The sequence below is a fragment of the Pseudomonas sp. FeS53a genome (assembly GCF_000931385.1).
GTDB lineage: Bacteria > Pseudomonadota > Gammaproteobacteria > Pseudomonadales > Pseudomonadaceae > Metapseudomonas > Metapseudomonas otitidis.
Window position 1 is genome coordinate 55823 of the sequence record NZ_JYFT01000035.1, and the last position, 56431, is coordinate 112253.

At 66.1% G+C, this 56431-nt stretch carries 49 protein-coding genes, 1 tRNA gene and 1 pseudogene; 17 read left to right on the forward strand and 34 right to left on the reverse strand.

The window, feature by feature from the left end:
• Positions 1 to 46: 46 nt before the first annotated feature.
• Positions 47 to 2572: a DEAD/DEAH box helicase gene (locus SZ55_RS09975; RefSeq protein ID WP_409563815.1), complete on the forward strand. Its 2526-nt coding sequence runs from the start codon at positions 47 to 49 to the stop codon at positions 2570 to 2572.
• Between the two features lie 29 nt (positions 2573 to 2601).
• Here SZ55_RS09975 and SZ55_RS09980 read toward each other — a convergent pair whose 3' ends face one another.
• The 4 genes from SZ55_RS09980 to SZ55_RS09995 are packed head-to-tail and all read right to left on the reverse strand — an operon-like array spanning position 2602 to position 5632.
• Positions 2602 to 3339, reverse strand: coding sequence for an S-methyl-5'-thioinosine phosphorylase (locus SZ55_RS09980; protein ID WP_044405034.1), 738 nt, complete (start codon positions 3337 to 3339; stop codon positions 2602 to 2604).
• A 10-nt stretch (positions 3340 to 3349) separates the two neighbouring features.
• Positions 3350 to 4348 (reverse strand): beta-N-acetylhexosaminidase, encoded by a 999-nt coding sequence (gene nagZ / locus SZ55_RS09985; protein WP_044405037.1) that lies wholly within the window; start codon positions 4346 to 4348, stop codon positions 3350 to 3352.
• Positions 4349 to 4359: 11 nt separating this feature from the next.
• Entirely contained in the window at positions 4360 to 4881 is a 522-nt protein-coding gene (locus tag SZ55_RS09990) for a L,D-transpeptidase (RefSeq protein ID WP_044405040.1), read from the reverse strand.
• A 43-nt stretch (positions 4882 to 4924) separates the two neighbouring features.
• Positions 4925 to 5632 (reverse strand): TetR/AcrR family transcriptional regulator, encoded by a 708-nt coding sequence (locus SZ55_RS09995; protein ID WP_044405042.1) that lies wholly within the window; start codon positions 5630 to 5632, stop codon positions 4925 to 4927.
• 236 nt (positions 5633 to 5868) lie between these two features.
• Here SZ55_RS09995 and lexA point away from each other — a divergent pair, with 236 nt between their 5' ends.
• Together lexA and sulA are read left to right on the forward strand one after the other, a co-directional pair.
• The gene (gene lexA, locus SZ55_RS10000) at positions 5869 to 6477 is read left to right on the forward strand and encodes a transcriptional repressor LexA (RefSeq protein WP_044405045.1); all 609 of its coding nucleotides are present in this window, start codon (positions 5869 to 5871) and stop codon (positions 6475 to 6477) included.
• 11 nt (positions 6478 to 6488) lie between these two features.
• The gene (gene sulA / locus SZ55_RS10005; RefSeq protein ID WP_044405049.1) at positions 6489 to 6956 is read left to right on the forward strand and encodes an SOS-induced cell division inhibitor SulA; all 468 of its coding nucleotides are present in this window, start codon (positions 6489 to 6491) and stop codon (positions 6954 to 6956) included.
• Positions 6957 to 7009: 53 nt separating this feature from the next.
• Here the strand turns inward: sulA and SZ55_RS10010 are convergent, their stop codons facing one another.
• The 6 genes from SZ55_RS10010 to fadB all read right to left on the reverse strand — a co-directional run bounded on the left by SZ55_RS10010 (position 7010) and on the right by fadB (position 14399).
• Complete coding sequence (locus SZ55_RS10010) at positions 7010 to 7243, reverse strand: hypothetical protein (protein ID WP_044405053.1); 234 nt, start codon at positions 7241 to 7243, stop codon at positions 7010 to 7012.
• A 71-nt stretch (positions 7244 to 7314) separates the two neighbouring features.
• Positions 7315 to 7833 carry a DUF6586 family protein gene (locus SZ55_RS10015; protein WP_044405056.1) on the reverse strand — a complete coding sequence of 173 codons (519 nt, stop codon included), beginning with the start codon at positions 7831 to 7833 and terminating at the stop codon, positions 7315 to 7317.
• A gap of 108 nt (positions 7834 to 7941) precedes the next feature.
• Positions 7942 to 10551 carry a type I DNA topoisomerase gene (gene topA / locus SZ55_RS10020; protein ID WP_044405059.1) on the reverse strand — a complete coding sequence of 870 codons (2610 nt, stop codon included), beginning with the start codon at positions 10549 to 10551 and terminating at the stop codon, positions 7942 to 7944.
• A 121-nt stretch (positions 10552 to 10672) separates the two neighbouring features.
• Entirely contained in the window at positions 10673 to 10909 is a 237-nt protein-coding gene (locus SZ55_RS10025) for a DUF1653 domain-containing protein (RefSeq protein WP_044405062.1), read from the reverse strand.
• Positions 10910 to 11045: 136 nt separating this feature from the next.
• Positions 11046 to 12221: an acetyl-CoA C-acyltransferase FadA gene (gene fadA / locus SZ55_RS10030; RefSeq protein WP_044405065.1), complete on the reverse strand. Its 1176-nt coding sequence runs from the start codon at positions 12219 to 12221 to the stop codon at positions 11046 to 11048.
• A gap of 30 nt (positions 12222 to 12251) precedes the next feature.
• Positions 12252 to 14399, reverse strand: coding sequence for a fatty acid oxidation complex subunit alpha FadB (gene fadB / locus SZ55_RS10035; protein WP_044405068.1), 2148 nt, complete (start codon positions 14397 to 14399; stop codon positions 12252 to 12254).
• 472 nt (positions 14400 to 14871) lie between these two features.
• Here fadB and SZ55_RS10040 point away from each other — a divergent pair, with 472 nt between their 5' ends.
• Positions 14872 to 15684 (forward strand): hypothetical protein, encoded by an 813-nt coding sequence (locus SZ55_RS10040; RefSeq protein WP_044405072.1) that lies wholly within the window; start codon positions 14872 to 14874, stop codon positions 15682 to 15684.
• 20 nt (positions 15685 to 15704) lie between these two features.
• Here SZ55_RS10040 and SZ55_RS10045 read toward each other — a convergent pair whose 3' ends face one another.
• Entirely contained in the window at positions 15705 to 16142 is a 438-nt protein-coding gene (locus tag SZ55_RS10045; RefSeq protein ID WP_044405075.1) for a hypothetical protein, read from the reverse strand.
• A gap of 89 nt (positions 16143 to 16231) precedes the next feature.
• Between SZ55_RS10045 and SZ55_RS10050 the strand changes: the two genes are divergently transcribed.
• On the forward strand, positions 16232 to 16675 hold the full coding sequence (locus SZ55_RS10050; protein WP_044405078.1) for a universal stress protein: 444 nt from the start codon (positions 16232 to 16234) through the stop codon (positions 16673 to 16675).
• A gap of 19 nt (positions 16676 to 16694) precedes the next feature.
• On the opposite strand, the gene SZ55_RS10055 is transcribed toward SZ55_RS10050, so the two are convergent.
• Together SZ55_RS10055 and SZ55_RS10060 are read right to left on the reverse strand one after the other, a co-directional pair.
• Positions 16695 to 17381, reverse strand: a complete 687-nt coding sequence (locus SZ55_RS10055) for a DUF6901 family protein (RefSeq protein ID WP_044405081.1) — start codon at positions 17379 to 17381, stop codon at positions 16695 to 16697.
• Positions 17382 to 17404: 23 nt separating this feature from the next.
• Positions 17405 to 19330, reverse strand: coding sequence for an ATP-binding cassette domain-containing protein (locus SZ55_RS10060; RefSeq protein WP_044405084.1), 1926 nt, complete (start codon positions 19328 to 19330; stop codon positions 17405 to 17407).
• A gap of 180 nt (positions 19331 to 19510) precedes the next feature.
• Between SZ55_RS10060 and SZ55_RS10065 the strand changes: the two genes are divergently transcribed.
• Positions 19511 to 21439, forward strand: coding sequence for a transglycosylase SLT domain-containing protein (locus SZ55_RS10065; protein ID WP_044405088.1), 1929 nt, complete (start codon positions 19511 to 19513; stop codon positions 21437 to 21439).
• A gap of 75 nt (positions 21440 to 21514) precedes the next feature.
• Here the strand turns inward: SZ55_RS10065 and SZ55_RS10070 are convergent, their stop codons facing one another.
• The 3 genes from SZ55_RS10070 to yegS form a co-directional block, all read right to left on the reverse strand.
• A complete protein-coding gene (locus SZ55_RS10070) occupies positions 21515 to 22318 on the reverse strand; it encodes an MOSC domain-containing protein (RefSeq protein WP_044405090.1) in 804 nt (267 codons plus the stop codon).
• A 78-nt stretch (positions 22319 to 22396) separates the two neighbouring features.
• Positions 22397 to 23323, reverse strand: coding sequence for a chemotaxis protein CheV (locus SZ55_RS10075; RefSeq protein WP_044405093.1), 927 nt, complete (start codon positions 23321 to 23323; stop codon positions 22397 to 22399).
• Between the two features lie 131 nt (positions 23324 to 23454).
• Positions 23455 to 24360, reverse strand: a complete 906-nt coding sequence (gene yegS / locus SZ55_RS10080) for a lipid kinase YegS (RefSeq protein ID WP_044405096.1) — start codon at positions 24358 to 24360, stop codon at positions 23455 to 23457.
• A 207-nt stretch (positions 24361 to 24567) separates the two neighbouring features.
• Here yegS and SZ55_RS10085 point away from each other — a divergent pair, with 207 nt between their 5' ends.
• Entirely contained in the window at positions 24568 to 25266 is a 699-nt protein-coding gene (locus tag SZ55_RS10085; RefSeq protein WP_044405100.1) for a pirin family protein, read from the forward strand.
• 103 nt (positions 25267 to 25369) lie between these two features.
• Here the strand turns inward: SZ55_RS10085 and SZ55_RS10090 are convergent, their stop codons facing one another.
• Genes SZ55_RS10090 through SZ55_RS10100 form a run of 3 tightly spaced genes read right to left on the reverse strand, consistent with a single transcriptional unit; the run spans position 25370 to position 30120 of the window.
• Positions 25370 to 26929, reverse strand: a complete 1560-nt coding sequence (locus SZ55_RS10090) for an FGGY-family carbohydrate kinase (RefSeq protein WP_044405102.1) — start codon at positions 26927 to 26929, stop codon at positions 25370 to 25372.
• A 20-nt stretch (positions 26930 to 26949) separates the two neighbouring features.
• Positions 26950 to 28521: a glycerol-3-phosphate dehydrogenase/oxidase gene (locus tag SZ55_RS10095; protein ID WP_044405105.1), complete on the reverse strand. Its 1572-nt coding sequence runs from the start codon at positions 28519 to 28521 to the stop codon at positions 26950 to 26952.
• 3 nt (positions 28522 to 28524) lie between these two features.
• Positions 28525 to 30120: an FAD-binding oxidoreductase gene (locus SZ55_RS10100; RefSeq protein ID WP_044405108.1), complete on the reverse strand. Its 1596-nt coding sequence runs from the start codon at positions 30118 to 30120 to the stop codon at positions 28525 to 28527.
• Positions 30121 to 30252: 132 nt separating this feature from the next.
• Here SZ55_RS10100 and gliR point away from each other — a divergent pair, with 132 nt between their 5' ends.
• Positions 30253 to 31275 (forward strand): AraC family transcriptional regulator GliR, encoded by a 1023-nt coding sequence (gene gliR, locus SZ55_RS10105; RefSeq protein WP_044405111.1) that lies wholly within the window; start codon positions 30253 to 30255, stop codon positions 31273 to 31275.
• A 435-nt stretch (positions 31276 to 31710) separates the two neighbouring features.
• Here gliR and SZ55_RS10110 read toward each other — a convergent pair whose 3' ends face one another.
• Both SZ55_RS10110 and moaB read right to left on the reverse strand, forming a co-directional pair.
• Entirely contained in the window at positions 31711 to 32925 is a 1215-nt protein-coding gene (locus SZ55_RS10110) for a molybdopterin molybdotransferase MoeA (RefSeq protein ID WP_044405113.1), read from the reverse strand.
• The gene (moaB, locus tag SZ55_RS10115) at positions 32922 to 33461 is read right to left on the reverse strand and encodes a molybdenum cofactor biosynthesis protein B (protein WP_044405115.1); all 540 of its coding nucleotides are present in this window, start codon (positions 33459 to 33461) and stop codon (positions 32922 to 32924) included. The genes SZ55_RS10110 and moaB overlap by 4 nt, the downstream gene beginning before the upstream one ends.
• Positions 33462 to 33531: 70 nt before the next feature.
• Between moaB and mobA the strand changes: the two genes are divergently transcribed.
• The 4 genes from mobA (at position 33532) to SZ55_RS27360 (ending at position 35975) form a co-directional block, all read left to right on the forward strand.
• Positions 33532 to 34119 (forward strand): molybdenum cofactor guanylyltransferase MobA, encoded by a 588-nt coding sequence (mobA, locus tag SZ55_RS10120; RefSeq protein WP_044405118.1) that lies wholly within the window; start codon positions 33532 to 33534, stop codon positions 34117 to 34119.
• Between the two features lie 84 nt (positions 34120 to 34203).
• On the forward strand, positions 34204 to 34425 hold the full coding sequence (locus tag SZ55_RS10125) for a YgdI/YgdR family lipoprotein (protein ID WP_044405121.1): 222 nt from the start codon (positions 34204 to 34206) through the stop codon (positions 34423 to 34425).
• Between the two features lie 163 nt (positions 34426 to 34588).
• Positions 34589 to 34665: transfer RNA gene (locus SZ55_RS10130), tRNA-Pro, on the forward strand.
• A 686-nt stretch (positions 34666 to 35351) separates the two neighbouring features.
• Complete coding sequence (locus SZ55_RS27360; RefSeq protein ID WP_201774866.1) at positions 35352 to 35975, forward strand: sce7726 family protein; 624 nt, start codon at positions 35352 to 35354, stop codon at positions 35973 to 35975.
• Here SZ55_RS27360 and SZ55_RS27365 read toward each other — a convergent pair.
• Positions 35932 to 37074 (reverse strand): beta family protein, encoded by a 1143-nt coding sequence (locus SZ55_RS27365; RefSeq protein ID WP_082078201.1) that lies wholly within the window; start codon positions 37072 to 37074, stop codon positions 35932 to 35934. The two genes, SZ55_RS27360 and SZ55_RS27365, sit on opposite strands and share 44 nt — an antisense overlap.
• 495 nt (positions 37075 to 37569) lie before the next feature.
• Here SZ55_RS27365 and SZ55_RS10135 point away from each other — a divergent pair, with 495 nt between their 5' ends.
• The gene (locus SZ55_RS10135) at positions 37570 to 38355 is read left to right on the forward strand and encodes a substrate-binding periplasmic protein (protein WP_044405124.1); all 786 of its coding nucleotides are present in this window, start codon (positions 37570 to 37572) and stop codon (positions 38353 to 38355) included.
• Positions 38356 to 38365: 10 nt separating this feature from the next.
• Here the strand turns inward: SZ55_RS10135 and SZ55_RS10140 are convergent, their stop codons facing one another.
• The 8 genes from SZ55_RS10140 to pqqA all read right to left on the reverse strand — a co-directional run bounded on the left by SZ55_RS10140 (position 38366) and on the right by pqqA (position 46425).
• Entirely contained in the window at positions 38366 to 40048 is a 1683-nt protein-coding gene (locus tag SZ55_RS10140) for a hybrid sensor histidine kinase/response regulator (protein ID WP_044405127.1), read from the reverse strand.
• Positions 40032 to 41195: an alcohol dehydrogenase-like regulatory protein ErcA gene (gene ercA / locus SZ55_RS10145; RefSeq protein WP_044405130.1), complete on the reverse strand. Its 1164-nt coding sequence runs from the start codon at positions 41193 to 41195 to the stop codon at positions 40032 to 40034. The genes SZ55_RS10140 and ercA overlap by 17 nt, the downstream gene beginning before the upstream one ends.
• Before the next feature lie 136 nt (positions 41196 to 41331).
• Positions 41332 to 43191, reverse strand: a complete 1860-nt coding sequence (locus SZ55_RS10150; protein WP_044405133.1) for a S9 family peptidase — start codon at positions 43189 to 43191, stop codon at positions 41332 to 41334.
• A gap of 30 nt (positions 43192 to 43221) precedes the next feature.
• Positions 43222 to 44385, reverse strand: a complete 1164-nt coding sequence (pqqE, locus tag SZ55_RS10155) for a pyrroloquinoline quinone biosynthesis protein PqqE (RefSeq protein WP_044405136.1) — start codon at positions 44383 to 44385, stop codon at positions 43222 to 43224.
• Positions 44357 to 44635, reverse strand: a complete 279-nt coding sequence (pqqD, locus tag SZ55_RS10160; RefSeq protein ID WP_044405139.1) for a pyrroloquinoline quinone biosynthesis peptide chaperone PqqD — start codon at positions 44633 to 44635, stop codon at positions 44357 to 44359. Before pqqD ends, pqqE begins: the two co-directional genes overlap by 29 nt.
• Entirely contained in the window at positions 44632 to 45384 is a 753-nt protein-coding gene (pqqC, locus tag SZ55_RS10165; protein WP_044405142.1) for a pyrroloquinoline-quinone synthase PqqC, read from the reverse strand. The genes pqqD and pqqC overlap by 4 nt, the downstream gene beginning before the upstream one ends.
• 11 nt (positions 45385 to 45395) lie before the next feature.
• Complete coding sequence (gene pqqB, locus SZ55_RS10170; protein WP_044405145.1) at positions 45396 to 46310, reverse strand: pyrroloquinoline quinone biosynthesis protein PqqB; 915 nt, start codon at positions 46308 to 46310, stop codon at positions 45396 to 45398.
• Between the two features lie 43 nt (positions 46311 to 46353).
• Positions 46354 to 46425 (reverse strand): pyrroloquinoline quinone precursor peptide PqqA, encoded by a 72-nt coding sequence (gene pqqA, locus SZ55_RS27370; RefSeq protein WP_072432761.1) that lies wholly within the window; start codon positions 46423 to 46425, stop codon positions 46354 to 46356.
• A gap of 429 nt (positions 46426 to 46854) precedes the next feature.
• Here pqqA and SZ55_RS10175 point away from each other — a divergent pair, with 429 nt between their 5' ends.
• From SZ55_RS10175 to tyrS, 4 genes are all read left to right on the forward strand, one after another.
• Positions 46855 to 47397 (forward strand): PQQ-dependent catabolism-associated CXXCW motif protein, encoded by a 543-nt coding sequence (locus SZ55_RS10175; RefSeq protein ID WP_044405148.1) that lies wholly within the window; start codon positions 46855 to 46857, stop codon positions 47395 to 47397.
• A gap of 41 nt (positions 47398 to 47438) precedes the next feature.
• Positions 47439 to 48101: a response regulator transcription factor gene (locus SZ55_RS10180; RefSeq protein WP_044405153.1), complete on the forward strand. Its 663-nt coding sequence runs from the start codon at positions 47439 to 47441 to the stop codon at positions 48099 to 48101.
• Positions 48102 to 48126: 25 nt separating this feature from the next.
• Positions 48127 to 48969, forward strand: a complete 843-nt coding sequence (locus SZ55_RS10185) for an EamA family transporter (RefSeq protein ID WP_044405156.1) — start codon at positions 48127 to 48129, stop codon at positions 48967 to 48969.
• A 650-nt stretch (positions 48970 to 49619) separates the two neighbouring features.
• On the forward strand, positions 49620 to 50858 hold the full coding sequence (tyrS, locus tag SZ55_RS10190; protein ID WP_044405159.1) for a tyrosine--tRNA ligase: 1239 nt from the start codon (positions 49620 to 49622) through the stop codon (positions 50856 to 50858).
• Between the two features lie 51 nt (positions 50859 to 50909).
• Here the strand turns inward: tyrS and SZ55_RS28800 are convergent.
• The 4 genes and pseudogenes from SZ55_RS28800 to SZ55_RS27980 all read right to left on the reverse strand — a co-directional run.
• A pseudogene (locus tag SZ55_RS28800) lies at positions 50910 to 51866 on the reverse strand (methyl-accepting chemotaxis protein); the annotation flags it as partial.
• 126 nt (positions 51867 to 51992) lie between these two features.
• Positions 51993 to 52925 (reverse strand): p-hydroxyphenylacetate 3-hydroxylase reductase component, encoded by a 933-nt coding sequence (locus SZ55_RS10200; RefSeq protein ID WP_044405162.1) that lies wholly within the window; start codon positions 52923 to 52925, stop codon positions 51993 to 51995.
• Positions 52926 to 52984: 59 nt separating this feature from the next.
• On the reverse strand, positions 52985 to 54154 hold the full coding sequence (locus tag SZ55_RS10205; protein ID WP_044405165.1) for a p-hydroxyphenylacetate 3-hydroxylase oxygenase component: 1170 nt from the start codon (positions 54152 to 54154) through the stop codon (positions 52985 to 52987).
• Between the two features lie 870 nt (positions 54155 to 55024).
• A complete protein-coding gene (locus SZ55_RS27980; RefSeq protein ID WP_152644465.1) occupies positions 55025 to 56149 on the reverse strand; it encodes a hypothetical protein in 1125 nt (374 codons plus the stop codon).
• Positions 56150 to 56431 lie beyond the last annotated feature (282 nt).

Genomic DNA, 56431 nt, shown 5'->3' on the forward strand with positions numbered 1-56431 from the left:
CCGCGGCGCCCGCTACGCCCAACAGCGGAAAGCGCGCCTGCGGGCCATGGACGAGACGCAGCTGCTGGCCAGCTGCGCAGGCTCCGCCGAGACGCCCTACCTGCAGACGATCCGCCTCGCGCCCCATGGGCTCGGGGTGATCGGTCGTTGCACCTGCCCGGTCGGCCTGAACTGCAAGCACTGCGTCGCCGCCATCCTCCAGCTGCTGTCCGACGGCCCGCCGGCCGCACGGCCGGAACCCGTCACCCCGGCACCGGCGCGCGCACCCCGGCTGCTGAAAGACATCCCGCCACGTCCGCACTTGGCCCTGGGCAGCCTGGCCCAGAGCCTCTATGACCTGCGCAGCGGCCGCATGGTGGGCAACCAGCAGCACCGCGCCGGGCTGGCCTTCGACTATGCAGGGGCGCTGGTCCACGGCAAGAACACCCGCGCCAACCCGGTCAGGCGTCGGCAGGATGGCGAGCTGGTGGCCATGCAGCGCAATCCCCAGGCCGAGGAAACGCTGCGCGAGCGCCTGCGGCAACTGGGCTTCAAGGAATCCCTGCGGCAGAGCCAGGCCCTGCCGGGGGATCTTCTGGAACTATTCGAGCTGCCCGACGACGAGGCCTGGCAGCGCTTCGTCCAGCTGCAGCTGCCGCAGTTGCGCGACGAAGGCTGGCTGATCGAGATCCGCCCCGGCTTCCACTTCGACCTCACCCCGGTGGATGGCTGGTATGCCGAGGTGGACGAGCAACCGGGCCAGCAGTGGTTCGACCTGGAGCTGGGCATCCTCGTGGAAGGGCAACGCATCAGCCTGCTGCCGGTGTTGCTCAAGCTGATCCGGGACAACCCCAAGCTGCTCAGCGCCAAGGTCCTGCAGCGACGCAAGGACGACGACCAGTTGCGCCTCCAGCTCGACACGCTGAGCAGCGAGACCGGGCGGCCCCTGCAGGTCGCCCTCCCCTACGGCCGCCTCAAGCCCCTGCTCGGCACGCTGGGCGAGCTGTTCCTGCGGGATCGCGGCGAGGGCCGCAGCCTGCGGCTCGGACTGCCGGACGCTGCACGGCTCGACCAACTGGAGTCCCTCGGCCTGGCCTGGCGAGGCGGCGAGCGCCTGCGCACCTTCGCCGAACGCCTGCGGGACAGCCGTCACGGCAGCCACCCCACGCCCAAGGGACTGAAGGCCGAGCTACGCGCCTACCAGCTCCAGGGCCTGGCCTGGCTGCAGACCCTGCGCGAGCTGGACGCCGGTGGCGTGCTGGGCGACGACATGGGCCTGGGCAAGACCCTGCAGACCCTGGCGCACATCCTCACCGAGAAGGAGGCCGGCCGGCTGGACCGTCCCGCCCTGGTGGTGATGCCCACCAGCCTGGTGCCGAACTGGCAGGACGAGGCCGCGCGCTTCGCCCCGGACCTGAAGGTCCTGGCGCTGCATGGCCCCAACCGGCACAAGGACTTCGAGCACCTGGCCGACCACGACCTGCTACTCACCACCTACGCCCTGCTGCCCCGCGACCTGCCGCAATGGAAGGAGCAGCCGCTGCACCTGCTGGTGCTGGACGAGGCGCAGAACATCAAGACCGCCACCAGCAAGGCCGCCCAGGCCGTGCGCCAGCTGCAGGCCCGCCAGCGCCTGTGCCTGTCGGGCACGCCGCTGGAAAACCACCTGGGCGAACTGTGGTCGCTGTTCCACTTCCTGATGCCCGGCTGGCTGGGCGATGCCAAGCAGTTCGCCCGCGACTACCGCACCCCCATCGAGAAGCACGCCGACAACGAACGCCTGGCCCACCTGAACGGCCGCATCCGCCCCTTCATGCTGCGGCGCACCAAGGAGTCGGTGGCCACCGAGCTGCCGGCCAAGACCGAGATGATCCACTGGGTGGAACTGAGCGAGGCCCAGCGCGACCTCTACGAGACCGTGCGCCTGGCGATGGACCAGAAGGTGCGTTCGGAAATCGAGCACAAGGGCATGGCCCGCAGCCAGATGGTGATCCTCGAAGCCCTGCTCAAGCTGCGCCAGACCTGCTGCGACCTGCGCCTTGTGGAACCCGAGCGTGAGGTACGCGGCAGCACCTCGGGCAAGCTGGACAGCCTGATGGAGATGCTCGAGGAGCTGTTCATGGAAGGCCGGCGAGTGCTGCTGTTCTCCCAGTTCACCAGCATGCTGGAACTGATCGAGGGCGAATTGCAGACGCGCCAGATCGACTACCTGCTGCTGACCGGCGAGACCCGCGACCGGCGCACGCCGGTGGAGCGCTTCCAGGCCGGCGAGGTGCCGCTGTTCCTCATCAGCCTCAAGGCCGGTGGCACCGGGCTGAACCTGACCCAGGCCGACACGGTGATCCACTTCGACCCCTGGTGGAATCCGGCAGCCGAACGCCAGGCCACCGACCGCGCCTACCGCATCGGCCAGGACAAGCCGGTGTTCGTCTACAAGCTGATCGCCCGGGGCACGGTGGAAGAGAAGATCCAGCAGCTGCAGCAGCGCAAGGCCGACCTGGCGCAAAGCGTGCTGAGCGCGCCGGCCGGCAGCGACTGGCACCTGCGCGAGGAAGACATCGACGCGCTGTTCGCGCCCCTCCCCCACGCCTGACCCGGGCTACCGCCCGGGCCAGGTATCGGTCACGCCTTCAGCAGGATGGACAGGGTTTCGCGCACCTTGCCGATACCCGCCGCGAGAGCGGCCTCGATCTCGGCCATGGTGATGATGTTGGTGGACTTGCCGGCTGCCGGATTGACCACCAGGGAGAGGGCGGCATAGGGCAGGTTCAGCTCGCGCGCGAGGGCGGCCTCGGGCATGCCGGTCATGCCGACGATGTCGCAGCCATCGCGCTCCATGCGGGCAATCTCGGCGACCGTCTCCAGCCGCGGGCCCTGGGTGCAACCATAGACGCCGTAATCGCTGTGGGCGTGGCCGGCGCGACGCAGGGCATCGAGCAGCTTCTGCCGCAGCGGTTCGTCGTAGGGGTGGCTGAAGTCGATGTGGGTGACGTGGTCCAGTTCGCCCTCGAAGAAGGTGCCGATGCGCCCCTGGGTGTAGTCGATCACCTGATGCGGCACCACCAGTTGCCCGGTGCCCATCCCGGCGGTGATGCCGCCAACGGCGTTGACGGCGATGACCGCCTCGGCCCCGGCGTGCTTCAGCGCCCAGAGGTTGGCGCGGTAGTTGACCTGGTGCGGCGGAATGCGGTGCGGGTGGCCGTGACGGGCGAGGAAGAGCACCTCACGACCGGCGTACTCGCCCTGCACGATCCCTGCGGACGGTGCGCCGTAGGGCGTCTCGGGGTTGAGCAGGGCCTTCATGCTGAGGCCGTCCAGTTGGGTCAGGCCGGTACCACCGATAATCGCGTAAACGGTCATGTCGCTTCCTTCAGTCGATCAGCTGGGCTTCGCGCAGGGCACCCACAGCGGCCTGCCAGCGCGGGTCTTGACGGTATTCGGTGCCCGGGAAGGCACGACGGCGCATGCGGGCCAGTTGCGGGGATGGGGTCACGCCCAGGCGTTGCAGACGCGACAGGGCCAGTTCGGCGGCAGCGCGGTCGTTGCATACCAGGCCCATGTCGCAGCCTGCGTTCAGCGCGGCCTCGATGCGCTCGGCGGCGTCACCCACCACATGGGCACCGGCCATGGAGAGGTCGTCGCTGAAAATCACTCCGGTGAACTTCAGCTCACCGCGCAGGATGTCCTGCAGCCAGCGACGCGAGAAACCGGCGGGCTGGGCATCGACCTGGGGGTAGATGACGTGGGCGGGCATCATGCCGTCCAGCTCGGACGCCAGGCGGGTGAAGGGCACGAGGTCGGCCGCACGAATCTGCTCCAGGCTGCGCTCATCCGTGGGGATGGCGACGTGGGAGTCGGCTTCCGCCCAGCCGTGACCGGGGAAGTGCTTGCCGGTGGCCGCCATGCCAGCAACTCGCAGGCCCTTGATGAAGGCACCGGCCAGGTCAGTGGCGCGCTGAGGATCGCCCTCGAAGGCACGGCTGCCCACCACGGCGCTGCGCTGGTGATCCAGGTCCAGCACCGGGGCGAAGCTGAGGTCCAGGCCGGCGGCCAGCACTTCGGTCGCCATCAGCCAACCGCATTGCTCGGCCAGGGCCTCGGCGTTGGGCGTATCGGCCAGGGCGCGCATCGCCGGCAGGCGCACGAAGCCGCGACGCAGGCGCTGCACCCGTCCGCCTTCCTGGTCGACGGCGAGGATGAGGTCGGGGCGTACGGCGCGAATCGCGGCACACAGGTCACGTACCTGGCGCGGGTCCTCGATATTGCGGGCGAACAGGATCAGGCCGGCCACTTCGGGCTGGCGCAGGATGTGGCGGTCTTCGGCAGTCAGCCAAGTGCCGCCGATGTCCAGCATCAGGGAGCCTTGCATGGGGTTCCTTGTCAGGGGTTGGGCGCCGCCCACTCGGGCTTGGGCGCTTCATCGATGCGCACCGCACAGTGGACGGATACGCGGGGAAAGAGTTCCAGCAGGTCGGCGTTGCGCATGCGCACGCAGCCGTGGGAGCGCGGGACGCCCATGGGCTCGGTATCCGGCGTGCCGTGGATATAGATGTAGCGGCGCATGCTGTCGACCTTGCCCAGGCGGTTGAAGCCGGGCTCCCGTCCACTCAGCCAGAGGATGCGAGAGAGGATCCAGTCACGCCCGGGGAACTGTTCGTGCAGCGCCTCGGACCAGACCTCGCCGGTCCAGCGACGCCCGCGCAAAACGGCATTCAACGGAAGATCGGCACCAATCCTGGCCCGCACTTCGTGGAGACCACGGGGTGTGCAGTTGGAACCACTGAGTTCACCGGGGCCATTGAGGGCGGTCGACACGGGATAACTGACCAGCAGGCGTCCAGCAGCGAAGCCGTAGAGGCGCTGATCAGCAATGGAGATATGGAGTAGATCAAGGTCGGACATGGGCGGCTAGCTTAGCTGATCCCGCCGCCCTCGCCCACCGGCGTCAGGCCTTGCCGGCTGCAGGAGCGGGCTTTGCCCTGGGCTTCAGCACGGCCTTGGACAGGGCCTCGTCGGCCAGGCCCGTTTCTGCGCGCATGCCTGCCGCGAGGAACGGGACCATCAGGCGCATGACCTGTTCGATGGAGGTATTCACACCGAAATCGGTCTCGGCCATGGCCCGCAGCGCCTTGATGCCGGACATGCTGAACGCAGCAGCCCCCAGCATGAAGTGGACACGCCAGAAGATCTCAAGAGGCGGCAACCGGGGCGCCGCCTCGTTGACCAGCAGCATGTAGCGACGGAACACCTTGCCATACACCTCTTCGAGGTACTTGCGCAGGTGACCCTGGCTCTGACTGAAGGCGAGCCCGAGCAAGCGCATGAATATGGAAAGGTCGTTGCCACTGCGAGGCTTTACCGCCAACGCCTGCTCCACGAGCATCACCAGCAGCTCCTCCAGAGAGGGCGGCGTTTCAGACTTGCCCTGGCGTTTGTCGAGCTCACGTTCCAGGCTCTGGCAGAACGGCCCGAGGAAGCGCGAGAAGACCGCCTGGATCAGGGCCTTCTTCGAACCGAAGTGGTAATTCACCGCCGCCAGGTTGACCCCGGCCTTGCTGGTGATCAGGCGCAAGGAGGTTTCGGCGAAGCCTTTCTCCGCGAACAACTGTTCCGCTGCATCGAGGATGCGTTCGACGGTTTCCGACTGAGCCATGGTTCCCCCACCTGACAAACACTTGTTTGAAACATACGTTTCAGAGCCTGCCTTTGTCAAGTCGCACTCACCACCTTCTGACGCATGGGTCACGCCGGAGGACATCTTACGCAGCCGGGGCGAAACCTCATCCGGCACACCGCCGAATGGCAGGCCGGGTCTTCAGAAAATACTTGTAGGCCCACTCGAGGCACTGTATAAAACACCAGTCACTGTATAAAAAGACAGAGCCCGACATGCTGAAACTGACGCCCCGCCAAGCCGAGATCCTCGCGTTCATCAAGCGCTGCCTGGAAGACAACGGTTATCCGCCGACCCGGGCGGAAATTGCCCAGGAGCTCGGCTTCAAGTCGCCCAACGCCGCTGAGGAACACCTCAAGGCCCTGGCACGCAAGGGCGCCATCGAGATGACTCCGGGGGCTTCCCGCGGCATTCGCATCCCCGGATTCGAGCCGGCAGCCGAGGAAGGTGGACTGCCCGTGATCGGTCGAGTCGCTGCAGGTGCACCTATCCTTGCCCAGCAGAACATCGAGGAATCCTGCCGCATCAACCCCGACTTCTTCCACCCCAAGGCCGACTATTTGCTGCGCGTGCGCGGCATGAGCATGAAGGACATCGGAATCTTCGATGGCGACCTCCTGGCCGTCCACTCCACTCGCGAAGCCCGCAACGGCCAGGTGGTGGTAGCACGACTGGGCGACGAAGTGACGGTCAAGCGCTTCAAACGCGAAGGCGACAAGGTCTGGCTGATCGCCGAAAACCCCGAATTCTCTCCGATCGAAGTCGACCTGCACGAGCAGGAACTGGTGATCGAAGGCTTGAGCGTCGGCGTCATTCGCCGCTAACAGGAGGCGTCATGCAGTTCTCGCAACCGATCGGCCGCATCCAACTGCCCCTCTTCCACGACGCCATCGTCGCAACACCCCTTCACGACCTGCTGGAGCCCGAGGCTCCCCTGGAAGCGGAAAGCGAGGCCTTCAGCGAACTCTCATTACGGGGCAGCCCACTCCATTGCCGCCACCTGCTGGCCCCGATGCTGAGGGAGCTGAGCGAAGAACAGGACGCCCGCTGGCTCACCCTCATCGGAGCACCCGCCACCCTTAATCAGGCCTGGCTGCGGGATGCGGGACTCAACCGTGAGCGCATCCTCCTGCTCGAACCCCGAGGCGGCAAGGACGCTCTGGAATTGGCATGCGAAGCCCTCCGACTGGGGCGCAGCCACACTGTCGTGAGCTGGCTTTCACTCAGCGCTCGGGACAAGGACGCCCTCATCAGGGCCGCACGGGAAGGCAATGCACAGAGCCTGAACATCCATCTCGGATAGTCAGGGCCCTGCTTAATCAAATGGCAATGATCGGCGAGGAGACTATTCGTTGATCAGTGCAAGACGCGGGGCTGGTCATCATGGTCCATCTCGCCTTCGGCGAGTCGGCCGGCCATCTGCACACCCACGTTGAGCATGGCCTTGGCCACTTCCAGGTGATGCCCCTGGAGGAATGCCTTGGCATCAGCGGAGAAGTCCAGCGTCACCAGCGCTTCCTCGTCCTCTGCACGGCGCAGAATAATGCGCCCGTCGGGCAATTCGACTATTTCCAGGAAGGACGTTGTCATCGCTTCATCTCTCCACTAAAGACCGCGCATTGTAACAGCCGCTCGGCTTGGCGCCCTACCCCTTCCGTCACTCAGCACTCCGAGAGACTTTCCCGATAACGAAGCACCAGCGCCTTCAGCTGCTGACGCCAGGACTCCAACTCCTCACGGGACAGGGGGGCTTCCTCCTCATCCAGTACAACCGCCTCGATCAAGGGAAGCGTCGGGTCCACCTTGGCCTTGGCGGGTGCCTGAGGCGGTAAGAAGAGCGCCTGATAGGCCCGCTCGAGAGAGCCCAGCCAGCTCTCGGGCTGCTGGAACAGCTCCACCAACTCGGCCAGCTCCGGGCTCGGCGAGGCAGACAGCACCTCTGAACTCAGGATTGCCGCCACATCCGGAGCCCCCGGGTTAGGCATGCGGTAGTAATGGGTGATCTCGTGGCATAGCCCCAGCAAGGCACCGTGAAGGTGGAAAAGCGCAGCCTCCCGCTCCGCCTGGACCTGGGCTTGCGCATTCATCGCACGCCCGTCTTCCGCCTTACGCCAGTTCTCAAGGCAAAGCCCGGCGAAAAAGAGTTTCTGGTTGGTGCGGGTGTAGGGCTCATGGACCATGGCACGGACTCCGGATATTCAATCGGCACAGGGCCGAAACGAAGAAGGCCGGACCTGTGGTCCGGCCTTGCCAGTATGCGCGCATGGGAGCCATGCGCGCAGCGGGACTCAACGCTTGTCTTCGACCTTCCACTTGCCGCCGTCGAAGAATGCACGCCAGCCGGTCGGCTTGCCATCCACCTCCGACTGCACGTACTGCTCCTTGGTCTTGCGGCTGAAACGGATGACAGCCGGGCGGCCATCCGGATCTTTTACCGGTGCACTGAGCAGGAAGTGATACTTGGGATCCAGCTCATCCTTGTGCGGAATCAGCTCCAGCACCAGCGGCGCACGGGTCTCGCGATTCTTCGGGAACTGGCTGGCAGCCAGGAAGAGACCCGAGGCACCATCACGCAGCACATAGGTGTCGTCCACCTTCTCGCACTTGAGCTCCGGCATCTTGATCGGGTCGATCTTCGGCGGCGCGGCCTCGCCGTTCTTGAGCAGCTTGCGGGTGTTCTTGCAGCTGGAATTGGTACACCCGAAGAACTTGCCGAAACGGCCGGTCTTCAGCTGCATCTCGCTGCCGCACTTGTCGCACTCAAGGCTCGGGCCTTCGTAGCCCTTGATGCGGTACTGGCCCTGCTCGATCTCGTAGCCCGCACAATCCGGGTTGTTACCGCAGATGTGCAGCTTGCGGCTTTCGTCCAGCAAGTAGGCATCCATCGCCGTGGAGCAGATCGGGCAGCGGTGCTTGCCACGCAGCACACGGGATTCGGACTCACCCTCGTCATCCGCGGCGATCTCGTCGCCCGGCACGAGATTGATGGTGGCCTTGCAGCGCTCCTTCGGCGGCAGCGCATAGCCCGAGCATCCCAGGAAGACGCCCGTGGAGGCCGTACGGATCATCATCGGGCGGCCGCACTCACGGCACTGAATGTCGGTCAGAGTCGGCTGGTTGGCACGCATGCCACTGTCGCTGCCTTCGGCCAGCTCCAGCTTCTTGCGGAAATCACCGTAGAACTCGTCCAGCAGGTTCTTCCAGTCGCGCTCGCCCTGGGCGACGTCGTCCAGGTTCTCTTCCATACCGGCGGTGAAGCCGTAGTCCATCAGGTTGGCGAAGCTTTCGTTGAGGCGCTCGGTGACGATGTCGCCCATTTTCTCGGAGTAGAAGCGACGGTTATGCACCGTCACGTAGCCACGCTCCTGGATGGTGGAGATGATCGCCGCGTAGGTGGACGGACGGCCAATGCCACGCTTTTCCAGCTCTTTGACCAGGCTGGCCTCGGAGAAGCGTGCCGGCGGCTTGGTGAAGTGCTGGCTGGGGTCGAGCTTGATCAGCTTGAGTGCCTCGCCTTCCTTCATGTCGGGCAGTACGTCGTCCTCGCCCGGCTTGCTCTGCTGCGGCAGCACACGGGTATAGCCGTCGAACTTGAGGATGCGGCCCTTGGCACGCAGCTCGAAGTTGCCCGCTGCCACGCTGACGCTGGTGGACAGGTACTCGGCGGGCGGCATCTGGCAGGCCACGAACTGGCGCCAGATCAGGTCGTACAGGCGCTCGGCATCCCGCTCCATGCCGGACAGCTGGGTCGGCTTGAGGTTGACGTCGGACGGGCGGATGGCTTCGTGCGCCTCCTGGGCGCCTTCCTTGCTCGAATAGAAGTTCGGCTTGGCCGGCAGGTACTTTTCACCGAACTCGCCCTCGATGAAGCCACGCACCATGGTGATGGCGTCGGCAGAGAGGTTGGTCGAGTCGGTACGCATGTAGGTGATGTAGCCCGCCTCGTAGAGACGCTGAGCCATCATCATGGTCTTCTTCACCCCGAAGCCCAGGCGGTTGCTCGCGGCCTGCTGCAGGGTGGAGGTGATGAACGGCGCGGAGGGACGGCTGGAAGTGGGCTTGTCCTCGCGCTTCTGCACGCTGTAGCTGGAGGCCTTGAGCTTCTCCAGCGCGGCCATGGCCTGAGCTTCGTTCAGCGGCTTGAAGGCCGCGCCGTTCTCCTTGGCCACCTCGAAGCGCACATTGGCGCCCTTGGCGGTGCCCAGGTCGGCATGGACCTCCCAGTATTCCTCGGGGACGAAGGCGCGGATCTCGCGCTCGCGCTCCACCACCAGCTTCACGGCCACCGACTGCACGCGACCGGCGGACAGGCCACGGGCGATCTTCTGCCACAGCAGCGGCGAGACCATGTAGCCCACCACGCGGTCGAGGAAGCGACGCGCCTGCTGGGCGTTGACGCGGTTGATGTCCAGCTCGCCGGGCTGGGAGAAGGCCTCCTGGATGGCCTTCTTGGTGATCTCGTTGAACACCACGCGCTTGTAGCGGCTGTCGTCACCACCGATGGATTCCCGCAGGTGCCAGGCAATGGCTTCCCCTTCGCGGTCCAAGTCGGTTGCGAGGTAGATGGTGTCGGCATCCTTGGCCAGGCGGCGCAGTTCGTCGATCACCTTTTCCTTGCCGGGCAGGATCTCGTACTTGGCCTTCCAGCCGTGCTCGGGGTCAACCCCCATGCGCGCGAAAAGCTGGCGCTTGGCTTTCTCCTTCGGCGAGAGGGCCGGCGCTTCGGCTGCTGCAGCCTTGCCGCGCTTGACCGGCTCCTTGGTGGCACTTGCCGAACCGCTGGTGGGCAGGTCACGGATGTGGCCGATGCTCGACTTCACCACGTACTGGTTGCCCAGGTACTTGTTGATGGTCTTGGCCTTGGCCGGGGATTCCACGATGACCAGCGATTTGCCCATGGATCGGAAAGTTCCTGAATTCGAGAGATAGATAAACAAAGGCGGGAGCCGCCCCAGGCGGCACCGCTATATATAGTGGCGAAGGAGACAAGGTCAAGTTCGCCGGGGCCGGCGAGTCGACTCAGCGGCGTGGATAGGGATCCGACTCGGCAGTCACGAGGGAGAAGCGCGCGATCTGTTCGCCTTCCACCGTCACCGTGCCGGTGAACATCTCCAGCGGACGCACCCAGAGCCCATGTTCGCCGTAGAGCGCCTGGTATACCACCAGCTCCTCTTCGCTCTCCGAGTGCCGAGCGGTTCCGATCACGCGGTACTGCTGCCCCTTGTAGTGGCGATAGAGTCCCGGTTGTACGCTCATGTTCCCCTCAGTGCTCGGTCGACGGCTTGCCAAGGTGCGCATGGTGCCCACTCCGACGGGATATGGCCAGCCTTGGTGAGAAATTGGCGGAAACGAAAACCGGGGCACGAGGCCCCGGTCTTGTCCAGCTTCAGGCTCAGACGCGCTCGAAGATGGTGGTGATGCCCTGGCCGAGGCCCACGCACATGGTGGCCACGCCCAGCTTGCCGTCGTTCTGCTTCATCACGTTCAGCAGGGTGCCGGAGATACGCGCACCGGAGCAGCCGAACGGGTGACCCAGGGCGATGGCACCGCCGTGCAGGTTGACCTTCTCTTCCATCTTGTCGAGCACTTTCAGGTCCTTCAGCACGGGCAGGGCCTGGGCAGCGAAGGCTTCGTTGAGCTCGATGAAGTCGATGTCAGCCATGGTCAGGCCGGCACGCTTGAGCGCTTTCTGGGTGGACGGCACCGGGCCGTAGCCCATGATCGCCGGGTCGACGCCCGCGACCGCCATGGCACGAACCACGGCCATGGGCTCGATGCCCAGGTCCTTGGCGCGCTGGGCGCTCATCACGATCATGCAGGACGCACCGTCGGTGATCTGCGACGACGTACCGGCAGTCACGGTACCGCCCTTCGGGTTGAACGCCGGCTTCAGGGACGCCAGGCCTTCGAGGGTGGTTTCCGGACGGATGGTTTCGTCGAAGTCGAACACCTTCAGGAAGCCATTCTCGTCATAGCCTTCCATCGGGATGATCTCGTCCTTGAACTTGCCTTCCACAGTGGCCTTGTGGGCCAGCTGGTGGGAGCGCACGCCGAACTGGTCCTGGGCCTCGCGGGTGATGCCGTGCATCTTGCCCAGCATCTCGGCGGTCAGGCCCATCATCCCGGACGCCTTGGCAGCGTACAGGGACAGGTGCGGGTTCGGGTCGACGCCGTGCATCATGCCGACGTGGCCCATGTGCTCCACGCCGCCGATGACGAACACATCGCCGTTGCCGGTCTGGATGGCCTGTACGGCGGTGTGCAGGGCGCTCATGGAGGAACCGCACAGGCGGCTGACGGTCTGGCCAGCGCTGGTGTGGGGGATCTGGGTCATCAGCGACGCCATGCGCGCAATGTTCCAGCCCTGCTCCAGGGTCTGGTTCACGCAGCCCCAGATCACGTCTTCCACTTCAGCCGGGTCAACCTTGGGGTTGCGCTCCAGCAGCTTGCTGATCAGGTGGGCCGACATGGTCTCGGCACGGGTGTTGCGGTGCATGCCACCCTTGGAACGACCCATCGGGGTGCGGCCGAAGTCGACAATGACCGCGTCTCTCGGATTCAGGCTCATATTTCTTCTCTCGCTCTGTTCGCTGCGCGATTAACCGAAAAACTTCTGGCCCTTGGCGGCCATCTCACGAAGCTTGGCGGTCGGGTGGTACAGGGCGCCCAGGTCGGCATACTTGTCGGCCAGGGCGACGAACTCGGCTACACCGATGGAATCGATGTAACGCAGCGCACCACCACGGAAGGGGGGGAAGCCGATGCCGTAGATCAGGCCCATGTCGGCCTCGGCTGCGGTTTCGACGATGCCGTCTTCCAGGCAGCGAACGGTTTCCAGGCACAGCGGGATCATCATGAAGTTGATGATGTCCTCATCGGTCAGCTCGCGCTGTTCCTTGATGATCGGCTTGAGGATCTCGTAGGCCTCGGGGTCCTGGACCTTCTTCGGCTTGCCGCGCTTGTCCATTTCGTAGGCGTAGAAGCCCTTGCCGTTCTTCTGGCCCAAGCGGTTGGCTTCGTACATCACGTCGACGGCGGTCTTGCCCTCGACCGCCATGCGGTCCGGGAAGCCTTCTGCCATCACGTCACGGCCGTGGTGGCCGGTGTCGATGCCGACCACGTCGGACAGGTAGGCCGGGCCCATGGGCCAGCCGAACTTCTCCATGATCTTGTCGATACGGACGAAGTCCACGCCGAACTCCAGCAGCTTGGCGAAGCCACCGAAGTACGGGAACAGCACGCGGTTCACCAGGAAGCCGGGGCAGTCATTCACCACGATGGGGTTCTTGCCCATCTTCTTGGCGTAGGCAACGGTGGTGGCCACGGCCACTTCGCTGGACTTCTCGCCACGGATGACCTCGACCAGCGGCATCATGTGCACCGGGTTGAAGAAGTGCATGCCGACGAAGTTCTCGGGGCGCTTCAGGGCCTGGGCCAGGTAGCTGATGGAGATGGTGGAGGTGTTGGACGCGATGATCGCGTTGTCCTTCACATGGCCTTCCACCTCGGCCAGCACGGCGTGCTTGACCTTCGGGTTCTCGACCACGGCCTCGACCACGATGTCGACATGGGCGAAGTCACCGTAGGACATGGTCGGACGGATGGCGTTCAGCGCCTCGGCCATCTTGGCCGGGGTCATGCGGCCTTTCTCGACGCGCTTGCCGAGCAGCTTGGACGCCTCGTTCAGGCCCATCTGGATACCCTCTTCGCGGATATCCTTCATCAGGATCGGAGTGCCCTTGGAAGCGGACTGGTAGGCGATACCGCCACCCATGATGCCGGCGCCGAGTACGGCGGCCAGCTTCACGTCCTGGGCGATCTCGTCGTGCTTCTTGGCCTTCTTCTTCAGTTCCTGGTCGTTCAGGAACAGACCGATGAGGCTCTCGGCAACCGAGGTCTTGGCCAGCTTGACGAAGCCGGCGGCCTCGACTTCCAGCGCCTTGTCACGGCCGAAGTTGGCGGCTTTCTGGATGGTCTTGATCGCTTCGACCGGCGCCGGGTAGTTCGGGCCGGCCTGGCCAGCCACGAAACCTTTGGCGGTCTCGAAGGCCATCATCTGCTCGATGGCGTTCAGCTTGATCTTTTCCAGCTTGGGCTGGCGCTTGGCCTTGTAGTCCAGCTCGCCGGCGATGGCGCGCTTGACCAGGTCCAGGGCGCCTTCCTTCAGCTTGGCCGGAGCGACCACGGCGTCGACAGCACCCACTTTCAGGGCGTCGGCGGCCTTGTTCTCCTTGCCGGAGGCGATCCACTCGATGGCGTTGTCCACACCGATCAGGCGCGGCAGGCGCACGGTGCCGCCGAAGCCCGGGTAGATGCCCAGCTTGACTTCAGGCAGGCCGATCTTGGCGGTTTCGCTCATCACGCGGTAGTCGGCGGAGAGGCACATCTCCAGGCCGCCGCCCAGGGCGATGCCGTTGATGGCGACGACGGTGGGTACGGCCAGGTCTTCGAAATCGCTGAAGATCTTGTTGGCTTCGAGGTTGCCGGCCACCAGTTCTTCGTCGGGCAGCTTGAAGTTGTCGACGAACTCGGTGATGTCAGCGCCGACGATGAACACGTCCTTGCCGCTGGTGACGATGACGCCCTTGACCGAAGCGTCTGCCTTGATGGCGTCGACGGCCTGGCGCAGTTCGTTCAGGGTAAGACGGTTGAACTTGTTGACGGACTCACCCTTGAGATCGAACTGCAGTTCGACGATGCCGCCCTCAAGAGCCTTAACCGTGATGGCTTTACCTTCGTAAATCATCAACTGATCTCCACGGTATGGAAGCTGAACAGTACACATCGGAGCCAACCGGCGAACCGGCCCTGGGCTGGGCCCTGGGTCAAGTCCGATTCGGTCCGGCACACCCACCGACGCGATATCGGGTCGTGGTCATTGGAGCGCGCCCACCAGGCAAACGCTCAATTCATACGCCCGTTTGATTTGGGTGCGCACACATTCACGGAAAAGTCCTCCGTTGTCAATTGCGCTTCGTGACCGCCCAGCCACGCCAAAACCGCTCTGTAACCGGCGCTTCAAGCGATGCGGCAGGCTGCCGAAACCACTATGCACGGAGCTTATGTCATTGCATCAGAAAGTCGATGGAAGGCCACTCCGGCAGCTGCCGGAGCACGCTAGCCAAAGGCCAGCCATGAAGAGTAGAGTCCCGTGGCACGGCCGGGACAGGCCGAATAAAAACAACAAACACGCCCCCAGGGGCACACGGAGTAGCACCATGACGAGCCGCACGCTTGCCGTACTGCTAGGCACCCTCCTCTCCCTCTTCTGCCTGGTTTCCCCGAGCCAGGCGGCCGACCCCGGTACCACACTCCTCAAGCTTCACCAGATGCGCCTGGCCGCCCTGAAAAGCCTGGGCGACTTCTACATGTACAACGGCATGGAAGGCGACCAGCGCTACGCCCGGATGATCGACGAGTCCGTGCAGGAAGCCGATGCGCGCATGAAGGAACTCAAGGACATCCAGGGCGACGCCTCGAAGGCCCTGCACACCCAGCTGCAACAGCAGTGGAAGGACTATTCCAGTGAACTCGGCGGCCTGGTCACCGCCCTGCGCACCAAGGGCTTCACCGACCTGCAGCCCGTCGCCGACATGACGGCGCGCAACCAGAAGCTGATTGCACTGGCCGGCGAGCTCTATGACCGCATCCAGCAGGAGAGCAACTTCGTCGTTCCTCCGCTCACCCAGCAAAGCCGCCAGCAGAGCCTGCTGATGCAGACCATCGCCGTCGACTACGCCTCGCGCAGTGCGTCCGTAGGGGCTTCATTCTTCGGCGGTGGGGAGGGCAAGGCCATCGACGAACTGGCCAAGGACTTCGCCGGCCAGCTCACCGCGCTGGCACAGCAACCCAGGAACACCCCGCAGATCAGCCAGGCGCTGACCAGCATCGGCACCAAGTGGCGCTACATCGAGCGCTCGCTGCAGAACTACAACGAGAACAGCGTGCCGTTCCTCATCAACAAGTACTCGGACAGCATCATCGAAGGCCTCGAAGGCGTGTCCGCCCAGTACGCCACGGCCCAGCTCTGAGCCGCCCTGCTCGCTGCGCGTCAGTCGATGGCGCGCAGCACCTCGGCGATGCGCTGGAGGTCCTCCGCCGTACCCCGCTCACCCCAATACAGCGCCACCATCTGCGGCGTGGTCTCGATCTTGTAGACATCGGCAGGCAACCCCGCGAAACACCCGAGCAATACAGGGTCTTCCAACGGCTCGCGCCACTGGTTGACCCACTGCCCGGGTGCCACCTGCCAATAGGTCCATGCCCCCTCGGCCCCACGGCGGCGGGCACGGTGGAACTGCGCACAGGAAGGCGGCGGCTCGACCGGCAGCCAGTGCGGCCATTCCTGCCGCGCCAACTGCATCGCCAGCCCCATGCGCCGGGCCTGCATGCGCAGGTCCATGCGCCCGCGCTGCCCCTTGGAAGGCAACAGCCAGACCAGCGGACTGAGCACAGCGAGCAGGAGAAACACCACCAACCACAGCGTCATAACTGCATTCCCATGATGAAAATCATGCCGGCACGCTCCCATGGCGGCCATACTTCATGCCAGGTGCAACCTTAAGGAGGAGTCACCCCATGCCCTACCAGCACATCCTGGTCGCCATCGACCTCACCGACGAATGCCACCCCGTCGTGCGCCGCGCACAGGCCCTGGCTCAAGCCTCCCAGGCCCGGCTGTCCCTGGTGCACATCGTCGAGCCCATGGCCATGGCCTTCGGCGGCGATGTCCCCATGGACCTCTCCATGCTGCAGCAGCAGCAGTTCGAACAGGCCCGCGAGCGCCTCGACGGCTTCGCCGGCCTCTACCCCGAGATCAGCGCCGAGCAACGTCACCTGACCTACGGCCAGCCCCGCCAGGAGATCCACCGGCTGGCAGAAGAACAGGGCTGCGACCTGATCGTGGTCGGCAGCCATGGCCGCCACGGCCTGGCCCTGCTGCTGGGCTCCACCGCCAACGACGTCCTCCACGGCGCGCCTTGCGACGTGCTCGCGGTGCGTCTCAACAAATCAGAGAAATAACGCGGCTGCCGACGAAGGCCTACATGAAGCCTTCGTCGGCACTCATCACCAGGGGACGGATCTTCTGCAGCTGCGTTTCCAGCGAGTAGGTCATGCTGGACGCCATGGAGAAAAAGGTCAGGAAGGCCTTGAGGTTCGAATCCCCTTCGCACACGTCATGGATGCGCTGCCAGAACGCCTGGTTCACCAGCTGCAATTGCTGGAACAGCCTCACCAGCCCCTTCAGCTCCCAATCGGCATGTCGCCCCTCACGCATGTTGAAGTACTGCCGCGCCAGGTAGAGCGACACCGCCCTCAGGATGAACTCCTGGTTACTGGCGAACGGCAGGTGCTGCTGGGCCATCGGCTTGAGACGCCCCAGGACCGGGCAGGCACTGGAGGCCATGATCACCCCCAGCAGCGCCCGCAAGCCCTCTTCCAGGCCGACGTGCTTGGTGTACTCGCGCTCCGGCGTGCGCACCATGAACACCGCCTTCTTGAAGGCCGGCAGGCCGTGGAAGTCCTCGATCACCCGGTGCAGGTCGACGGCTGCCGGGCAATGGCTGAAGCGATCACGTGAGAGCGGGCAATTGCTGCACTGGTTGAAATCCAGGCGCGTCCACTTCGGCGCCGTCGCCGCGCGCTCCTGGTCATATTCCCGGTCCAGCTCGATGCGATAGCTGAACTCGTGTTCATCGTCCAGCGTGATGCGGTACTCGACAGCCATGGGCTCTCCGACTCAAACAGACATCAATCTTCCAGTTCGGCCCAGCGCTCCAGCAGGCGGTCCAGTTCCTGCTGCTGCTGCTCGAAACGCTCCAGTACCGCGCGGGTCTGCTCTGCGGGGCGCTGGTAGAACGCCGGGTCGGAAATCTCCTGCTGGACGGCCTCCATCTCGGCCTCCAGGGCCTCGATCTGCCCGGGAAGGGCTTCGAGCTCACGCTGCAATTTGTAGCTGAGTTTCTTCTTCGGCGCCTCGCCGGCCGGCTTCTCGGCCGCCTGCGCAGGTGCCTCGGCGACGGCCGGCGATTCGGCACGGGGCTCGGCCTTGGCACTGCGCCCCTCGCCCACGCCCAGCAGGCGTGGCGAACCACCCTGGCGCAGCCAGTCCTGGTAGCCACCGACGTACTCGCGCACCCGGCCTTCACCCTCGAACACCAGGGTGCTGGTCACCACGTTGTCGAGGAAGGCCCGGTCGTGGCTGACCATCAGCACGGTGCCCGGGAACTCCAGCAGCACCTCTTCCAGCAGCTCCAGGGTTTCCACGTCGAGGTCGTTGGTCGGTTCGTCCAGCACCAGCAGGTTGGCCGGCTTGCTGAACAGCTTGGCCAGCAACAGGCGCGCACGCTCGCCGCCGGACAGTGCCTTGACCGGCGTACGCGCGCGCTGCGGGCTGAAGAGGAAATCGCCGAGGTAGCTGAGGACATGACGGTTCTGTCCGCCCACGGTAATGAACTCGCGCCCTTCGGCGAGGTTGTCGATCACCGTTTTCTCCGGCTCCAGCGCATGGCGCAACTGGTCGAAGTAGGCCACCTCCAGCTTGGTACCGACCTCGATGCTGCCCTGGGTCGGCTGCAGGTCACCCAGCAGCAGCTTGAGCAGCGTGGTCTTGCCGGTGCCGTTGGCGCCCAGCAGGCCGATACGGTCGCCACGCTGCAGCACCATGGAGAAGTCGCGGATCAGCAGCTCACCGCCCGGGTGGGCGAAAACCACGTTCTCCACCACGATCACCTGCTTGCCGGATTTGTCCGCCGTCTCCAGCTGGAAGGTCGCGCGCCCCTGCCGCTCACGGCGTTCGGCACGCTCCATGCGCATCGCCTTGAGCGCACGCACACGGCCCTCGTTACGGGTCCGCCGGGCCTTGATGCCCTGGCGGATCCACACCTCTTCCTGGGCCAGGCGCTTGTCGAACAGCGCGTTGGCGGTCTCTTCCGCCGCCAGCTGCTGCTCCTTGTGCACCAGGAAGCTGGCGTAGTCGCCGTTCCAGTCGATCAGGTTGCCGCGGTCCAGTTCGAGGATGCGGGTCGCCAGGTTCTGCAGGAAGGAACGGTCGTGGGTGATGAACAGCACCGCGCCACCGAAGCCCGACAGGGCCTCTTCCAGCCAGGCGATGGCACCGATGTCCAGGTGGTTGGTGGGCTCGTCCAGCAGCAGCAGGTCCGGTTCGGAAACCAGCGCCTGGGCCAGCAGCACGCGGCGGCGCCAGCCACCGGAGAGCTCCGCCAGGGTCTTGTCCGCCGGCAGCTGCAGGCGGCTCAGGGTGCTGTCCACCAGTTGCTGCAGGCGCCAGCCGTCCTTCGCCTCCAGCTCCTGCTGGACATGGGTCAGGCGCTCAAGGTCGTGCTCGTCGCGGATGTTCTGGCTCAGGTGGTGGTACTGGGCCAGCAACTCGCCAACGCCAGCCAGGCCCTCGGCCACCACGTCGAACACCGTGCGCTCGTCGGCACGGGGCAGCTCCTGGGGCAATTCGCCGATCTTCAGCGCCGGAGCCCGCCAGATCTCGCCGTCGTCCGCGTGCTGCTCGCCCTTCACCAGGCGCAGCATGCTGGACTTGCCGGTGCCGTTGCGGCCGATCACGCAGACCCGCTCGCCCCGGGCGATCTGCCACGACACCTTGTCCAGCAACGGCATGGCGCCATAGGCAAGGGAAACATCGCTGAACTTGAGCAGGGTCATGGGGGCCTCCGAAAGATGGGCGCGCATTCTACCCCGATTGGTCATCGCCACGGCCGCCATTTTTTCATCATGTTTCCCCCCTCCGACGAGACTCCACCTGCACCCGGCAAACGGCTAAGCTACGCACCTCCGGTGGCCCCGTGGCCGTCGCCCACTACGTTTTCTCTACCCGGAAGTGTCATGCGCGGTCGTCTGCTCAGCCTGTTCTCCTGCCTGCTTCTCACCACCCTCACGCTCGACGCGGCCCATGCGGTGCCCCTCGCCCAGCAGCGGCAGATGTACGACGAGGCCAAGCGCGCCCTGGCCAAGGGCGACAGCGGCCCGTACAAGCGCTACGCCAGCGCGCTGGCCGACTACCCGCTGGAGCCGCACCTGGCCTACGACGAGCTGACCGCCCGCCTGAAATGGGCCAGCAACGAGGAAATCGAGAAATTCCTCGCCGAGCATGGCGACCTGCCCCAGTCCAACTGGATGCGCCTGCGCTGGCTGCGCTGGCTCGCCGAGCGCGGCGACTGGAAGACCTTCGTCAACCACTACGACCCCAAGATGAACTTCACCGAGCTGGACTGCCTCTACGGCCAGTACCAGCTCAAGCACGGCCTCAAGGCCGAAGGCCACAAGACCGCCGAGAAGCTCTGGCTGGTGGGCAAGTCCCAGCCCGAGGCCTGCGACGTGCTGTTCGAACTCTGGCGCGCCGACGGCCAGATGACCGAACAGATGCGCTGGCGCCGCGCCAAGCTGGCGGCCGAAGCCCGCAACTACGGCCTGGCCAGCTTCCTGGCCAAGAGCCTGCCGAGCCTGTCCACCCAGGGCAAATTGCTGGTGGACGTCGCCCAGAACCCGCAACTGCTCAGCCAGACCGCCCGCTTCAGCCCCGCCGACCGTGCCATGGCCGACGTGGTCGGGCTCGGCCTGCGCCGCCTGGCCCGCCAGGACCCGGACAAGGCCACCACCCTGCTGGACGCCTACGCCGCCCGCATGCCCTTCTCCAGCGAGGAGAAGGTCGCCATCGCCCGGGAGATCGGCCTGGCACTGGCCAAGCGCTTCGACGCCCGCGCCCTGCAGCTGATGACCCAGTACGACCCCAAGCTGCGCGACGACACCGTCAGCGAATGGCGCGCGCGCCTGCTGCTGCGCCTGGGCCGCTGGCAGGACGCCTACCAGCTGACCCGGCAGATGCCGCCATCGCTGGCCAGCACCAACCGCTGGCGCTACTGGCAGGCCCGCAGCCTGCAGCTGGCACAGCCGCAGAGCGCCGAAGCCACCCGCCTCATGCAGCCCCTGGCCCGCGAGCGTGACTTCTACGGTTTCCTCGCCGCCGACCGCATCCAGGTGCCGTACCAGCTCAACAACAAGCCGATGGCCATCGACCCCAAGGTGATGCAGAAGGTGCGCAACACCGCCGGCATCCGCCGGGCCATGGAGTTCCATGACCGCGGCGAGATCGTCGACGGCCGCCGCGAGTGGTACTACGTCAGCCGCCTGTTCAGCCGCGAGGAACTGGTCGCCCAGGCCAAGCTCGCCTACGACATGGAGTGGTACTTCCCGGCCATCCGCACCATCAGCCAGGCCCAGTACTGGGACGACCTGGACATCCGCTTCCCCATGGCCCACCGCAGCACCCTCACCCAACAGGCCAAGGTGCGCGGGCTGCATTCCAGCTGGGTGTTCGCCATCACCCGCCAGGAAAGCGCCTTCATGGCCGACGCCCGCTCCGGCGTGGGCGCCATGGGCCTGATGCAGCTGATGCCCGGCACCGCCAAGGAGACCGCGCGCAAGTTCGGCATCCCCCTTGCCTCGCCCCAGCAGGCGCTCAATCCGGACGTGAACATCCAGCTCGGCGCCGCCTACCTGAGCCAGGTGCACGGCCAGTTCAACGGCAACCGCGTGCTCGCCTCCGCCGCCTACAACGCCGGCCCCGGCCGCGTGCGCCAGTGGCTCAAGGGCGCCAACCACCTGGCCTTCGACGTCTGGGTGGAGAGCATCCCCTTCGACGAGACCCGCCAGTACGTGCAGAACGTCCTGTCCTACTCGGTCATCTACGGCAAGAAGCTCAACGCCCCGCAGCCCCTGGTGGACTGGCACGAGCGCTTCTTCGACGACCAGTGATCCCCTCCTGAAACAAGACGGGCGCCCATCGGCGCCCGTCTCGTTTAATCGTCCTGCTGCAGCGGGGTCAGCCCCTCACTCCAGCACCTCCACCGCCATCCCCACCTCCAGGGCGCCGCTGCTGCGGTTGATCAGGTTCTGCCCGAAGAACACCTCGCCCTCCCGCTCCCGATAGGTCTTCAGGGTGGTCAGTGGTTCCCGGTCGGCACTGCGCTCGCCGGTGGCCGGGTCGATGGTGGTGAGGATGCAACGGCTGCAGCCCTTGGCAACGCTGAACTCCACGCCGCCGATGCGGATGCGCTTCCAGCTGTCCTCGGCATAGGGTTCGCTGCCCTCCACCACCAGGTTCGGGCGGAAGCGCAGCATCTCCAGCGGGCGACCGACCCGCGCCGACAGATCATCGTGGGAGGCCTGGCCGATCAGCAGCAACGGGTAGCCGTCGGCAAAGCCCACCTTCTCCTCCGGCAGCAGGCTGCCCGGAATGTCCCGGGCACGCTCGGCCGGCACGTGCACCAGGCGGCACGGCTTGCCGATGAAGCGGCTCAGCCACTCGGCCGCCTCATCGCCGGCATCCGGCACCCGCATCGCATCGCTCCAGATCAGCGCGCTGCGCAACTCCGCCTCGGCCCCCGGCAGGGGCACCTCCAGTTCCGGCAGGCCGGCGGCACGCAGGCTCAGGCCACCCGTGGCGTTCCAGCGGGCGCTGAGCTGGGACATCTGCGGCAGTGCACGTTGAGTGAGGAAGCGCCCGTTGCTGGCGTCCACCAGCATCCAACGGCGATCACCGGCCAGGCCGAGGCCGTCCAGCTCGGCGCGCGCGAGGGGCTCGCCGATGGCGGATTTCATGGGGTAGCGATACAGGGCGGTGAGACGCAGCATGGGCCAGCTTCCATCAGGCGGTCGGAAGCGTCCCTTATACGGAATCGGCGACGGGCGGCCAAGCCCGTCGCCCGGCGGTCAGTTGCCCTTGCTCAGGCGGTCCGCCACCACGTCGACCAGCTTGTCGGGTTGGAACTTGGAGAGGAAGTTGTCGCAGCCCACCTTCTTCACCATGGCGTCGTTGAAGCTGCCGGATAGCGAGGTGTGCATCACCACATAGAGATCACGCAGGCGCGGGTCGTTGCGGATCTCAGTGGTCAGGCGGTAGCCGTCCATCTCCGGCATCTCGGCATCGGTGAAGATCATCAGCAGCTTGTCGGTCATCACCTCACCGGAATCCGCCCACTTCTTCAGCAGGTTGAGGGCCTTCAGGCCGTCACTGGCGGCATGGGTGCGGATGCCCAGCTGGGACAGCGTCTCACGCAACTGGGTCAGGGCGACGTTGGAGTCGTCCACCAGCAGCACTTCGCGGCCACGGGCACGCTCCAGCAGCGGGTTACCCAGTCGCTCCTCCGAAACGCGGGTGCTCATGGGCACGATCTCGGCCAGCACCTTCTCCACGTCGATGATCTCGACGATCTGGTCCTCCACCTTGGTGATCGCCGTCAGGTAATGCTGGCGGCCGGCCCCACCGGGCGGCGGCTGGATGGACTCCCAGTTGAGGTTGAGGATGCGATCCACGCCCCCCACCAGGAAGGCCTGCACCGAGCGGTTGTACTCGGTGACGATGATGGTGCTGTTCTGGTCCGGCACCAGCGCGCGCATGCCGATGGCGCGGGACAGGTCGATCACCGGCAGCGTATGGCCACGCAGGTTGACCACGCCGCAGACGTAGGGATGGCGCTGGGGAATCAGGGTCAGCTTGGGCAGTTGCAGGACTTCCTGCACCTTGAACACGTTGATGGCGAACAGCTGACGGCCCACCAGTCGGAACATGAGGATTTCCAGGCGGTTCTCACCCACCAGTTGGGTGCGCTGGTCGACTGTGTCGAGAATACCGGCCATTGCATGCTCCTGTAGAAAATTCCAGCCGGGCTGCGGCTGCTTCACCTTATCGGCAGGGTGATGGGATAACTGTAGCCGTCATGGCGGGGAGCCATCATGCACCACCCCGGCGCACCACACCAGAAGGCGGCTCACGGCACGGCAGCCTGTAGCAGCGGCGAACCCTCCGGCAGATGTAAGCGTAGTGCGTTACGGCGTGCACTGAAGCGAACCTGCCGACATTCCAGCGGCTCGCCGTCCAGATTCACATCCAGCCCCTCCGGCGCCTCCACCTCCACCCAGGGCAGACGGGCGGTCACCGACACCGCCTCCAGGCCGCGCATGCCGCCCGACAGCAGCGTCCCCAGGGTGCCCACCACGTCCTGCGGCGCCGGCACGATGCACAGGTCGAGCAGGCCGTCGTCCACCAACGCACGGGGGCAGAGCACGTGCCCGCCGCCCGCCTGGCTGCCGTTGCCGATGCCCAGGGCGAGGAACTCCCCCTCCCAGGCGAAATCAGGCCCACGGAAGCGCCCGAAGGCGGCATGCACCTCCGAGAAGCGCGTCAGCCCGGTGAGCAGGTAGGCCGCCCCGCCGAGCACCTTCTTCAGATCCTCCGAGGTGTTGGCCGTGACCTTGGAACCGAAGCCGCCGGTCGCCATGTTGAGGAACAGCCGCCCGTCGGCTTCCCCCAGGTCGATGGCCCGGGCCGGCACGTCCAGCAGCGCCAGCGCCTCGCCGGGCACCAGCGGTACCCCGGCTGCGCGAGCGAAGTCGTTGGCGGTGCCCAGGGGCAGCAGGGCCAGGCTGGCGTCCTCGTCCGACAGGGCAATGGCCTCGGCCACGTCCCGCAGGGTGCCGTCGCCGCCCCCGGCCACCAGGGTGCGGTAGCCGGCCGCCAGGGCCTCGTCCACCAGCCGGCGGGCATCGCCGCCTTCCCAGGTCACCCGCACCGCCAGCTCCCAGCCCGCCTCACGGCGGGCCATCACCGCCGCGCGGACCTCTTCGTTCATGGCCTGCTTGCCATGCAGCACCAGCACCGCCTTGCGTTCAGTCATTAATCGCTCCACGCCGGGAATGGGCCCGAGTATAGGCACGCACCCAGGGAAAAAGTGAAAAGGCCTGTCAGCCAAATCCAAAACAACCATCGAACACATCGATAGCTGGAACCCAGAAATCCCGCTTCTTCACCGCCTCCAGTCGATGGATCATGGCCACCATTGCACCGGGGAGCCCAACCCACCCCGGCCCGACAGGAGATTCCCATGATCGACGTACGCCCCTTCCAGCAACTCGGCACCGCCCAGCATGGCTGGCTGAATGCCCGTCACCACTTCTCCTTCGCCGAGTACCACGACCCGGCGCGGATGAACTGGGGCCAGCTGCGGGTGTGGAACGACGACGAGATCGCTCCGCACTCCGGCTTCCCGCCGCACCCGCACCGGGACATGGAGATCATCACCTACGTCCGTGACGGCGCCATCACCCACCAGGACAACCTCGGCAACAAGGGCCGCACCGTGGCCGGCGACGTGCAGGTGATGAGCGCGGGCACCGGCATCGCCCACTCCGAATACAACCTGGAGGACGAGACCACCCGCATCTTTCAGATCTGGATCATGCCCACCGAGTTCGGTACGGCGCCGTCCTGGGGCACCCGACCGTTTCCCAAGGGGGAGCGCGCCGGCACCTTCGTCACCCTCGCCAGCGGTATCGACGAAGGCAGCGATGCCCTGCACATCCGCGCCAATGCCCGGCTGGTAGCCGCCACGATCAAGGCCGGCCAGACCGCCGAGTACCACCTCGAACCCGGCCGCAAGGCCTACCTGGTGGCGGCCCAGGGTCGCTACGAAGTGAACGGCATCCCCGCCCAGGCCCGGGACGGCGTCGCCGTGAAGGATGAAACGCACCTGTCCTTCAGCGCCCAGGAAGACACCGAGATCGTGCTGGTGGACGTGGCCTGAGCCAAAGCAGAACGCCCCCGGTGGCAACCACCGGGGGCGTTCCATTCAAGCCGTAGCCCGGGCTTCAGCCCGGGATCACGACATGCCCGTGCCCCGGATCCATTCAGGCCGGGTAGCCGGTGATGTCGCGGATCTTCTGGTACAGCGGCTTCAGCTGCCGGTACATGTTCAGGTACACCTCGCGGTACAGCTGCTCGTACACCCGCCGCGCCTCCGGGTTGGGCTGGAACACCTGCCCCACCCGCGTCATCGCCGCGATGGCCGTGGGGAAGTCCGGGTGCAGGCCCAGGCCAACCGCGCAGTCGATGGCCGCCCCCAGCCCCGAGGTCTCGAACACATGGGGCCGCTCCGCCGGCAGGCCGAAGATGTCCGCCGTCAATTGCATCGCCGCATCGCTCTGGGAGCCCCCGCCGGACACCCGCAGCCGGGTGATGCGCGTGCCGGAGCGCTTCTCGATACGCTCCTTGCCCTGGCGCAGGGCGTAGGCCAGTCCTTCGAGGATGGCCCGGTAGATGTGCGCCCGGGTGTGCACGTCGCCGAAGCCGATGATCGACCCCTTCGCCTCCAGCCCCGGCTCACGGATGCCCGGGGACCAGTACGGCTGCAGCGTCAGCCCCATGGAGCCGGGCGGCACGCCGTTGACCAGCTCGTCGAACAGCGCCTCCGGCTCCACCCCCAGCTCCCGCGCCCGCTGCATTTCCCGCAGGCCGAACTCCTGCTTGAACCAGCTGACCATCCAGAACCCGCGGTAGATCATCACCTCGGTATTGAAGTGGTCCGGCACCGCCGCCGGGTACGGCGGGATCAGCGGAATCGTCTCCAGGTAGCGCTGGCGCGTGGTGTTGATGGTGGCCGTGGTGCCGTAGGAGAGGCAGGCCGTGTCCGGCGCCACCCCGCCCGAGCCCATCACCTCGCAGGCCTTGTCGGCAGCAGCGGCCACCAGCGGCAGCCCCTCGGGGATGCCGGTCAGGCGGCTCGCCTCGGCGGTGATGCGCCCCAAAGTCTCGCCCGGCTTGCACAGGTCCGGCAGCTGCTCGCGGCGCACCGGCATCGCCTGCCACTTCCAGTCGCTCGGCTTGGCCCAGTCCAGGCGCTTGTAGTCGAACGGCAGGTAGGCCACCTGGCAGCCCACCGAATCCACGAAACGGCCGCACAGCCGGTGGGTCAGGAACCCCGACAGCAGCAGCACCTTGTGGGTCCGCGCCCACAGCTCCGGCTGGTTCTGCGCCACCCAGTTCACCTCCGCCTGGGTGCGGAAGTGGTCCACCGTCGGCTCCAGCCGCAGCAGGCGGAACAGCCAGCCCCAGGGGCCCTTGATGCGGCCCTCGGCCTCGGCGCGACGCTGGTCCAGCCAGATGATCGCCGGGCGCAGCGGCTGGCCCTGCTCGTCGACGTGGATCACCGTGCCGCGCTGGGTGGTAAGGGCCACGCCACGGATCAGGCTGCGGTCGATGTCCACCGACGCCCACAGCAGGCGGCAGGCCTCGGCCAGGCTCGACCAGTAGTAGTCCGGGTCCTGCTCGGCCCAGCCGGGCTGCTTGGAGTAGTAGGCCTCCAGCGGCACCTTGCCCTTGCCCACCAGGTTGCCCTGCAGGTCGAACAGCAGGGCACGCACGCTCTGGGTGCCGTTGTCGATGGCCAGCAGGTAGCTCGTTTCGCTCACGGTGACGTCCTTTCTTGTCGTTATGCGGGCAGGCTGTAGTACCGGCGCCACAGTGCCCGGTATGCCTGCTCCTCGTGCGCCCAGCGCGCATCGTCCCATTCCAGCAGTGGCTGGCACAGTGCGCGGATGCGCGGCAGGTACGCCTGGCCGCCCTCCGCCACCAGCAGGCCCAGCCGCGTGCGGCGCAGCAGCAGATCATCCAGGTGCAGCACCAGCTCACCTTCGGCCGCCCAGGCCAGTTCGGCCCAGAGCACCTCGCTGCCGCCCACCCGCTCGCTCCCCAAGCGCTCCAGCCAGGGCGCCAGCCGCGCCAGTTCCGGGCCATGACGGCCCGCCAGGCGCCGCTGCAAACCCGCGCCCACCGGCAGGGGCGGCAGCGGTGCCGGCATGAACACCGCCGAACCGTGGTCCGCCACTTCGCGCCCGGTGAACGGCGCGCAGGCCTGCAGCACCTCCAGGGCCAGCAGGCGGAAGGTGGTGAGCTTGCCCCCGGCCAGGGTCACGCAACCGGGCTCCGTCCACAGCGCGTGCTCGCGCTTCTCGTCGGAGGGCTTGCGACCCTCGGCCCCATCGCTGACCACCGGCCGCACGCCGGCCCAGGTGGAGAGCACATCGGCGCGGCCGATGGCGGCATCCGGGAACTGCGCGGCGCAGGCGGCCAGCAGGTAGTCGACTTCCTCGGCGCTGATGGCTGCGTCTTCGGTCAGCCCCGTGCGGTGGTCCAGGTCGGTGGTGCCCACCACGGTCGCGCCCTCCCAAGGGAAGACGAACACCGGACGCCCGTCACCCGGGTGCATGAAGCTGATGGCATGGGCCAGCGGCAGGCGCCAGGCCGGCAGCAACAGGTGGCTGCCCCGCAGCGGGCGGATGTGCTCCGGCCCCTCGCGACGGCGCAGCTCGTCTGCCCAGGCGCCGGTGGCCAGGGCCACGGCGCGGCTGCGAAACGCCAGCCGCCCGCCGCCCTCGGCGTCCTCCGCCACCAGGCCGGTCACCCGCCCCTGGTCGCGAGTCAATTCCAGCACCCGCATCCCGTTGAGGGCCTCACCGCCCTCGCGCCGGGCCTCGGCCAGCACCCGCATCACCAGGCGTGCATCATCCGTCACGGCATCGAAGAACTGGGTCCCGCCCTGCAGCCCCGCCTCGCCCAGCCCAGGGGCCAGGAAGCGCAGTTGCGGCAGCGGGTGGTAGCGGTGGTTGCGCACCCCGGCCAGGGCGTCGTACAGCGCCAGCAGCGTGCCGAACACCCGGGGACCGGGAAAGCCGCCGCGATGGGGCATCACGAAGCTCAGCGGGTCCACCAGGCCGGGCGCCTCCGCCAGCAGGCGCTGGCGCTCGCGCACCGAGTCGCGGGTGAGGCCGATCTGCCCCTTGGCGATGTAGCGCAGGCCGCCGTGGACCATCTTCGACGAGCGGCTGGAGGTGCCCCAGGCGAAGTCGCGCTGCTCCAGCAGCAGGCAGGACCAGCCCCGCCGCGCCGCCTCACGCAGGATGCCGGCACCGGTGATGCCGCCCCCGACCACGATCAGGTCCCATTCCTGCGCAGCCAGCGCCGGCAGCGCGGCCGCCCGCCAGGCGGCGTTCCAGGTCGCCACGGCTCAGTCCTGCAGCAGCACGCCGGGCGCCAGGCGGCCGTCCGGGTCGAAGTGACGGGCCATGGCCTGCAGCGTGGCCATTCCACGCACTCCCTTTTCCAACGGCAGCCAGGGCGCATGGTCGCGGCCCACGCCATGCTGGTGGCTGATGGTGCCGCGGTTGTGGGCGATCACCTCGCTCGCCGCGAACTTGAGGCGCTGCCAGCGGCCCAGGGCCGTCTCGTAGCTCGCACCAGGGCGGAACACGTAGGTGGTGTAGATGCTCGACCCCTCGCCGTAGACGTGGGACAGGTGGGTGAACACGTGCACCCGCTCGCCCTCGTCCGCCAGGCCCTCGCGCAGGCTGGCCTCCACCTTGCCCATCAGGGCGTCGACGTTGGACCAGTCGGTGGCCGTCTCCAGGGTGTCCACCACGTAGCCGGCCTCCCACAGGGCGTGGCGCAGGTAGGGGAAGCGGAAGCGGTTCTCCGCCCACTTGCTGCCCAGCAGGGTGCCGGTGAACACCCCGCCGAATGGTTTCAGCAGCGCCTTGGCCTGGCGCAGCGAGGCGGCGTTCTGCACCCGCGAGCCGGTCACGCCGAAGGTCAGCATGCACTTGCCGGCGCGCGCGCCACGGAACGCCAGGTACTTCTCCAGCAGCGCGATGCGCTCCGGATGGCCGGCCAGGGCCAGCTGGGTCTCGGTCTCGATGGCGTTGGACAGGCGCAGCATGGACAGCGGCACCCGCGCCTGGGCCAGGGTCCGCACCGCTTGCAGCGCCCGCGTCCAGTCCGGCAGGAACACCGCGTAGAAGCGCTCCTGATCGGCCAGGCGCGACACCCGCACCTTGACCTCAGAAATCACCCCGAAGCGCCCCTCGGAGCCCAGCACCAGCTCGCGCAGGTCCGGCCCGGCCGCCGAGGCCGGGAAGGTCGGCAGCTCCAGCGGGCCGTCGAAGGTCTCCAGGGTGCCGCCGGCGAACAGCTGCTCGATGCGCCCGTAGCGCAGCGACTGCTGGCCACTGGAGCGGCTGGCGACCCAGCCGCCGAGGGTGGACAGCTCCCAGGACTGCGGGAAGTGCCCCAGGGTGAAGCCCCGGGCGCGCAACTGGCTTTCCACCTGCGGGCCGTTGGCACCGGGGCCGAAGGTGGCGATCTGGCTCGCCTCGTCCAGCTCCAGCAGGCGGCTCATGCGCGCCAGGGACAGGGTCAGCACCGGGCGGCTGGAGGCCTGCGGGTTGATGTGCCCGGCCACCGAGGTGCCGCCACCGTAGGGGATCAGCACCACGTCGTGCTGGGCCGCCCAGGCCATCAGTACGCGGATGTCCTGGGGGCTTTCGGGGAAGGCCACGCCGTCGGGGAACACCTCGAAGCGGCCTTCGCGCATCGCCAGCCAGTCCGGCAGGCTCTGGCCACGGGCGTGGCGCACCCGCACCTCCGCATCCTGGCTCACCAGCGGATGCACCGGCAGGCGCGAGGCCGGCACGCTGGCCAGCACCTGCTCCAGGGTGGCATCCGCCAGCACCTGCCCGGCGCCGACCCGCGCGCCCAGGAATTCGGCCCCATTGGCCGGCAGCTCCACCACGGTCGACTCGTCGCCCCAGCCGTTCCAGCGTCGCATCCCGTTCTCCTTGTCCTGGTTGTTTCGAAGGTTTTCGATGGCTGCCTATACTAGCCAGCCGCCCCGCAGCGTCACTGTCTGATCGGGACAGCGGCTATCGCCAATCAGGACAACCCAGAACAAGAAGAACCCATGCACGCGCTCGGCTATACCTCCGTTCCCGCCCTGCTGAAGTACCTGCGCCATGCCGACCACCTGGGCCTGGACCGCGACGCCGCCCTGCGCGCCGCCGGCCTGCAGCCCGAGGACCTCACCGACAACGGCCGGCGGATTCCCAGCGAGAGCCACGAACGCCTGCTGCAGCACCTGATCGAAGTGTCCGGCGACCCGCTGTTCGGCCTGCACTCCGCGCATTTCGTCCAGCCGGGCTCCTGGAGCGTGCTGGGCTACATCACCATGAACTGCGCCACCCTGGGCGAAGCCATGAGCCGCATCATTCCCTACGAGAAATTGGTGGGGGACATGGGCACCAGCCAGATCGAAGCCGGCGCGGACCACATCCGCCTGAGCTGGAACTGCCGCCACGAAGCCCCGGAGATCCGCCGGCACATGGTGGAGAACGTGCTCGCCTCCTGGCTGCTCTACGCCCGCTGGATCGCCGACATGGAGCGTTCGCCCCGCGAGGTGTGGTTCGAGCACGCGCTGCCAACGGCCACGCGCCAGGAGGACTACGAAGCGGTATTCGGCTGCCCGGTGCACTTCGAGCAGCCCTGCAGCGCCCTGCTGGTGCCCCTGGAATACCTCGCCGTGCCCCTGCGCCAGGCCGATGCCAACCTCCTGCGCACCCTGGAGGAACACGCCCTGGCGATGATGGCCGGGCTGGACCAGGACGAGCCGCTGCCGCAACGGGTGAAGAATGCACTGCGCCTGCTGCTCAAGGACGGCCTGCCACGCAAGGAGCGGGTGGCGGAGAAATTCCACATGACGGTGCGCACCCTGCAGCGCCACCTGCAGCAGGCCGGCACCAGCTACCAGCAGATCCTCGACGAGCTGCGCCAGGAGCTGGCCGAGCACTACCTGCTGCGCAGCGACCTGGCGATCCAGGACATCGCCGCCTACCTCGGCTTCACCGAATCACGCTCGTTCCACCGCAGCTTCAAGGCCTGGACCGGCCAGACGCCCGGCGAATACCGGGAGGCCAAGCGCCAGGGCTGAGCGCTCCATCCCCGGACTGAAGTCCGGGCTACAAATACCCCGCAAGCACCGCCCCGTAGCCTGGGCTTCAGCCCAGGGCTCTTCTCCCCGGACTGAAGTCCGGGCTACAAAAGCCCCCGCAAGCACCGCCTCGTAGCCTGGGCTTCAGCCCAGGGGCTCTTCATCCCCGGACTGAAGTCCGGGCTACAGATGCCCCCGCAAGCACCGCCCCGTAGCCTGGGCTTCAGCCCAGGGCTCTTCTCCCCGGACTGAAGTCCGGGCTACAAAAGCCCCCGCAAGCACCGCCCCGTAGCCTGGGCTTCAGCCCAGGGGCTCTTCATCCCCGGACTGAAGTCCGGGCTACAGATGCCCCCGCAAGCACCGCCCCGTAGCCTGGGCTTCAGCCCAGGGGCTCTTGATCCCCGAGCTGACGCCCGGGGCTCCGGGCTCGCCAGATCAGGCCTGCAGTTCGCTGAGGGGGATGAAGCGCAGCAGGTCGCCCTCGGCCAGGGTGGTGCCTTCCAGCACTTCCACCAGGCCGTCTGCCCAGGCGGCACTGCGCAGCACGCCGGAGCTCTGGTTGCGGTAGATCACCGCCCGGCCATTCTCCAGCCGTGCCCGCAGGTACTCCCGGCGGTTGCCCGGCTTGCTCCAGGTGAACCCGGCCGGCACCGGGAAGCCCAGCGGCTCGATGCGCTCCACGCCCAGGCGACGCAGCAGGTAGGGCCGCGCCAGCAGGCCGAAGGTCACCAGGGTCGAGGCCGGGTTGCCCGGCAGGCCGATCACCGGCACCCCCCGGAAATGCCCGAAGGTCAGCGGCTTGCCCGGCTTGATGGCCAGCTTCCACAGCGCCAGCTCGCCCTCCTCGCGCAGCGCCTGGCCGAGGAAGTCCGCCTCGCCCACCGACACCCCGCCCGTGGAGAGGATCAGGTCCACATCGCTCAGCGCGCCCAGGGCCTGGCGGGTCAGTTCCAGGTCGTCGGCGAGGATGCCACCGTCCACCACCTCGCAGCCCAGGCGGCGTAGCCAGGCGCAGAGCAGCGTGCGGTTGCTGTTGTAGATCTGCCCGGGGCCAAGGGCCTGGCCCGGCTCCACCAGTTCGTCACCGGTGGAGAGCACCGCCACCCGCGCACGGCGGCGCACCGGCAGCACGGCCACGCCAAGGGTCGCGGCCAGCCCCAGTTCGATGGGGCCGAGCAGGGTGCCGGCATCCAGCACCGTCTCGCCCACCCGCGTTTCCTGGCCACGGGGGCGCACGTTCTGCCGGGCCTTGAGCGGCTGCAGCAGGCGCACCCGGCCATCGGCCAGCACCTCGACGTTCTCCTGCATCTCCACGCAGTCGGCGCCCTCGGGCAGCGGCGCCCCGGTGAAGATGCGCGCGCAGGTGCCGGGCTGCAGCGGTGCCGGGGCACTGCCGGCGAGAATCCGCTGGCTCACCACCAGCGGCTCGCCCTGCCAGTCGTCCAGGCGCAGGGCATAGCCATCCATGGCGCTGTTGTCCCAGGGCGGCAGGTCCAGGCTGGCCACCAGAGGCTCGGCCAGCACGCGGCCATCGGCCTGGGCCAGCGGCAGGGCTTCCACGCCGGCGATCCGCGCCGCATCGGCCAGCGCCAGCAGGCGCGCCTGGGCCGCCTCGACCGGCAGCAACCCGGGGTGGTCGCAGCCGCTCATCCGCGGCTCTCGCAGGGGGCGGCGGCCTTCAGGTGCGGCACGAAGTTGCAGGGGCGGTGGCGGTTGTCCAGCTGCTCGCCGAGGATGCCGTCCCAGGCGGTGCGGCAGGCATTGGTGGAACCCGGCAGGCAGCAAACCAGGGTGCCGTTGGCCAGGCCCGCCAGGGCGCGGGATTGCAGGGTGGAGGTGCCGATGTCGGCCACCGAGATCTGCCGGAAGTACTCGCCGAAGCCGTCGACGCGCTTGTCCAGCAGGCAGGCCACCGCCTCGGGGGTGCTGTCGCGGCCGGTGAAACCGGTGCCACCGGTGATCAGCACCACCTGCACGGTGTCCTCGGCGATCCAGGTGGCCACCTGGGCGCGGATCTTGTACAGGTCGTCCTTCAGCAGGACGCGCGCGGCCAGGTTGTGGCCGGCAGCGGTGAGGCGATCGACGAACAGCTGGCCGGAGGTGTCGGTCTCCAGGGAGCGGGTGTCGCTGACGGTGAGCACGGCGATATTGAGCGGCACGAACACCGCCTCGGCCTTGTGGTTCATGGCTGGCTTCCAGTTGTAGGACAGGGAGGCCGGTGTTATATCACAGCGCCCGTTCGCCGAGACCTCGCCCATGCCCGCCGTGCCTGCCCTGCCCTGCTCCGTCCTGCTGCTGTCCGGTGGCCGGGGGCAACGCCTGGGCGGCCGCGACAAGGGCCTGGTGGAATGGCGCGGCCGTCCGCTGATCGACTGGCTGCACGCCGTGGCCCGGCCGATCACCGACGACCTGATCATCTCCTGCAACCGCAACACCGAACGCTACACCGCCTGGGCCGACCGCCTGGTGCAGGACGACAGCCCCGACTACCAGGGCCCCCTGGCCGGTATCCGCGCCGGCCTGGCCGCCGCCCGCCACCCGCACCTGCTGGTGCTGCCCTGCGACGCCCCGCTGGTGGACGACGAGCTGCTGCAGCGCCTGCTGGACGCCGCCGGCGAGCGCCCGGCGATGCTGCACCGGGGCGGCTTCTGGGAGCCGCTGTTCTGCGTCCTGCCGCGCAGCGTACTGCCGGTGCTGGAAGCTGCCTGGCAGGCCGGCGAGCGCAGCCCCCAGCGCGCCCTGCGCCCGCTCGACCCGCTGGCCATCCCCTGCGCCGACGACGACCCGCGCCTGGCCAACCTGAACACCCCGGAACTGCTTGAAAGCACGCCCCCGACGGCGTGACACTGGCCCGGTTCCGGAACTTTGGCCGCGCTTCGTCCGTCAGAGCCTCCAGAACAACCCGTTCATTCATCAAGGAGATGGCAGATGAACCAGCGGATCCTTCCCGCTTTTGCGCTTGTACTGGGCCTGGCCGCCCTCGCCGGCTGCTCCACCCCCAGCGTGATCACCCTCAACGACGGCCGCGAACTGCAGACCGTGGACAAGCCGGACTACGACGACGACACCGGCTTCTACGAGTTCGAGCAACTCGATGGCAAGCGCGCCAAGGTCAACAAGGACCAGGTCCGCACCATCAAGGAACTCTGATCGTCCCGCGCCTCACCCGCGCCCAGCCCGCCACGGGTCCTGCCCGTCGCGGGCTTTGTTTCATCTGCACCCCCGCCAGAGCGCGAAAACCGTCGCCCCGCAAATTTTTTTTCGCTAACCCCTTGTCGACCAAAAAGTTTTCTGTAGAATGCGCGCCATCTCACGGAGCGTAGCGCAGCTTGGTAGCGCGTCTCGTTCGGGACGAGAAGGTCGCTGGTTCGAATCCAGTCGCTCCGACCAACACGATGTTTCTGGTTGTCCCAAGCAGTACCAGAAACACACTGAAAAGCCCGCCTAGTGCGGGCTTTTTTGTTCTTGGCGGCCCAAGCGCCGCCGACTAGCCGATAGAACCCTCGCTACCCTTAATCCGGAAGCAACCCTCTATCGCGAACACGACAGCAACGGCAAAAATCCTCTCGTAACTAAATCACCCCAAGGGGCTCTGCTATTAGCAGGTCGGAAGAACGCCGGGGGTGGATGTCCGGCGTCAGTAACTAGAGACCGACCAAGCGTGCCGAAGCAGCCGTCACAGCCAAGTAGGCGTTCTCTCCCTTTCCCTTCGAGCGGCTTTCCTGTCTGCCCTAGGCAGGCCACCAGTATCTACCGCTCACCTGACAAACGACCGATCCGGTCCATCACCACACGTGTGGGCTGGATAGATCGGCCGATCAAAAACCAATGAGCCTCAATGCGCCACCAGCACTGGCTTTCCTAGGGAGCAGTGAGCGAAAATGCGCGCCCTGAATCCCTGCACGGGATATTCCGACTGGCGGCCGAGCTAAGCTAGGCGAGGACCAAAGCTCTAACGGTTTGGTTGGCGATGTCTTCGACGAGCTTAACTGTGCTCCAGCAGTCTGCGCAGTGATTGCGTTCAGCTTCTGCTGATTCAATCAGCTCGCAAGAACCGTTCGCACTTTGAATAATGAATGAGCCGAGAATACGGACTAGCTATGGCGACCAGATCAAAAACTCGCGACAGGGATGTCAGACGAGCATTGCTCAGCAAAGTAATCGCCGAGCACGTGAATGATCCAAGTACGTTAGTGATTGAGGAGCTAGGGCTAGAGCATGGCTCTTGTAGAGTTGATATCACTGTTGTGAACGGCGCAATCCACGGCTATGAAATTAAGAGTGATGCCGACACGCTGGAGCGCCTGCCGTTCCAAGTAGAAACTTATTCGAGATCCTTAGACAAAGCCACGTTAGTTGTCGCAGAGCGGCACCTAGGCAAGGCAGAGCTAATAATTCCGGAGTGGTGGGGGATCAAAACCGTTACTGTCGGATCACGTGGGGCTGTAAATATCAGTACCGTAAGACCTGTTTCTTACAATCCAAACATATCCCCATTCCATGTTGCACATCTGCTCTGGAGACCAGAGGTAGAGGAAATACTCCTAAGTAAAGGGCTTCCTCCAAAAGCCCTGCGAGTAAACAAAGCAGGGCTATATGGATTACTGGTAGAGAACACCAAGGTAACTGAGCTTCGCAGCCTAATACGAGAAAGACTCAAATTACGTGAAGGCTGGAGATCTCAGACACCACTCGCGTGACATGATGGTTATTTGTCACACTTGGCCAAGTAGATGTACCACCTGTGGTTTCCGTACCGTTGGCGCAGCCATCTATGTAGTCGTCTCCCCATGAGAAGCCCACATTGTCAAATTTTCCAGACTGCAATATCCGCTGGCATAAATCGATATACTGCCCCCTACCATTTCTTTTAACTTGAGTACCGACAACGATCAGCCACTTCTCGTCAATCGTGTACTTAATTTTTGCATTTGGATCCAGAACCCTAGGATCAAGCTTCTCTGTTCGCGGATGAGAAACGGTGTAGTCAGAGAAAGTAGGAACTCTCTCATCATCTCTCAATTTCTTGAGAAGCAATTTATACCCCACCCACTCATAGCGAATCGCCTCTCCTAGTGGCCTATATTCTGCGGCACTTACTACTGCCGGAAACGCCGTCCCAGAAACAGAAAGCGTCCTCCAACGATTTATGAAAGGAGTGCTCCTCATTAACCCAAGCAAATTATTGGCATATACAGAAGCAGAATGAGGCACATACTCGCCAGAATCGATAACAAGATCAACATCCCCAGGCGCCAGCGATAGATAATCCAAGAGCCCCTGAATATCCTGCTTTATATCCGAACTATCATAATCTTCGACCTTAATGCGCAAACAAATCCCCCTACCAAACTCGGTAACGAGGGACGATACCGCTTCCTGATAGTCTCTATGTCGACGCAAACCCGTTACTGGTACAGCAGCGCACCCTTCAGACTCTGCCAACTCAATGAGTTTTGAAAGGTGATGCGCACCATCTGCACAAGTAGAAGTCGGGACTAAATAACAAGAATCAACAAAGCAGCGCCTATTTCCCCACTTCTCCTTCAGCCTCTTCCCAAACTTCTCGATGTGCTCATCCAGAGTTTTTTTAGGGCGCTCATTTTCGTAGTCCCATTCTTCTGTAGGAATTTCAAACAGAGGGGTGATTTTTTCCTTAACTGACGAGTCCAGTTTTAACAAAGCTTGATACTCGCCTTGCCTCCACTTCATGACCGGTACGTAGTGCCTATGATCGAACATCATTAACTCCATCTGTATGACGATAACGATCAGGCGCTCCTGAAGTGTGGCACTCACCTTGTGCCTAGGCCATTGAGGGCGATCCTCTGACCCAACCGGATGAAGGTGGTACACCTCTCAGCCGAGCGTCCTGATGGCTAGATGCTATCTTTTCGAGGCACCTCCGTATACTCAGCAAAGGTCAAAGGTGCGTTTCTGTTCTCTCGCCATTCGCTCGCCCACAGTTACTGCTCCCCTAGCTGGCGACGCATAACTACTTATATGCCCTTACCATAAATAGAAATTTTCTTTTATTTCATACAGTTATGAAGATTGAACTCCATCATCCCGACCAAATCCGGAAAAAACCTGCCTCAACGGCGGGTTTTTTATTGCCTGCCGAAAACCCCAGGCCCCTCACCCCGCCGTTTCTTCCAGCGCAACGGCTGCAGAACGCAGACCGGTTCACATCCTCACCAACGAACCGGGACGGCCATTGGCCAGCATGGTAGAAAGCCGCCCCCTTTCCCCCCGTCTACACTTCTCCGGGCACACGCCCGGGATAGCCAGTTCATGCCGAGCTTCAAGCCACTTGCCTGCCTCATCGCCTGCCTCCTCTGTCTACCGGCCCGGGCGGACTCCAACGGTCCACTGGTGTTCTGCTACGAGGACCAGGATTCCTGGCCCTGGGTGATGCTTGATGGCAGCGGCCTCAACCAGGCCCTGCTCAACCAGCTCGGCGAGGACCTGCACCTGGACATCCGCCAGGTGCCGATGCCCTGGAAGCGCTGCCTCGACGGCCTGTCCCGAGGGCTCTACGACGGCGCCTTCGCCGCCTCCTTCAACCCGGAGCGCCTGACGCTGGGCCTCTATCCCGGCCTCAAGGACGGCCGACCGGACCGCGACTACCGCCTGCACGACGCCAGCTACTCGCTCTACCGCATCAAGGGCAGCGCCGCCGATTGGGACGGCCAGGCCTTCCACGGCATCCAGGGGCAGGTAGGCTCCCTCAGCGGTTTTTCCATCATCCCGATGCTGCTCAACCATGGCCTGCAGGTGGAAGAGACCAGCCGCGACCCGGTGGCACTGATGCGCATGCTCCACGGTCACCGCTTCGACGTGGCGGCCATGCAGACGCTGCGGGCGGACAAGGTCCTGGCGGACCACCCGGACCTGTCAGTCGATATCGAAAAGCGCCCCATCCCGCTGGAGCAGAAGGACTACTACCTGATGCTCTCCCACCAGCGGGTGCAGACAACGCCCCAGCTGGCCCAGGCGATCTGGGATGAAGTGCGCCGCCAGCGCGAATCGGACGCCTACCGCCAGCGCCTGCAGAGCACCCTCGGCAAGGCCCCCTGAACCGCCTTCGCTAGCCCAGCAACTGGCTCAGCACCGCCCGCAACTTGCCCGGCTTCACCGGCTTGTTGAGCATCGGCGCACCCAGCCCCTGCAGCTCGCGGCGGCACTCGTCGCTGCGGTCGGCCGTGATCATCACCGCCGGGATGGGCCGCTCGAACTGCTCCCGCAGGGCCCGCACCACCTCGCAGCCGGTCACCCCGTGGTCCAGGTGGAAGTCCGCCAGGATCGCCTCGGGCGCCTGCCCCTGCAGCACCGCCCGTGCGGCGTCCAGGTCCGTCGCCACCAGCACCTCGCAGCCCCACTGCCCGAGCAGCGCCGCCATGCTGTGGAGGATGCTCACCTCGTTGTCCACCACCAGCAGGCGTCGTCCCGGCAGCGGGTCACCGGCCAGCGGGCGCGCCACTGCGCTATCACGGGCCGGCACCTCCGGCAGCGGCGCCAGCGGCACGCGGATGGCGAAGACAGAGCCCCGCCCCGGCTTGGAGCGCACCTCCACCGGGCAACCGAGGATGCCGGCGATTCGGTCGACGATGGCCAGGCCCAGGCCCACGCCCTTGCGCTCGGCCGCCCGGCCCCGGTCCAGCTGGTTGAACTCCAGGAAGATCGCCCGCAGTTGGTCCGCCGGAATGCCCCGGCCGCTGTCCCACACCTCCAGGCGCACGGTATCGCCCTGCCGGCGGCACCCCAGCAGCACACGACCACGCTCGGTGTAGCGGCAGGCATTGCTGAGGAAGTTGCGCAGGATGCGCGTCAGCAGGCGGAAATCGGTGCGCACCGCCAGGTGCCGGGGAATGCGCGCGCGCAACTGCAACCCGGCGGACTGCGCCACCCCTTCGAACTCCGACACCAGCGGCGCCAGCAGGTCCTGCACGCGGTAGGCCTCCACGTCCGGGCGGATGGCGCTCTGGTCCAGCTTGGAAATCTCCAGCAGGTCGGTGAGCAGGTCCTCCGCCCCTTCCAGCGCCAGGTGAGTGCGCTCCACCAGTTGCTGCTCGGCGCTCGGCAGGCGGCGCTCGCGCAGGGTCGCCACCAGCAGCCGCGCCGCATTGAGCGGTTGCAGCAGGTCGTGGCTGGCCGCCGCCAGGTACTTGTCCTTGCTCAGGTTCGCCGCCATGGCGGCATCCCGTGCTTCGCGCAGCTGGCCGTTGAGCGCCTCCAGCTCGGCGGTGCGCGCCGCCACCCGCTGCTCCAGCTCATCGTTGAGGTGCTGCAGGCGCTGCTGGGCGAGGATGCGCTCGGTGATATCGGCGACGAAGCCCTCCACCAGCCCCTCCTCGTCCGGCTTGAGCAGCAGGTTCATCAGCACGTCCACATGGCTGCCGTCGCGCCGCCGCAGGCGTGTCTCGTAGCCGAACAGCCCCGGCTTGCCGCGCAGGCGGGCGCGGATGCGCTCCAGCTCCGCCGCGCCGTCGGCGAACAGCAGCGCCGCGAAATCCGCCGGCATCGCCAGCAGCTCGTCGGCCTGGGCGTAGCCCAGCATCCGTGCCAGCGCCGGGTTGGCCGCGCGCAGCCCGTCCTGCAGGCTGGCCTGGAAGATGCCGTGCACCGCGTGCTCGAACAGCCACTTGTAGCGGTTGCGCTCGGTCTCCAGCTCCTCCAGGCGGCTCAGCAGCTCGGGGTAATGGCTCTTGCGCGCGGAGTGGCTGCCCAGGCCCAGCAGGGCCTGGCGCTGCTCCTCAGAGTGCCTCGGCATACACCACTTCCACGTCCCGCTGGCTGGACTCGCGGGGGTTGGTGAGGATGCACGGGTCCTCCATGGCGTGGCGCGACAGGAAGGGGATGTCCGACACCGACACCCCGTGCAGGCTCAGGGTGTCGGCAAAGCCCACCGAGCGCTTGAAGGCCACCAGGTGTTCCACCAGGCGCTGGCGGGTCTGCGTCTGGTTCAGCCCGCGCACGTCCAGCCCCAGGGTCTCGGCCACCACGCGGAAGCGCTCCGGCGCGGCGTTGTAGTTGAAGGCCACCACGTGCTCCACCAGCGCCGCGTTGCACATGCCATGGGGCAGGTCGAGGAAGCCGCCCAGGCTGTGGGACATGGCATGCACCGCCCCGAGGATGGCGTTGGAGAACGCCAGCCCCGCCTGCATGCTGCCGAGCATGATCTTCTCGCGGCGGCCGATGTCGTCGGGGTTGGCGATCATCTCCACCAGGTTGCCGCTGATCAGCCGCATCGCCTCCAGGGCATGGGGATCGGTGAGCGGGCCGCTGCCGGTGGAGACGAACGCCTCGATGGCATGCACCAGCGCATCGATGCCGGTACAGGCCGAGAGGAACGGGTCCATGCTCAGGGTGGTTTCCGGGTCGATCAGCGACACATCGGGCACCACCGCCTTGCTGACGATGGAGAACTTCATCCGCTCGGTCTGGTTGGAAATGATCACGAACTGCGAGACGTCCGCCGAGGTGCCGGCGGTGGTGGGGATCAGGATCAGCGGCGGGCTGGGCACGCGGATGGTGTCCACCCCCTCGAACTCCAGGATGCTGCGCCCGTGGGCCACCACGATGCCGATGCCCTTGGCGCAATCCATCGGGCTGCCGCCGCCGACGGCGACGATCACGTTGCAGCCCTCGGCGCGGTAGACGTCCGCGCCCTGGTGCACCTCCTCCACCCGGGGGTTCGGCGACACCTGGGTGAACAGCCGGTAGTCGATGCCCTGGGCCGCCAGGCTGGCCTCCACATCGGCCACCCAGCCGGCGGCGACCACGCCGGGGTCGGACACCACCAGCACCTTGCGCGCGCCGAAGGTGCTGGCGTAGTTGCCGACGTTATGCCGGCAGCCGGCACCGAAGATGATTTCCGGGGAGACGAATTTACGCAGTTGGCTGATGTCGTGGCGCATGAAACCGCCTGATTCTTGTTGTTATGGAATGGGCTAGCAGACTACTGCAAAAGATAACGTTTTCAATCCGACCATCGGGTGTTGGCCTGCATGAAAACCAGGCACCGCTCTCATAACGACGCGCTTTCTGCCGTCTTTACAGCCAACGCCGATAGAACCCGTACTCCGCCTCCAGCGCATGGGCCAGGTTGGCGGCCTGGCGGAAGCCGTGGCCTTCCTCCGGGTAGAGGTGCACCTGGGCCTCGCGGCCGAGGCGCTGCAGGGCGTCGGCCATGGCCCGGGTCTGCTCCGGCACCACCACCACGTCGCGGCCGCCCTGGAAGAACAGCACCGGCGCGCGGATCGCCTCCGGGTGCAGGGCCGGGCTGCGGGCGTGGTAGCGGGCGGCATCGCGCACGGGGTCGCCGATCAGCCAGTCGAGGTAGTCGGCCTCGAACTTGTGGGTCACCCGGCGTAGCGCCAGGGGCTCGCTGACGCCATAGAGGCTGGTGCCGGCGCGGAACGGCGTGTCCCCGACCAGGGCCAGCAGGGTGGTGAAGCCGCCGGCGCTGGCGCCACGGATGAACGCCCGCGCCGGGTCGATGCACCCGAGCCCGGCCAGGTGGGCGACCACCGCCCGCGCATCTGCCACGTCCACCTCCCCCCAACGCCCCTGCAACCCCTGCCGGTAGGCACGGCCATAACCGCTGCTGCCCCGGTAGTTGAGGTCGAACACGGCAAAACCACGCTGGGTCCAGAACAGGATGCGCGGGTCGAACTGCGGGTAGCAGGCCGAGGTCGGCCCGCCATGGACGAACACCAGCAGCGGCGGCCGCTCGCCCGCCGGGCCCTCGCAGGCCGGGTTGCACGGTGGGTAGAAGAAGCCGTGGGCCGGCTCGCCACCGCTGGCGAAGGTGATGGCCTCGGGCCTGGGCACGGCCTCGGCCGGCAAGGGCCGCTCGCCCCCGGCCAGCACCTGCACCTCGCCCCCGATTCGGTCCACCGCCAGCACCGCCGGTGACCGGTCCGGTGCATGGGCGATGCAATAGAAGGCCCGCGCATCCGCCGCCAGCGCACGGAAGCGGGTCCACTCCGGGGCCAGGCGCCGCTCGGCGTGGCCCTGCTGCTCCACCAGGTGGCCGAAGCCGCCTTCGAAGCGGCTCAGCAGCAGTTGGCCGGGCGCCAGCGACAGCCAGGTGCACAGCCCCAGCTGCCAGGGTGCCGGCGCGTGGTCCAGTCGCGCGCAGCCCGGCAGCGGCAGCCAGCCATCGGCCGTCTCGCCCCAGGGGCGCCAGGCCCCGTCGCGGTCGCTGAGGCAGAGCAGGCGCCGCCGGGCGTCGAAGCGCGGTTGCTGCAGGGATTCGCCACCGCCCTCCCCCGCCACCACGCGCGGCGCCGACCAGCCGCCCGTGGCCTCGCGCCAGGCGCAGCACAGGCGGGTGCTGGTCCAGGGCTGGGCGGGCCGGTCCCACTCGATCCAGGCCAGGCGCAGGCCGTCCTCGGAGAGGGTCGGCGCGGCGTAGAAGTCGGCCCCCTCGGCCACCACCCGGCGCTGGCCGTCGCCCAGGTCGAGGCTGACCAGGCGGTTGCGCACCGGCCCATCACCGTGCTGCTCCTCCACCGCCAGCACTGCCCGGCCCTGGCGGTCGAAGGCCAGGTCCCCCAGGCGGCTGCCCGGCGCGCCGACAAGGCACAGCGGGTCGCCATCGAGGGGCTGCAGCCAGAGCTGCTGGTCGGCCTCGTCGACAAAGGCCACGGCGCCGTCCAGCACACAGAAGGCGCCCCCGCCGTACTCGTGCACGCGGCTGCGCACCGACTGCCCCGGCGGGGTCAGGCAGCGGGGCGCGCCGCCCTGCCACAACCACAGGGTGGTGCGCGCATCGCGCGGGTCGAAACGGCTCCACAGCAGCCCCTCGGGCGCGACGCGCAGCTCGCCGAAATCACAGCTGGCGGTGGCCGCATCGATCGCGCTGAAGGTGCTCGGCCAGGTCCCGAAAGGCAGGGCAGTTGACGGCATGACGGCCTCCGTTCAGGGCCTCGGCAAGGGTCACGCCTTGGCGATCAGCCGGGCGTTGGCCGGGTTGCGGAACACCAGAGCATCCAGCCCGCCGGGCGCCTCCTCGGCCTGGCGGCGGGCGTCGAGGATGAGGCCGTGGTGCTTCGACTTGCTGCACACCGGGTCGGCATTGCTGGCATCCCCGGTGAGCATGAAGGCCTGGCAGCGGCAGCCGCCGAAGTCGCGGTCCTTTTCGTCGCAGGAACGGCACGGCTCGGGCATCCAGGCATCGCCGCGAAAGCGGTTGAAGCCGAAGGACTCCTGCCAGATGTGGCGGATGCTGTGTTCACGCACGTTGGGGAACTGCACCGGCAATTGCCGGGCGCTGTGGCAGGGCAGCGCGGTGCCGTCGGGGGTGATGTCGAGGAACAGGTTGCCCCAGCCGTTCATGCAGGCCTTGGGGCGCTCCTCGTAGTAGTCCGGGGTGACGAAGATCAGCTTGCAGGGGTGGTTCTCGGCCGCCAGTTTTTCCCGGTAGGCGTGGGTCACCGCCTCGGCACGGGCCAGTTGCTCACGGGTCGGCAGCAGGCCGGCGCGGTTCAGCTCGGCCCAGCCGTAGAACTGGCAGGTGGCGAGCTCGACGTAGTCCGCCTCCAGCGCCAGGCACAGGTCGATGATGCGTTCGATGTGGTCGATGTTGTGCCGGTGGGTGACGAAGTTGAGCACCATCGGGTAGCCCGCCGCCTTCACCGCCCGGGCCATGGCCAGCTTCTGGGCGAAGGCCTTGCGCGAGCCGGCCAGCAGGTTGTTCACCGCCTCGTCGGCGGCCTGGAAGCTGACCTGGATATGGTCCAGCCCCGCCTCGGCGAATTCGGCGATGCGCGCCTCGGTGAGGCCGATGCCGGAGGTGATGAGGTTGGTGTAGTAACCCAAGCCGCGCGCCGCGCGGATCAGCTCGGCCAGGTCCTGGCGCACCAGCGGCTCGCCGCCGGAAAACCCCAGCTGCGCCGCGCCCAGCTCACGGGCCTGGCGGAACACCTCGATCCACTCGGCGGTGCTCAGCTCCTCGCCCTGGCGGTCGAAGTCCAGGGGGTTGGAGCAATAGGGGCACTGCAGCGGGCAGCGGTACGTCAGCTCCGCGAGCAGCCACAGGGGMGGGCCGGGCGGGCTGGCCGTGCCGAGCGATTCAACGCAGCTCGATCCAGAACTGAGCACTGGCCACCTCCATGAAGGCGAGGATGTCCTCGTCCAGCCCCGGCACGCCGGGGAAGCGCTCGGCGAGCTGGTCGATGATGGTGGCGACGCTGCGCTGGCCGTCCACCTGTTCGAGGATCAGCCCGGCGCTCTCGTTGAGCTTCACCATGCCTTCCGGGTAGAGCAGCACGTGGCAGCCCTGGGCCGGCTCGAACTGGAAGCGGAAGCCCCGGCGCAGGGCCGGTACGCGGATGCGCAGGTCCTCGCTCATAGCCCCAGCCCCCGGTGCCAGACCCGCTCGCGGGTCACCGTGTGGTAGGGCGGGCGCTCCAGCTCGTAGGCCATGCTCATGGCGTCGAGCATGCTCCACAGCACATCGAGCTTGAACTGCAGGATCTCCAGCATCCGCGCCTGCTGCTCCGCCGTGCGGTAGTGCGCGAGGGTGATGCGCAGGCCGTGCTCCATGTCGCGCCGGGCCTGGGACAAGCGCGAGCGGAAGTAGTCGTAGCCGGCCGGGTCGATCCACGGGTAGTGGGTGGGCCAGGCGTCGAGGCGCGACTGGTGGATCTGCGGCGCGAAGAGTTCGGTCAGCGAGCTGCTGGCCGCCTCCTGCCAGCTGGCGCGGCGGGCGAAGTTGACGTAGGCGTCCACGGCGAAACGCACCCCCGGCAGCACCAGCTCCTGGGACAGCACCTGCTCGCGATCCAGCCCCACCGCCTCGGCCAGGCGCAGCCAGGCCTCGATGCCGCCGGCCTCGCCCGGTGCGCCGTCGTGGTCCTGGATGCGCTGGATCCACTCGCGGCGGGTGTCGCGGTCCGGGCAGTTGGCGAGGATCGCCGCATCCTTCAGCGGGATGCACACCTGGTAGTAGAAGCGGTTGGCCACCCAGCCCTGGATCTGCTCGCGGCTGGCGCGGCCCTCGTACATGGCGACGTGGAACGGGTGGTGGATGTGGTAGCAGGCGCCCTTGGCGCGCAGGGCCTGCTCGAATGCCGCCGGGGTCATGGCGTGCTGGCTCATGGGCAAGGCTCCTATAGCCGGATGTCCATTCCGTCCCGCGCCACCTCGATGCCATGGCGGGCCAGTTCGGCCCGCTCGGCGGAGCCGGCGTCGAGGATGGGGTTGGTGTTGTTGATGTGGATGAGCACCTTGCGCGGGCCGGGGATGCCGTCCAGCACCTCGATCATGCCGCCCGGCCCGCTCTGGGGCAGGTGGCCCATCTCGCTGCCGAGCTTGTCGCCCACCTCGCACAGGCGCATCTCGTCATCGCGCCAGAGCGTGCCGTCCACCAGCAGGCAATCGGCGCGGCGCATCCAGCCCAGCAGGGCCTCGTCCACCTGCCCCAGGCCCGGCGCGTAGAACAGCGAGCCGCCGCTGCGCAGGTCCTCGATGAACAGGCCGATGTTGTCCCCCGGGTGCGGGTTGCCCCGGTGCGGCGAATAGGGTGGCGCGCTGCTGCGCAGGGGGATGGCGGTGAAGCGCAGCCCCGGGCAGGCGGGGATGACGAAGGCTTCACCGTCCAGCGCAATGGGGTTCCAGACCAGGCCGCCGTTCCAGTGCCGGAGCATCTCGAACAGCGGGAAGCCCCGGGTCAGGTCCTGGTGGACCATCTCGGTGCACCAGACCGCGTGCGGGCAGCCCTCGCGCAGGCTGAGCAGGCCGGTGACGTGGTCGACCTGGCTGTCCATCAGCAGCACCGCCGCGATGCCGGTATCCCGCAGGCGGCGGGCCGGGCGCAGCGGCGCGAAGGACTCGATCTGCGCGCGGATGTCGGGCGAGGCGTTGCACAGCACCCAGTTCACCCCGTCGTCGCTCAGGGCGATGGACGACTGGGTGCGCGCCTCGGCGTCGAGGGTGCCGGCCCGCAGGCCGGCGCAGTTGCGGCAGTGGCAGTTCCACTGCGGGAATCCGCCGCCAGCGGCGGACCCGAGAATGCGGATATGCATGGGAGAACCCCCAGAACGCCCCGGCGAACCGGGGCGCTTCGGATCAGCGGTTGGCGAAGTACAGCGTCACTTCGAAGCCAATGCGCAGGTCGGTAAAGGCGGGTTTGGTCCACATGGGTCGATCCTCTTCTTATTGGGGGCCGGAGCATTCCGGCGCCTCGAGTTAAACACCGGCCCGGAGGGCTCCGAATGCTACTTTCGACGGAGTTCCGGTCCTGATTTGGTAGGGGTCGGCGAGCCCCTGCGCACCGGCCGATCGGGTGACCGAACCCGCCACGGCAAGGCGCCGCGTGCCCTACCCGGGATTGGAGGGCCCGAGCCCGCCCCGGGTTCGAAGAAAACGGCGACCGGTGCCCAGCCCTCTCTGACCAGGCCCGACCCGCAGCCCGCCAAGCCCCGATAGATGGGGCCTTGCCCCGCCCCAGCCGCCGACCATGGGGCCCCGCTCTACTACTTTGGTACTGCTTCAATCCGTAGAACGTAGGATTTGCAAGGCTCCCGCCCTGGCATGTAATGGGCCGACAAGAACAATGAGAACCTCGCCATGCGCCTCATCCAGAAGGCCCTGCTGCTCTGCCTGCTGTCCGTCCCTGCCTGGGCGGCAGACACCACCGCCCCGCTGTTCTCCCCGGACGGCTACCGCATCACCCAGTACCGCAGCCCCACCCCGGCCCGGCACGAGCAGGCCCGCACCCTCGATACCGAGGGCCTGCGCCAGTTGCTGGCCCGCGAGCCGCGTACCCGCCTGGTGGACGTCTACCGGCGCACCTGGCTGAACGAGCGCTTCATCCCCGACGAGGTCCACGCCAACCTGCCCGGCAGCCTGTGGCTGGCCAACACCGGCGACGGCGCCCTGGCCCCGGACTGGCAGGCCTACTTCAGCCGCAACCTCGAGCGCATCAGCCAGGGCGACAAGAACTGGCCCCTGGTGTTCTACTGCCGCTCCGATTGCTGGCTGGGCTGGAACGCCGCCCGCCGCGCCCACGCACTGGGCTACCGCAACCTCTACTGGTACCGTGACGGCATCGACGCCTGGCAGCAGGCCGGCCTGCCGCTGACACCGGCCGAACCGCAGCCCTTCCCCTGATCGCCGTCCACCCACAACCACAACAACGAGGTGACCTGGCCATGTACAAGATCCTGATCGCCGACGATCACCCCCTGTTCCGCGAAGCCATCCACAACGTCATCAGCGACGGCTTCCCCGACAGCGAAGTCATGGAGACCGCCGACCTGGACAGCGCCCTCGGCCTGACCCAGGAGCACGACGACCTCGACCTCATCCTGCTCGACCTGAACATGCCCGGCATGCACGGCCTCAACGGCCTGATCAACCTGCGCAACGAGGCGCCGACCATCCCGGTGGTGATCGTCTCCGCCGAGCAGGACAAGCAGGTGGTGCTGCAGGCCATCACCTACGGCGCGGTGGGTTTCATCACCAAGTCCTCGCCGCGCGCGCAGATGACCGAGGCCATCGAGCAGATCCTCAACGGCAACGTCTACCTGCCCTCGGACATCATCCGCACCCAGAAGGCCGCGCCGCGCCGGGGCCAGGACGAGCACGCCATCCCGCCGGAGCTGCTGCAGGCGCTGACCCGCAAGCAGCTGCTGGTGCTGGAGCGCATGACCAAGGGCGAATCCAACAAGCAGATCGCCTACAACCTGGACATCGCCGAGACCACGGTGAAGGCCCACGTCTCGGCCATCCTGCGCAAGCTCAACGTGCACAACCGGGTGCAAGCGATCCTCTGCGCCAGCGACATCGACTTCTCGGCCTACCTGCGCCGCTGACCACGGCGCCCACGCCCGGAGGCCCATGCCCGCTCCACGCATCCTGCTGCTCACCGCCCTGGCCATGCTGGCCTTCGCCGGCAACTCGCTGCTCTGTCGCCTGGCCCTCAAGCACACCGCCGTGGACGCGGTGAGCTTCACCGTACTGCGCCTGGTGGCCGGTGCCCTGGTGCTCGGCCTGCTGCTGCGCCTGCGCCGCCCGCCCCTGGCCCCCAGCGGCAACTGGCGGGCCGCCACTGCGCTGTTCGTCTACGCCGCCGCCTTCTCCTACGCCTACCTGCACCTGGATGCGGGCAGCGGCGCACTGCTGCTGTTCGGCGCGGTGCAGCTGAGCATGGGCGCGGTGGGCCTGCTACGTGGCGAACGCCTGGGGCCGCTGCAAAGCCTCGGCTTCCTGCTGGCCGGCGGCGGGCTGGTGGTCCTGTTGCTGCCCGGCGCCAGCGCCCCGCCCCTGGGCGGCGCCCTGCTGATGCTGCTGGCAGGCCTGGCCTGGGGCGCCTACACCCTGCTCGGCCGCCAGGCCGGCCCGCCGCTGGCGGCCACGGCGGGCAACTTCATCCGCGCCCTGCCCCTGGCCGGGCTGTTGCTGCTGCCCTTCCTCGGCCAGTTGAGCTGGGACGGCCCGGGCCTGGCCTATGCGCTGCTCTCCGGCGCGCTCACCTCCGGCATCGGCTACGCCATCTGGTACAGCGCCCTCCCCGGTCTGGGCGCCCTGCAGGCCGCCAGCGTGCAGCTGAGCGTCCCGGTCCTGGCCGCCCTCGGGGGCGCCCTGCTGCTGGGGGAAGCCATCAGCCTGCGCCTGGCGCTGGTGTCGGTGGCGGTGCTGGGTGGCATCGCACTGGTGCTGCGGGGGCGGTTCCGGACTTAGACCCAAGGTCGTTTTCAAGAGAGCCGCCCACAACACAGGGTGACGTGAAACATGGCAATCACGGCTCATCACATAAAAAGCAGTGTGTTGAGGTATGTGCGGTAACGGATTCGGCGCCAGGCTGATTATCGAGTTCTGCTGGTGTTTTCTGTTTCGCCCTCCCGGGCGAGCCCCTTTTGGCAGTCGCCCCAAAAGGGGCCAAAAGGGCTTGCCCCTGCATACGGGTCCCGCTACGCGGGACTTCCCTCGCTCCATCGTTGTTCCAGGGGCCCGCGCTGACGGGCCATCCATGGCCCAACAGCGCTCTCGCGACATCCATGTCGCTCAACCCCTTGCACGACGATTCCGCTCAGCCTCCTGAAGGGGCGCTATCCCTGCACGCCCCATCGGCTTCACTGGAGATAACGCAGTGGGCATTTCGATCCGAGATAAAAAGCGCCGCAGAAAGAACCCATTCCATGATCCACCCCGCATTGACGCGGCCTTTCATGTCGCTAGAATGCGCGACCATGAATACGTTAACGATCCGCCTCGCGGCCGCCTATTACGCCTACCCGACTCCTGATTCCAGGCGGTAGCCGCGTGCTCATCCGATCCGCCTGAGGCGGCTCGGAATCCCCGGTCTCCTCGGGCCCAACCAAGGAGACACCATGAACACCACCCCCGACCTCCTCGCCCTGCTGCAAGCCCGCGGCTTCGTGCACCAGTGCACCGACCTGGAAGGCCTGCGCCAGCACCTCGCCCAGGGCCCGGTCAGCCTCTACCTGGGCTTCGACGCCACCGCGGACAGCCTCCACGTCGGCCACCTGCAGGGCCTGATGCTGATGCGCTGGATGCAGCGCTTCGGCCACCACCCGATCCTGCTGATCGGCGGGGCCACCACGCGCATCGGCGATCCCAGCTTCCGTGACGAGAGCCGGCCGATGCTGAACGAGGCGCAGATCCAGGCGAACATCGCCGGCATCACCTCCGCCTTCGGCCGCTACGTCGACCTCGACGCCCCCGGCGCGCGGGTGGTGGACAACGCCGAGTGGCTCGACGGCATCGGCTACCTGGCCTTCCTCAACCAGGTGGGGCGGCATTTCTCGGTCAACCGCCTGCTGACCTTCGACGCGGTGCGCCAGCGCCTGGACCGCGAGCACTCGCTGTCCTTCCAGGAGTTCGGCTACACCCTGCTGCAGGCCCACGACTTCACCGAGCTGGCGCGCCGGCATGGCTGCACCCTGCAGCTGGGCGGTGCGGACCAGTGGGCGAACATCATCAACGGCGTGGAGCTGGGGCGCCGCCAGGGCACCGCGCCGCTCTACGGGCTGACCATGCCGCTGCTGACCACCAGCGACGGGCGCAAGATGGGCAAGTCCGCCAATGGCGCGGTGTGGCTCAACGCCGACCGCCTGGCGCCCTATGCCTTCTGGCAGTTCTGGCGCAACTGCGACGACCGCGATGTGGCCCGCTTCCTGGCCCTGTTCACCGAACTGGAGCTGGACGAGATCGCCCGCCTGGCAGCGCTCAAGGGCGCCGAGCTGAACGCTGCCAAGGTGGTGCTGGCCAACCACGCCACCGCCCTGGCCCACGGCGAGGCGGCGGCCCGTGAGGCGGAGGCCACGGCAGCGGCGCTGTTCGGCGGCGGCCAGGGCGACCTGGCGGCGGTGCAGCTGGAGCTGTCGGCCGAGGCGCTGGCGCGGGGCGCGACGCTGATCGACCTGTTGCTGGATGCCGGCCTGCAGCCCTCCCGTGGCGCGGCCCGGCGCCTGGCCGCCGGCGGTGGCGTGCGCCTGGACGGGGTGGAGGTGCGCGACCTCGACGCGCCGCTGCCGGCCGAGGCCCAGGGCTGGACCCTGAGCCTGGGCAAGAAGCGCCACTACGCGATCCGCGTGACCCGGGGCTGAGGCTCAGGCCGGGGCGCTCTCCGGCGCCTCGGCCTCGCGGGCCTGGGCGTCGAGCATGGCCTGGATCTCCTGGGTGGCCTGGCGGGTGTTGCCGGCGAGCTTCTTCACCTCGTCGGCGACCACCGAGAAGCCCCGGCCGACATCACCGGCCCGCGCGGCTTCGATGGCGGCATTCAGGGCCAGCAGGTTGGTCTGCTCGGCGATGCCCTTGATCACCCCCACCACCTGGGCGATCTGCCCGTAGGCCTGCTGGTTTCGCCGCTGGCGCTGCTCGTGGGCCAGGTGCAGGGCGCGCTCGTCGCTGATGTCGCGCACGGCGCCGATCACCCGGTACAGCCGGCCGCCTTCGTCGCGCACCGCACGCCCGCGCTCGCGGCACCAGATGTAGCCGCGCTGGCGATGACGCATGCGGTACTCCACCACGTATTCGCCGCTGCCGGCGGGGTCGGCGATCTCCCGCTCGAACAGCCCCAGCACCCGGGGCAGGTCCTCGGGGTGGGTGATGCCCACCTGGCTGTCCCAGCCATCGGGCAGTTCGTCCGGGCGGTAGCCGAGCACGGCGCGGAACTGGTTGGAGATGCGCATCAGGCTGTGGGGGTCGTCGAGGCGCCCGTTGGCCACCTGCAGGTCCCAGCAGCCCTCGGTGAGGGTGGCGCGGGTCTGCTCCCAGACATGGGTTTCCAGCGCCCAGTCGCGCTGGGCCTGGGCCCAGTGCCGGCGTTCGGCGTCGAAGGCCTGGAGGGTGTCGGCCTGCTGCCCTTCGAGCTGGGTGAGCTGCCGCGCAAGATCGGCAAGGCGGGCCCGGTCGGCCGCATGCTCGCGCTGGCAGCGCGCCAGGTCGGCACCCAGGCGCTGCGCCTCCAGCAGGGCCTGGCGCAGGGCCTCCAGGGGTTCGGCGAGTGCGCGGTCGTGGAGTTGGGCGGGCGTTTGGCCGGGGTCGGCAAGCACCTGCCGCAGCAGGGTGTCGAGTTGGCGGACCCAGTCCTTTCGGGTGTCGCGGAACAGCATGCATCCTCCCGGGCGCCGCCCCGGCGAGGAAGGTGGGAAGGGCGACGTGCCGGGCACTCTAGGAAAGCCGCCGGGCAGGGTCTTGCACGACCCTGCCCGGCGCTTGACCGAGCCTGCCGGCACGGATCAGGCGGCGATGATGGCCTTGAGCACGCTGCGGAAGGTCTCCACCTGTTCGGCGCTGAACTGGCTGAAGACGCTGTCCTGCTGCTCCTGGGCGATGCTCCAGAGCGCTTCGGCCTGCTCCACGCCCAGCGGCGTGAGGGCGTAGCTGCCGCTCTGCTCTACCACCATGTCCTTGCGCCGGAGGATGGCAGCCGCTTCCTCGATCTCGCGCCTGGGCATCGCCACTTCGCGCTGCAGGCCGCACTCGTCGAGGCCGGCGTCGTTCTCCAGCACCATCAGCATGCGCGCCTCGCTGGTGCGCAGGCCGGTGGACAGCTGGCGCGGCTGGTAGGCGGCCTGGTAGCTGCGCAGGGCCTGGGTCATGAGGTAGTAGAGGTTGTGCCGCAGGCGACCCTGGAAGGCGCTGGTGGCGGGGCGCTCCTCTTCCTTGCGGGTCATCCGCGCATGGGGCAGGACCATGGAATAGGCGCCCTGGTGGTAGAGCAGCGGGGAGCGGCCGAAGTCGTCGAAGGCCACCACCTTGCCGATCAGGATCCAGTGGTCGCCGCCCTCGATCTGCGCCCACTTCTCGCACTGGAAGCGCGCCGAGCAGTCGGCGAACAGCGGGGAGCCGCCAAGGCCGACCTCGTGCTCGAAGCCGGCGAACTTGTCGTCCTTGGAGCGGGCGAAGCGGTTGGACAGGTCGATCTGGTCGGCGGCGAGGATGTTCACCGCGAAGTGGCTGGCCGCCTCGAACACCGGCAGGCTGCCGGAGCGCTTGTCGATGCTCCAGAGGATCAGCGGCGGGTCGAGGGACACGGAGTTGAAGCTGTTGGCGGTGACGCCGGCCTTCTCGCCCGAGGCGGTGGCGGCGGTGACGATGGTCACGCCGGTGGCGAAGTTGCCCAGCGCGCGACGGAAGTCGCGCGGGTCGAAGCACGCTTGGGTAGTCATAGTCGTCTCGCTGGCCGCCCTGCTGGCGAGGGCGGCGTTCTTGTTATCGGGTGGCGGGGTCAGACCATGCTCGGGTCCGGCTCCAGCCCCATCAGCTCACGGCCGAGGATCTGCGCGCAGACGTCGTAGTCGGTGTAGGCGTGGGCGCCGGTCATGTGCGAGTCACGGAACAGGCGCTGCATCTCGTTGCCCTCGAACCAGGCGGTGCCGCCGGCGGCTTCGAACAGGCGGTCCACGGCCTGGATGCACATCTTCACGGCGTAGGCCTGGTTGGTGCGCCAGTAGGCCAGGGTCTCGCGGCTCGGGTACTCGTGGCGCTCGCCGTGGGCGGCGTGGTCCTGCCAGGTCTTCTCCAGGAAGGCGCGGGCGGCGGCCACCTGGTGGGTCGACTCGGCCAGGCGCATCAGTGCCGGGGTGGCGGTGCCGACGCTGGCGCCGGTGTAGGCCCGCACGCGGTTTCTGGTCTTTTCCTTGAAGGCCTCCAGCATGCGCTCGGCGATGCCCAGGCTGATGGAGGCGAAGCCGCTGGCGAAGTACGGGCGGTACGGGGTGTAGAAGATCTTGCTGTCGGGGTACAGGCCGAAGCCGGCGGAGCGGCCTTCCATCATGTCCTTGGCGGCCTGGATGCGGTGGTTGGGGACGAAGGCGTCCTTGATCACCAGGGTCTTGGTGCCGCTGCCGCGCATGCCGGCGGCGAACCAGTCGTCACGGATCTCGTAGTCGCTGCGCGGCAGCACGGCGAAGCAGTAGACCAGCTCACCCTCGGCGTTCTGCCGGCGGCAGCCGACGATGGCCCACTCGGCGTGGTCGCAACCGCTGCTCCAGCCCATCTCGCCGTTGAAGCGCACGCCGCCGTCCACTTCCTCGATGCGGCCGAAGGGGGCGATGGAGCTGCTGGCGGTGGCGTCCGGGTCCTTGCCCCAGATTTCGTCCTGCAGTTGCTTGGGGAACATCGCCAGCTGGTGGCTGTGGGTGCACAGCAGGCTGAAGGCCCAGGCGGTGCTGGCACAGGCGCCGGCCAGGGCGATGACGCACTCGGTGAATTCCGGCAGGGAGATCTCCAGGCCACCGTAAGCGCGGGGCTGGAAGGCGCGGTGCATGCCGATGCCCTTGAGCATGGCGATGTTCTCGGCGGGGACCATGCGATCACGCTCGGCCTGGGCGGCATTGGCGGCGATGGCGGGGAGAATTTCCCGCAGTGCGTCGAGCAGGGGATTTGTCTTTTTCATCTGGAGGCCCTGGTTATTGTTGGTCGCAGGCAGGCGCTACCGCGAACGCTCCGGAACACCCGGCATGCGTGACATACGGTCTAACTACCCGGTGGGTTTCGGGCACATTATGAAGATATGAACGATCCCCCTGAATGGACGTTCCACAGGGTCGATTGTACTTTCCATGGGATTTCCGCGATTTCATGCCCGGCTTTCCAAGCGCTGCCGACGCCCGTTAGGGGCGCTACCCTGTCAATGACTTAAACCGTGCCTTTCTCGGTGGAATACCAAGCAACACATCAAACACCCCAGACGCAAATGAATCAGTCACTCAATCACAACAAGAGCGCGCAACATGTAACCCAACAAAATCTGGAGGGAATTTCACCCTAACGGCGTGCCCCAAAATATACTCGACACGCTAGAACACAAAACCTCTCCCGCCCCACCCTTAATACACAAGCAGCTCCCCATGCCAATCAATTGATTATTATGATTCGTCAAACTTTGAGCGCCACACTCAACCACCTCCTCGCCTCAATACGTATTTAAGCCATATTTCCTGATGCTTCTATCTATATGATGAAGCTCGCCATCACCAAGCACTACCTGCTCATACAAAACATACAGCTCACCCCCATCATAATCGAAGACACACTGCCGAAAATTCCGCCTTGAGCAAGTCGAAAAACACAGCGCTTACTAGGAATTCCGACTATCTCGCTACCACCAATCTACTCATTCAACGGCTTAAAAAGATGCTCTTCAAGCTTCAGGTAAGGCGCCCCAACTTGTCTGCACGAAGCGAAAAACTACATTCCTTACCCTAATACCCACTGCCATATCAAGCCCCAACAGACTTAATAAAATTATTTATCACCACTACACTCAAGCAGGACGATACGGAGAAACATAAGACTTCTTCCACTTATAGCAGGCAATATGACCACCAATTTGCGAATAAACCAGCCAACCCTCTCCAGCCTGAATATTTTTACATGGTAGGCGACTTGCTGCCTCCCACAAATCCTCACCTGTATATCTGTCCCAAGCCACAGGCCTATCATTTTTCACACCAAAAATCACATCTCCACTAATACACGAGCCGCTGAAATTGACATTAAGAGGATACAACTTGGCCCACCGAACCTCCCCTTGTTTTATGGCAATACAAATAGCACCCCTGGAGAAGCTAAGCACAACGTCCTCATCACCAAAATTGATAGCACTCAGAGATAAATTCGAGAAGACCAAACCCGCATCAGTCAATTTCTCAGCAACCAACTCCTCGCGCGAATACTCAATCCTTCTAACAACAGCAAGATCATTAACATCAATAACAACAATCAGCCCCGCACAATGCACCAAAACGAGATCGCCTCGCGCAGAATACTTTACTTCCTCTTGAGCATTACGCGCTCCTAGCAAATCTGAAAGGCTCAATTCAAGAACAACAGCTTCTTTCTCTAACGAATATATAACGAAGCTTGAATCTGCTTTAACTCCACAACAAAGCCCTGACCCAAAGCTACAAGCATCCTTAAGATCCAAATCAAGATGACCGACCACATCCCAACCATCAATATCCACAACATCAAACCCCTTATCGGGCGCTTCAAGAAAATCAACGGCGCGGTAAAATTTTCTCCCATAAAAAAAATTAAACGAGTACCCTCCCCACCGATTGAGCGCGATATAATCCCCCGTTTCCATATACACTGGAGATAAATCACTCTTCCTAAAAACCCCTCCCAAACCTCCGCTCACACCAAGGTAGTCCCCATAATCGTGCAAGGTACTAGCCCACCTCGCGTTATTCACATCAACATAAGAAACCTCTTCAGAACCAGCAAACTCATCAAGATTTATTCGCCTCAAACAATTCATTAAACCATCATCACAGCGGCGCTCATACCACACATAAAGAACGCGACCATCTAAAAAACAACTAGCATAATCGCAATTTTTCTCAGCCAATCGAAACTCTACTTTCTTATTTGGTATACCACCCATATCACCCTCTCTATTTATTCAGCGGCTCAACCAGCAAAGACCCAACATTAAAAGCAATATCCTTGTCACAATCAAAGACCGGATCAACCTTTACAGACACCATGATTTCCCTGCACACATCCCTGATCGCTCTAATTCGATCAGTTACATATAGAATATTAACGGGGCCGTCCGCCCCATGGAAAGCAGCCCCGTCCACTCATAATGTAGAACCGACTTACCCTCTGGCCGTTTCCCATCACGTGCGGCATTCATCCTTAGATATCCGCTTAAACATTGCAG

Coding starts and splice junctions, on each gene's coding strand:
- pqqC (WP_044405142.1), bottom strand. CDS start 45,384: ATGAGCCAGCACGCCATGACCCCGGCGGCATTCGAGCAGGCCCTGCGC.
- fadA (WP_044405065.1), bottom strand. CDS start 12,221: ATGAGCCTGAATCCGAGAGACGCGGTCATTGTCGACTTCGGCCGCACC.
- yegS (WP_044405096.1), bottom strand. CDS start 24,360: ATGACTGAACGCAAGGCGGTGCTGGTGCTGCATGGCAAGCAGGCCATG.
- SZ55_RS10070 (WP_044405090.1), bottom strand. CDS start 22,318: ATGCTGCGTCTCACCGCCCTGTATCGCTACCCCATGAAATCCGCCATC.
- SZ55_RS10060 (WP_044405084.1), bottom strand. CDS start 19,330: ATGACCCTGCTCAAGTTCAGCGATGTTTCCCTTGCCTATGGCGCCATG.
- SZ55_RS09975 (WP_409563815.1), top strand. CDS start 47: ATGGACGAGACGCAGCTGCTGGCCAGCTGCGCAGGCTCCGCCGAGACG.
- SZ55_RS10205 (WP_044405165.1), bottom strand. CDS start 54,154: ATGAAAAAGACAAATCCCCTGCTCGACGCACTGCGGGAAATTCTCCCC.
- SZ55_RS10180 (WP_044405153.1), top strand. CDS start 47,439: ATGTACAAGATCCTGATCGCCGACGATCACCCCCTGTTCCGCGAAGCC.
- topA (WP_044405059.1), bottom strand. CDS start 10,551: ATGGGCAAATCGCTGGTCATCGTGGAATCCCCGGCCAAGGCCAAGACC.
- SZ55_RS10125 (WP_044405121.1), top strand. CDS start 34,204: ATGAACCAGCGGATCCTTCCCGCTTTTGCGCTTGTACTGGGCCTGGCC.
- mobA (WP_044405118.1), top strand. CDS start 33,532: ATGCCCGCCGTGCCTGCCCTGCCCTGCTCCGTCCTGCTGCTGTCCGGT.
- fadB (WP_044405068.1), bottom strand. CDS start 14,399: ATGATTTACGAAGGTAAAGCCATCACGGTTAAGGCTCTTGAGGGCGGC.
- SZ55_RS10100 (WP_044405108.1), bottom strand. CDS start 30,120: ATGCGACGCTGGAACGGCTGGGGCGACGAGTCGACCGTGGTGGAGCTG.
- pqqB (WP_044405145.1), bottom strand. CDS start 46,310: ATGCATATCCGCATTCTCGGGTCCGCCGCTGGCGGCGGATTCCCGCAG.
- nagZ (WP_044405037.1), bottom strand. CDS start 4,348: ATGCAAGGCTCCCTGATGCTGGACATCGGCGGCACTTGGCTGACTGCC.
- SZ55_RS09995 (WP_044405042.1), bottom strand. CDS start 5,632: ATGGCTCAGTCGGAAACCGTCGAACGCATCCTCGATGCAGCGGAACAG.
- SZ55_RS09990 (WP_044405040.1), bottom strand. CDS start 4,881: ATGTCCGACCTTGATCTACTCCATATCTCCATTGCTGATCAGCGCCTC.
- SZ55_RS27360 (WP_201774866.1), top strand. CDS start 35,352: ATGAGCCGAGAATACGGACTAGCTATGGCGACCAGATCAAAAACTCGC.
- SZ55_RS10140 (WP_044405127.1), bottom strand. CDS start 40,048: ATGCCGAGGCACTCTGAGGAGCAGCGCCAGGCCCTGCTGGGCCTGGGC.
- SZ55_RS10200 (WP_044405162.1), bottom strand. CDS start 52,925: ATGACTACCCAAGCGTGCTTCGACCCGCGCGACTTCCGTCGCGCGCTG.
- SZ55_RS10015 (WP_044405056.1), bottom strand. CDS start 7,833: ATGGTCCATGAGCCCTACACCCGCACCAACCAGAAACTCTTTTTCGCC.
- SZ55_RS10025 (WP_044405062.1), bottom strand. CDS start 10,909: ATGAGCGTACAACCGGGACTCTATCGCCACTACAAGGGGCAGCAGTAC.
- SZ55_RS10110 (WP_044405113.1), bottom strand. CDS start 32,925: ATGAGCGGCTGCGACCACCCCGGGTTGCTGCCGGTCGAGGCGGCCCAG.
- SZ55_RS10150 (WP_044405133.1), bottom strand. CDS start 43,191: ATGCCGTCAACTGCCCTGCCTTTCGGGACCTGGCCGAGCACCTTCAGC.
- SZ55_RS10050 (WP_044405078.1), top strand. CDS start 16,232: ATGCCCTACCAGCACATCCTGGTCGCCATCGACCTCACCGACGAATGC.
- SZ55_RS10045 (WP_044405075.1), bottom strand. CDS start 16,142: ATGACGCTGTGGTTGGTGGTGTTTCTCCTGCTCGCTGTGCTCAGTCCG.
- sulA (WP_044405049.1), top strand. CDS start 6,489: ATGCAGTTCTCGCAACCGATCGGCCGCATCCAACTGCCCCTCTTCCAC.
- lexA (WP_044405045.1), top strand. CDS start 5,869: ATGCTGAAACTGACGCCCCGCCAAGCCGAGATCCTCGCGTTCATCAAG.
- SZ55_RS27980 (WP_152644465.1), bottom strand. CDS start 56,149: ATGGGTGGTATACCAAATAAGAAAGTAGAGTTTCGATTGGCTGAGAAA.
- moaB (WP_044405115.1), bottom strand. CDS start 33,461: ATGAACCACAAGGCCGAGGCGGTGTTCGTGCCGCTCAATATCGCCGTG.
- tyrS (WP_044405159.1), top strand. CDS start 49,620: ATGAACACCACCCCCGACCTCCTCGCCCTGCTGCAAGCCCGCGGCTTC.
- SZ55_RS10075 (WP_044405093.1), bottom strand. CDS start 23,323: ATGGCCGGTATTCTCGACACAGTCGACCAGCGCACCCAACTGGTGGGT.
- ercA (WP_044405130.1), bottom strand. CDS start 41,195: ATGCGCCACGACATCAGCCAACTGCGTAAATTCGTCTCCCCGGAAATC.
- SZ55_RS10135 (WP_044405124.1), top strand. CDS start 37,570: ATGCCGAGCTTCAAGCCACTTGCCTGCCTCATCGCCTGCCTCCTCTGT.
- gliR (WP_044405111.1), top strand. CDS start 30,253: ATGCACGCGCTCGGCTATACCTCCGTTCCCGCCCTGCTGAAGTACCTG.
- SZ55_RS10065 (WP_044405088.1), top strand. CDS start 19,511: ATGCGCGGTCGTCTGCTCAGCCTGTTCTCCTGCCTGCTTCTCACCACC.
- pqqD (WP_044405139.1), bottom strand. CDS start 44,635: ATGAGCGAGGACCTGCGCATCCGCGTACCGGCCCTGCGCCGGGGCTTC.
- SZ55_RS10010 (WP_044405053.1), bottom strand. CDS start 7,243: ATGACAACGTCCTTCCTGGAAATAGTCGAATTGCCCGACGGGCGCATT.
- SZ55_RS10175 (WP_044405148.1), top strand. CDS start 46,855: ATGCGCCTCATCCAGAAGGCCCTGCTGCTCTGCCTGCTGTCCGTCCCT.
- SZ55_RS09980 (WP_044405034.1), bottom strand. CDS start 3,339: ATGACCGTTTACGCGATTATCGGTGGTACCGGCCTGACCCAACTGGAC.
- SZ55_RS10085 (WP_044405100.1), top strand. CDS start 24,568: ATGATCGACGTACGCCCCTTCCAGCAACTCGGCACCGCCCAGCATGGC.
- SZ55_RS10055 (WP_044405081.1), bottom strand. CDS start 17,381: ATGGCTGTCGAGTACCGCATCACGCTGGACGATGAACACGAGTTCAGC.
- SZ55_RS10185 (WP_044405156.1), top strand. CDS start 48,127: ATGCCCGCTCCACGCATCCTGCTGCTCACCGCCCTGGCCATGCTGGCC.
- SZ55_RS10040 (WP_044405072.1), top strand. CDS start 14,872: ATGACGAGCCGCACGCTTGCCGTACTGCTAGGCACCCTCCTCTCCCTC.